The 55,740-nt window shown below is 65.8% G+C and carries 54 protein-coding genes and 1 tRNA gene (1 of these 55 cut by a window edge); 13 read left to right on the plus strand and 42 right to left on the minus strand.

The genetic code is table 11. The annotated features are described in order from the left end of the window. From rnc to AC1DEL_RS11880, 16 genes are all read right to left on the minus strand, one after another. Positions 1–106, minus strand: the 5' end (the start) of a protein-coding gene (rnc, locus tag AC1DEL_RS11805; RefSeq protein ID WP_092290014.1) for a ribonuclease III. 665 nt of this gene lie to the left of the window's left edge; 106 of the gene's 771 nt are visible here — the first part of the coding sequence; it begins with the start codon at positions 104–106; the stop codon falls past the left edge of the window. 4 nt (positions 107–110) lie between these two features. After that, positions 111–509: a DUF4845 domain-containing protein gene (locus AC1DEL_RS11810; RefSeq protein ID WP_092290015.1), complete on the minus strand. Its 399-nt coding sequence runs from the start codon at positions 507–509 to the stop codon at positions 111–113. Positions 510–563: 54 nt separating this feature from the next. Further along, a complete protein-coding gene (gene lepB, locus AC1DEL_RS11815; RefSeq protein WP_092290018.1) occupies positions 564–1,463 on the minus strand; it encodes a signal peptidase I in 900 nt (299 codons plus the stop codon). Positions 1,464–1,534: 71 nt separating this feature from the next. Next, positions 1,535–3,328, minus strand: coding sequence for a translation elongation factor 4 (gene lepA, locus AC1DEL_RS11820; RefSeq protein WP_441590530.1), 1,794 nt, complete (start codon positions 3,326–3,328; stop codon positions 1,535–1,537). 261 nt (positions 3,329–3,589) lie between these two features. Beyond that, positions 3,590–5,083, minus strand: coding sequence for a DegQ family serine endoprotease (locus AC1DEL_RS11825; protein WP_477159080.1), 1,494 nt, complete (start codon positions 5,081–5,083; stop codon positions 3,590–3,592). A gap of 148 nt (positions 5,084–5,231) precedes the next feature. Continuing rightward, positions 5,232–6,311 carry a MucB/RseB C-terminal domain-containing protein gene (locus AC1DEL_RS11830; RefSeq protein ID WP_092290849.1) on the minus strand — a complete coding sequence of 360 codons (1,080 nt, stop codon included), beginning with the start codon at positions 6,309–6,311 and terminating at the stop codon, positions 5,232–5,234. Positions 6,312–6,319: 8 nt separating this feature from the next. Then, positions 6,320–6,949, minus strand: a complete 630-nt coding sequence (locus AC1DEL_RS11835; protein WP_092290027.1) for a sigma-E factor negative regulatory protein — start codon at positions 6,947–6,949, stop codon at positions 6,320–6,322. Positions 6,950–7,065: 116 nt separating this feature from the next. Then, positions 7,066–7,665 (minus strand): RNA polymerase sigma factor RpoE, encoded by a 600-nt coding sequence (rpoE, locus tag AC1DEL_RS11840; protein WP_092290028.1) that lies wholly within the window; start codon positions 7,663–7,665, stop codon positions 7,066–7,068. Positions 7,666–7,848: 183 nt separating this feature from the next. Further along, complete coding sequence (fabF, locus tag AC1DEL_RS11845; protein ID WP_477159081.1) at positions 7,849–9,081, minus strand: beta-ketoacyl-ACP synthase II; 1,233 nt, start codon at positions 9,079–9,081, stop codon at positions 7,849–7,851. Positions 9,082–9,291: 210 nt separating this feature from the next. Continuing rightward, positions 9,292–9,531 (minus strand): acyl carrier protein, encoded by a 240-nt coding sequence (gene acpP, locus AC1DEL_RS11850; protein ID WP_008644813.1) that lies wholly within the window; start codon positions 9,529–9,531, stop codon positions 9,292–9,294. A gap of 169 nt (positions 9,532–9,700) precedes the next feature. After that, complete coding sequence (gene fabG / locus AC1DEL_RS11855; protein WP_441643995.1) at positions 9,701–10,450, minus strand: 3-oxoacyl-ACP reductase FabG; 750 nt, start codon at positions 10,448–10,450, stop codon at positions 9,701–9,703. An 18-nt stretch (positions 10,451–10,468) separates the two neighbouring features. Then, entirely contained in the window at positions 10,469–11,398 is a 930-nt protein-coding gene (gene fabD / locus AC1DEL_RS11860) for an ACP S-malonyltransferase (protein ID WP_477106505.1), read from the minus strand. Between the two features lie 79 nt (positions 11,399–11,477). After that, complete coding sequence (locus AC1DEL_RS11865) at positions 11,478–12,458, minus strand: beta-ketoacyl-ACP synthase III (protein ID WP_092290036.1); 981 nt, start codon at positions 12,456–12,458, stop codon at positions 11,478–11,480. Positions 12,459–12,536: 78 nt separating this feature from the next. Next, positions 12,537–13,616, minus strand: coding sequence for a phosphate acyltransferase PlsX (gene plsX / locus AC1DEL_RS11870; RefSeq protein ID WP_092290037.1), 1,080 nt, complete (start codon positions 13,614–13,616; stop codon positions 12,537–12,539). 192 nt (positions 13,617–13,808) lie between these two features. Further along, positions 13,809–13,988 (minus strand): 50S ribosomal protein L32, encoded by a 180-nt coding sequence (gene rpmF, locus AC1DEL_RS11875; RefSeq protein ID WP_008644820.1) that lies wholly within the window; start codon positions 13,986–13,988, stop codon positions 13,809–13,811. A 122-nt stretch (positions 13,989–14,110) separates the two neighbouring features. Continuing rightward, positions 14,111–14,728, minus strand: a complete 618-nt coding sequence (locus tag AC1DEL_RS11880) for a YceD family protein (protein ID WP_477106504.1) — start codon at positions 14,726–14,728, stop codon at positions 14,111–14,113. Positions 14,729–14,940: 212 nt separating this feature from the next. On the opposite strand from AC1DEL_RS11880, the gene AC1DEL_RS11885 reads away from it, so the two are divergent. Next, complete coding sequence (locus AC1DEL_RS11885) at positions 14,941–15,543, plus strand: Maf-like protein (RefSeq protein WP_092290040.1); 603 nt, start codon at positions 14,941–14,943, stop codon at positions 15,541–15,543. A 3-nt stretch (positions 15,544–15,546) separates the two neighbouring features. Beyond that, a complete protein-coding gene (locus AC1DEL_RS11890) occupies positions 15,547–16,278 on the plus strand; it encodes an SAM-dependent methyltransferase (RefSeq protein ID WP_477125777.1) in 732 nt (243 codons plus the stop codon). A gap of 6 nt (positions 16,279–16,284) precedes the next feature. Here AC1DEL_RS11890 and AC1DEL_RS11895 read toward each other — a convergent pair whose 3' ends face one another. Genes AC1DEL_RS11895 through AC1DEL_RS11910 form a run of 4 tightly spaced genes read right to left on the minus strand, consistent with a single transcriptional unit; the run spans position 16,285 to position 19,588 of the window. Then, complete coding sequence (locus AC1DEL_RS11895; RefSeq protein WP_092290046.1) at positions 16,285–17,448, minus strand: S49 family peptidase; 1,164 nt, start codon at positions 17,446–17,448, stop codon at positions 16,285–16,287. Positions 17,449–17,490: 42 nt separating this feature from the next. Continuing rightward, the gene (locus AC1DEL_RS11900) at positions 17,491–17,874 is read right to left on the minus strand and encodes a Rieske (2Fe-2S) protein (RefSeq protein ID WP_092290048.1); all 384 of its coding nucleotides are present in this window, start codon (positions 17,872–17,874) and stop codon (positions 17,491–17,493) included. Further along, the gene (locus AC1DEL_RS11905) at positions 17,867–18,526 is read right to left on the minus strand and encodes an HAD-IA family hydrolase (RefSeq protein ID WP_092290052.1); all 660 of its coding nucleotides are present in this window, start codon (positions 18,524–18,526) and stop codon (positions 17,867–17,869) included. The genes AC1DEL_RS11900 and AC1DEL_RS11905 overlap by 8 nt, the downstream gene beginning before the upstream one ends. Positions 18,527–18,586: 60 nt before the next feature. Beyond that, positions 18,587–19,588: an RluA family pseudouridine synthase gene (locus tag AC1DEL_RS11910; RefSeq protein WP_092290055.1), complete on the minus strand. Its 1,002-nt coding sequence runs from the start codon at positions 19,586–19,588 to the stop codon at positions 18,587–18,589. 894 nt (positions 19,589–20,482) lie between these two features. Here AC1DEL_RS11910 and AC1DEL_RS11915 point away from each other — a divergent pair. The 5 genes from AC1DEL_RS11915 to AC1DEL_RS11935 all read left to right on the plus strand — a co-directional run bounded on the left by AC1DEL_RS11915 (position 20,483) and on the right by AC1DEL_RS11935 (position 27,609). Beyond that, positions 20,483–23,713 carry an Rne/Rng family ribonuclease gene (locus AC1DEL_RS11915; RefSeq protein WP_477125778.1) on the plus strand — a complete coding sequence of 1,077 codons (3,231 nt, stop codon included), beginning with the start codon at positions 20,483–20,485 and terminating at the stop codon, positions 23,711–23,713. A 243-nt stretch (positions 23,714–23,956) separates the two neighbouring features. After that, the gene (gene moaA, locus AC1DEL_RS11920; RefSeq protein ID WP_092290059.1) at positions 23,957–25,081 is read left to right on the plus strand and encodes a GTP 3',8-cyclase MoaA; all 1,125 of its coding nucleotides are present in this window, start codon (positions 23,957–23,959) and stop codon (positions 25,079–25,081) included. Between the two features lie 48 nt (positions 25,082–25,129). Next, entirely contained in the window at positions 25,130–25,729 is a 600-nt protein-coding gene (mobA, locus tag AC1DEL_RS11925; RefSeq protein ID WP_441590532.1) for a molybdenum cofactor guanylyltransferase MobA, read from the plus strand. A 104-nt stretch (positions 25,730–25,833) separates the two neighbouring features. After that, the gene (gene moeA, locus AC1DEL_RS11930; RefSeq protein WP_441590533.1) at positions 25,834–27,117 is read left to right on the plus strand and encodes a molybdopterin molybdotransferase MoeA; all 1,284 of its coding nucleotides are present in this window, start codon (positions 25,834–25,836) and stop codon (positions 27,115–27,117) included. A gap of 210 nt (positions 27,118–27,327) precedes the next feature. Continuing rightward, entirely contained in the window at positions 27,328–27,609 is a 282-nt protein-coding gene (locus AC1DEL_RS11935) for a hypothetical protein (protein ID WP_092290069.1), read from the plus strand. Here AC1DEL_RS11935 and rmuC read toward each other — a convergent pair. The 6 genes from rmuC to AC1DEL_RS11965 form a co-directional block, all read right to left on the minus strand. Next, the gene (rmuC, locus tag AC1DEL_RS11940; RefSeq protein WP_477125779.1) at positions 27,587–28,936 is read right to left on the minus strand and encodes a DNA recombination protein RmuC; all 1,350 of its coding nucleotides are present in this window, start codon (positions 28,934–28,936) and stop codon (positions 27,587–27,589) included. The two genes, AC1DEL_RS11935 and rmuC, sit on opposite strands and share 23 nt — an antisense overlap. 19 nt (positions 28,937–28,955) lie before the next feature. Continuing rightward, positions 28,956–29,951 carry a 2-hydroxyacid dehydrogenase gene (locus AC1DEL_RS11945; RefSeq protein ID WP_092290073.1) on the minus strand — a complete coding sequence of 332 codons (996 nt, stop codon included), beginning with the start codon at positions 29,949–29,951 and terminating at the stop codon, positions 28,956–28,958. 5 nt (positions 29,952–29,956) lie between these two features. Beyond that, a complete protein-coding gene (locus tag AC1DEL_RS11950; RefSeq protein WP_092290851.1) occupies positions 29,957–31,396 on the minus strand; it encodes a sodium:proton antiporter in 1,440 nt (479 codons plus the stop codon). Between the two features lie 132 nt (positions 31,397–31,528). Next, entirely contained in the window at positions 31,529–32,215 is a 687-nt protein-coding gene (locus tag AC1DEL_RS11955; RefSeq protein WP_092290077.1) for a LutC/YkgG family protein, read from the minus strand. An 80-nt stretch (positions 32,216–32,295) separates the two neighbouring features. Beyond that, positions 32,296–33,474, minus strand: coding sequence for a nicotinate phosphoribosyltransferase (pncB, locus tag AC1DEL_RS11960; RefSeq protein ID WP_092290079.1), 1,179 nt, complete (start codon positions 33,472–33,474; stop codon positions 32,296–32,298). Between the two features lie 84 nt (positions 33,475–33,558). Continuing rightward, positions 33,559–34,080: a hypothetical protein gene (locus tag AC1DEL_RS11965; protein WP_441590536.1), complete on the minus strand. Its 522-nt coding sequence runs from the start codon at positions 34,078–34,080 to the stop codon at positions 33,559–33,561. Positions 34,081–34,458: 378 nt separating this feature from the next. On the opposite strand from AC1DEL_RS11965, the gene fdxA reads away from it, so the two are divergent. From fdxA to AC1DEL_RS11980, 3 genes are all read left to right on the plus strand, one after another. Further along, positions 34,459–34,782, plus strand: a complete 324-nt coding sequence (fdxA, locus tag AC1DEL_RS11970) for a ferredoxin FdxA (RefSeq protein WP_092290086.1) — start codon at positions 34,459–34,461, stop codon at positions 34,780–34,782. A gap of 86 nt (positions 34,783–34,868) precedes the next feature. Further along, positions 34,869–35,972, plus strand: coding sequence for an NAD(P)/FAD-dependent oxidoreductase (locus AC1DEL_RS11975; RefSeq protein ID WP_092290087.1), 1,104 nt, complete (start codon positions 34,869–34,871; stop codon positions 35,970–35,972). Between the two features lie 243 nt (positions 35,973–36,215). Beyond that, positions 36,216–36,291: transfer RNA gene (locus AC1DEL_RS11980), tRNA-Asn, on the plus strand. Positions 36,292–36,367: 76 nt separating this feature from the next. On the opposite strand, the gene AC1DEL_RS11985 is transcribed toward AC1DEL_RS11980, so the two are convergent. After that, the gene (locus AC1DEL_RS11985; RefSeq protein ID WP_441590537.1) at positions 36,368–37,366 is read right to left on the minus strand and encodes a lipase secretion chaperone; all 999 of its coding nucleotides are present in this window, start codon (positions 37,364–37,366) and stop codon (positions 36,368–36,370) included. A 5-nt stretch (positions 37,367–37,371) separates the two neighbouring features. Then, a complete protein-coding gene (locus AC1DEL_RS11990) occupies positions 37,372–38,295 on the minus strand; it encodes an esterase/lipase family protein (RefSeq protein ID WP_477125780.1) in 924 nt (307 codons plus the stop codon). A 486-nt stretch (positions 38,296–38,781) separates the two neighbouring features. Between AC1DEL_RS11990 and rpsU the strand changes: the two genes are divergently transcribed. Next, the gene (rpsU, locus tag AC1DEL_RS11995) at positions 38,782–38,994 is read left to right on the plus strand and encodes a 30S ribosomal protein S21 (RefSeq protein WP_029044331.1); all 213 of its coding nucleotides are present in this window, start codon (positions 38,782–38,784) and stop codon (positions 38,992–38,994) included. Positions 38,995–39,057: 63 nt separating this feature from the next. Here the strand turns inward: rpsU and AC1DEL_RS12000 are convergent, their stop codons facing one another. After that, positions 39,058–39,675, minus strand: a complete 618-nt coding sequence (locus AC1DEL_RS12000) for a LysE family translocator (RefSeq protein WP_477125781.1) — start codon at positions 39,673–39,675, stop codon at positions 39,058–39,060. Positions 39,676–39,716: 41 nt separating this feature from the next. Beyond that, the gene (locus AC1DEL_RS12005) at positions 39,717–40,247 is read right to left on the minus strand and encodes a PaaI family thioesterase (RefSeq protein ID WP_092290095.1); all 531 of its coding nucleotides are present in this window, start codon (positions 40,245–40,247) and stop codon (positions 39,717–39,719) included. Positions 40,248–40,344: 97 nt separating this feature from the next. Between AC1DEL_RS12005 and nodI the strand changes: the two genes are divergently transcribed. Together nodI and AC1DEL_RS12015 are read left to right on the plus strand one after the other, a co-directional pair. After that, on the plus strand, positions 40,345–41,268 hold the full coding sequence (nodI, locus tag AC1DEL_RS12010) for a nodulation factor ABC transporter ATP-binding protein NodI (RefSeq protein ID WP_092290097.1): 924 nt from the start codon (positions 40,345–40,347) through the stop codon (positions 41,266–41,268). 1 nt (position 41,269) lies between these two features. Further along, positions 41,270–42,124 carry an ABC transporter permease gene (locus AC1DEL_RS12015; RefSeq protein WP_477104891.1) on the plus strand — a complete coding sequence of 285 codons (855 nt, stop codon included), beginning with the start codon at positions 41,270–41,272 and terminating at the stop codon, positions 42,122–42,124. 48 nt (positions 42,125–42,172) lie between these two features. Here the strand turns inward: AC1DEL_RS12015 and AC1DEL_RS12020 are convergent, their stop codons facing one another. The 12 genes from AC1DEL_RS12020 to AC1DEL_RS12075 form a co-directional block, all read right to left on the minus strand. Beyond that, positions 42,173–43,381: an O-succinylhomoserine sulfhydrylase gene (locus tag AC1DEL_RS12020; protein ID WP_092290101.1), complete on the minus strand. Its 1,209-nt coding sequence runs from the start codon at positions 43,379–43,381 to the stop codon at positions 42,173–42,175. Between the two features lie 24 nt (positions 43,382–43,405). Beyond that, complete coding sequence (gene purF / locus AC1DEL_RS12025; protein ID WP_092290103.1) at positions 43,406–44,935, minus strand: amidophosphoribosyltransferase; 1,530 nt, start codon at positions 44,933–44,935, stop codon at positions 43,406–43,408. A gap of 85 nt (positions 44,936–45,020) precedes the next feature. Beyond that, positions 45,021–45,518, minus strand: coding sequence for a CvpA family protein (locus tag AC1DEL_RS12030; protein ID WP_092290105.1), 498 nt, complete (start codon positions 45,516–45,518; stop codon positions 45,021–45,023). A 47-nt stretch (positions 45,519–45,565) separates the two neighbouring features. Next, positions 45,566–46,288, minus strand: a complete 723-nt coding sequence (locus tag AC1DEL_RS12035; RefSeq protein WP_477125782.1) for an SPOR domain-containing protein — start codon at positions 46,286–46,288, stop codon at positions 45,566–45,568. A 50-nt stretch (positions 46,289–46,338) separates the two neighbouring features. Then, a complete protein-coding gene (gene folC, locus AC1DEL_RS12040) occupies positions 46,339–47,649 on the minus strand; it encodes a bifunctional tetrahydrofolate synthase/dihydrofolate synthase (RefSeq protein WP_092290109.1) in 1,311 nt (436 codons plus the stop codon). An 84-nt stretch (positions 47,650–47,733) separates the two neighbouring features. Beyond that, on the minus strand, positions 47,734–48,606 hold the full coding sequence (gene accD, locus AC1DEL_RS12045) for an acetyl-CoA carboxylase, carboxyltransferase subunit beta (protein WP_092290111.1): 873 nt from the start codon (positions 48,604–48,606) through the stop codon (positions 47,734–47,736). Between the two features lie 193 nt (positions 48,607–48,799). Then, positions 48,800–49,597, minus strand: a complete 798-nt coding sequence (gene trpA / locus AC1DEL_RS12050) for a tryptophan synthase subunit alpha (RefSeq protein ID WP_441644002.1) — start codon at positions 49,595–49,597, stop codon at positions 48,800–48,802. A gap of 8 nt (positions 49,598–49,605) precedes the next feature. Further along, the gene (locus tag AC1DEL_RS12055; RefSeq protein ID WP_092290121.1) at positions 49,606–50,490 is read right to left on the minus strand and encodes a DNA-methyltransferase; all 885 of its coding nucleotides are present in this window, start codon (positions 50,488–50,490) and stop codon (positions 49,606–49,608) included. Then, positions 50,490–51,683 carry a tryptophan synthase subunit beta gene (gene trpB, locus AC1DEL_RS12060; RefSeq protein ID WP_092290124.1) on the minus strand — a complete coding sequence of 398 codons (1,194 nt, stop codon included), beginning with the start codon at positions 51,681–51,683 and terminating at the stop codon, positions 50,490–50,492. The genes AC1DEL_RS12055 and trpB overlap by 1 nt, the downstream gene beginning before the upstream one ends. A gap of 102 nt (positions 51,684–51,785) precedes the next feature. After that, positions 51,786–52,532, minus strand: coding sequence for a phosphoribosylanthranilate isomerase (locus tag AC1DEL_RS12065; protein ID WP_092290126.1), 747 nt, complete (start codon positions 52,530–52,532; stop codon positions 51,786–51,788). After that, complete coding sequence (gene truA / locus AC1DEL_RS12070; RefSeq protein WP_477106492.1) at positions 52,519–53,340, minus strand: tRNA pseudouridine(38-40) synthase TruA; 822 nt, start codon at positions 53,338–53,340, stop codon at positions 52,519–52,521. The genes AC1DEL_RS12065 and truA overlap by 14 nt, the downstream gene beginning before the upstream one ends. 132 nt (positions 53,341–53,472) lie before the next feature. Then, positions 53,473–55,740 (minus strand): motility hub landmark protein FimV (locus AC1DEL_RS12075; protein WP_477125783.1); only part of this gene is annotated, 2,268 nt, incomplete at its 5' end.

Below are 55,740 nucleotides of genomic sequence, written 5' to 3' on the forward strand. Positions count from 1 at the left end.
GCTCGTTGTGATGGGCGCTATGACTGCGATGGGTGAGCGCCTGCTGCAGCAATTCGGGCTTGCTGAATCGGTAGCCGAGACGTTGCTGCAAGGCGTCGAGGATCATGTCGTTACTGCGTTCCCGAATAGGTAATCAATAGACTCATCGGACCATAGACGGGAATCTCGGTCCGGTACGAAAAACCAATGCTGCGTATCCTGCCGGCTTCGTCCTCGATCACGTCGAGATCGTCGCCCTTGAGCGCCTCGATGCGATCGATCTGGGCCTGCTTGTCGAAGTTGGCCGCCACATCCTTGCGGTTGACCGACCGATCCTTCGCGTAATTCACTGCCCGCTTGACCGAGAAGTATTCGAGCATGCTGGGAATCGCCTTTACCGCCGGCAGCACCACCGCAATCACGATAATGATGACGATCAGCAACGACCCCAACGAAAATCCACGTGATCTTTCAAGCACACCCACGCGGATATTTCCCCTCTTCCCCGAAAAACCCAACTTCTGACCCATTTTGCGCTTCCCTCGTTTTTTGAGTGTATTTGCGCTGCGCGAGGCGTCCGACCGTTACTTGAACGACCCCACGCGCCCAAAATTGCCGAGGTTCATCCAGATCACGAACGCCTTGCCTACGACGTTCTTGTCCGGGACGAAGCCCCAGTAACGTGAATCCAGGCTGTTGTCACGGTTGTCGCCCATGACGAAATAGTGCCCTTCCGGCACTTTACACGTCAGCCCCTGCTGATTGTAAGTGCAGTTCTCGCGGAACGGGAAATCGGGATCCGCGCCCGCCACGAACGCCGGACGGTCGGCATCGTTCAGGATGCCATGCGCCACGCCGCCCGGCAGCGTCTCGGTGAAATGCTTCGAATAGGACAGCCGCTCCTCGTCGAGGTAGTCGGGCAAGGCGCTGTACTCGGCCGGCTTGCCGTTCACGGTCAGCTTCTTGTTCTCATAGCGCACCATGTCGCCGGGCACCCCTACCACGCGCTTGATGTAGTCGAGCGACTCGTCCTTCGGGTAGCGGAACACCATTACGTCACCGCGCTGCGGCGTGCCAACGTCGAGGACCTTCTTGTTCACCACCGGCAGGCGGATGCCGTAGTCGTACTTGTTGACGAGGATGAAGTCGCCGATCAGCAGCGTCGGGATCATCGAGCCGGACGGGATCTTGAAGGGCTCCACCACGAAGGAGCGAAGCACGAACACCGCGAGGATGACCGGGAAGAAGCTCGCCGAGTACTCGAGCCACCACGGCTGGCGCAGCTTTTCCTCGGCCAGCCGGGCGCGCGAGGCGTCCAGCTCGGTGCTACCGTGCACCGCCTGCATGTCGCCGCGGCGCGCGTCGAACTCGGCCAGGGCCAGATGCGCCACGCTACGGCGCTGGCGCTCGAAGACCAGCTTGTCGGCAACCCAGGCAATGCCTGTAATGACCACCAGCACAAAAAGGATCAGTGCAAAATTCATGACGGCTTGGCGTTGATTTTTTAGAAGATCGTCTTGTCACCCAGCCAGCGGACTTGGCGCTGGCCTGCGGCTTACTTGTCGTCCACCTGCAGGATCGCCAGGAAAGCCTCCTGCGGGATCTCCACGGTGCCCACCTGCTTCATGCGCTTCTTGCCCGCCTTCTGCTTCTCCAGCAGCTTCTTCTTCCGCGAGATGTCGCCGCCGTAGCACTTGGCCAGCACGTTCTTGCGCAGCGCCTTCACGTTCTCGCGGGCGATGATGTTCGCCCCGATCGCCGCCTGGATGGCCACGTCGTACATCTGGCGCGGGATGATTTCGCGCATCTTGGCAGCCACCTCGCGCCCGCGATATTGCGAGTTCGAGCGGTGCACGATCACGGACAGCGCGTCGACCTTGTCGCTGTTGATCAGGATGTCCACCTTCACCACGTCCGATGGGCGATATTCCTTGAACTCGTAATCCATCGACGCATAGCCGCGCGACACCGACTTCAGCCGATCGAAGAAGTCCATCACGATCTCGGCCATCGGGATCTCGTAGGTCAGCTGCACCTGCTTGCCGTGGTAGCTCATGTTGATCTGCGAGCCGCGCTTCTGCGTGCAGAGCGTGATCACGGAGCCAACGTAGTCCTGCGGCATGTACAGGTTGACCGTGACGATCGGTTCCAGGATCGCCTCGATCCGACTCGGATCGGGCATCTTGGCCGGATTTTCCACGGTCAGCACCGTGCCGTCGCGCATCTGCACCTGGTAGACCACCGTCGGCGCGGTGGTGATCAGGTCCATGTCGAACTCGCGCTCGAGGCGTTCCTGCACGATTTCCATGTGCAGCAGGCCCAGGAAGCCGCAGCGGAAGCCGAAGCCCAGCGCCTGGGACACTTCCGGCTCGTATTGCAGCGAGGCGTCGTTCAGGCGCAGCTTCTCGAGCGATTCGCGCAACGCCTCGTACTGGTTCGATTCCACCGGATACAGGCCGGCGAACACCTGCGGCTTGACTTCCTTGAAGCCCGGCAGCGGCTCGGTCGCCTTGCGCGCCATGGTGGTAATGGTATCGCCCACCTTGGCCGCCTTCAGTTCCTTGATGCCCGCGATCACGAAGCCTACCTGCCCCGCAGAGAGCGACTCGCGCGGCATCGACTTCGGCGAGAACACGCCCACCTGCTCCACCAGATGCTGCGCGCCCGTGGCCATCAGCAGGACCTTGTCCTTCGGGCGCAGCGTCCCATTGACCACGCGCACCAGCATGACCACGCCGACGTAATTATCGAACCAGGAGTCGATGATCAGCGCCTGCAGCGGGGCCGCGGGGTCGCCCTTGGGCGGCGGCACCTTGGCAATCATCGCCTCGATCACGTCTTCCACGCCCTGGCCGGTCTTGGCCGAGCACGGCGTGGCGTCGTGGGCGTCAATGCCGATCACGTCCTCGATTTCCTGGATCGCATTGGCGGGGTCCGCCTGCGGCAGGTCGATCTTGTTGAGCACGGGCACCACTTCCACGCCCAGTTCGATGGCCGTGTAGCAGTTGGCCACGGTCTGGGCTTCCACGCCCTGCGAGGCATCCACCACCAGCAGCGCGCCTTCGCAGGCGGACAGCGAGCGGCTGACTTCGTAGCTGAAGTCCACGTGCCCCGGGGTGTCGATCAGGTTGAGGTTGTAGACCTGGCCATCGCGCGCCTTGTAGCTAAGCGCCGCGGTCTGGGCCTTGATGGTGATGCCGCGCTCCTTCTCGATGTCCATCGAGTCGAGCACCTGCGCTTCCATCTCGCGATCGGACAGCCCGCCACACCGTTGAATGATTCGGTCGGCCAGGGTCGATTTCCCATGGTCGATGTGGGCAATGATCGAGAAATTACGAATGTGGTCCATCTAGCGTTCTGGGGAGCGCCGGCGCGCCAGGTGGGACGGGGGCGCGGGAGCATAAATAAGGTGGGGCGCAATGCGTGCGCCAATCCGCGATTTTACCGGATTTTCAAGGACTTCCGGCGCGGTAAATGGTGTCGGAACCGTGATCGGAACTTTCCGTGCAGGCGCCCGAAAATGGCGTATCGCGCACCTGAAAACACATCGCGCCGGACATCGAGTCCGGCGCGATGGGTGGTTCTGGCCAGGGGACTCCCCCGGACCGTCTTACCGCGCCTGACTCGGGCGCAGCGTCAGCACCTGGGTAGCGTCGCCACGGCGCACGAACACGGCCGCCATCTTGTTCTTGTCCAGCGCCTTCACCATGTCGTTGAACTGGCGCGCGTTGGTCACGTCGGCGTCGCCCAGGCGCAGGATGATATCGCCCGGACGGATGCCGGCACGTGCCGCCGGGCCGTCTGCCGCCTCCACTTCCACGCCGGACTTGATCTTCAGCTCCTTGAGCTTGGTCTCGGCTATGTCGGTGACGATCATCCCCAGCGCGTTCGGCTTGGCGGCCGGCGCGGCTTCGTCCGCGCTACCGCCCCGCTTGTCGCCCCGGCGCGCCACGGCACGGGCATTGTCCGGCTCGAGTTCGGTCACCGTCACGGAAACGTCACGCGTCTGCCCCTTGCGCCACASCTGCAGCGGYACRCGSGTGCCCGGCTTGRTGTCGCCGACCATGCGCGGCAGGTCCGACGCCTTTTCGATGTCGCGGCCGTTGAACTTCAGGATGATGTCGCCCGCCTCAATGCCAGCCTTCTCGGCCGGTCCGCCCGGCTCCACGCTGCCGACCAGTGCGCCACGCGCACGGCCCAGGCCCAGCGAGTCCGCCACTTCCTTGGTCACATCGCCGATGGCCACGGCGATCCGGCCACGGGTCACCTTGCCGGACGACTTTAGCTGCTCCGACACGCGCATCGCTTCGTCGATCGGAATCGCGAACGAAATGCCCATGTAGCCGCCGCTACGGCTATAGATCTGCGAATTGATGCCGATCACTTCGCCGCGCAGATTGATCAGCGGCCCGCCCGAATTACCGGGGTTCACGGCCACGTCGGTCTGGATGAACGGCAGGTAGTCGCCCGTGTCGCGGCCCTTGGCCGAAACGATACCGGCGGTCACGCTGTTGTCGAGCCCGAACGGCGAGCCGATGGCGAGCACCCACTCACCCGGGCGGATCTTGTCCGAATCGCCAAGCGGCAGCCGCGGCAGGTTGTTCGCTTCCACCTTGATCAGGGCCACGTCGGTGCGGCGGTCGGAGCCGATCAGCTTGGCCTTGAATTCGCGCTTGTCGGGGAGCGTCACATAGATGGTCTCGGCGTCCGCCACCACGTGGGCGTTGGTCATCACGTAGCCATCCTGGCTGATGATGAAGCCGGACCCTACGCCACGGCTCTGTTCCTCGCCCTGCGGCGGCTGGCCACGGCGCGGCGGGGTCGGCCCACCCGGTGCGCCCGGCATCGGCACGCCGAAGAAGCGACGGAAGAACTCGGCCATCTCGTCGTCTTCGGGCGAATTGCCACCACGCGAGCGGATGCGCTCGGTGGTCCGGATGTTGACGACGGCCGGGCTGGCCTTCTCCACCAGGTCGGTGAAATCGGGCAGGTTGTAGTTCGAGGCAGCCGCCTGGGCATGCCCCACCTGGGCAACAGCCGGACCCAGCACGAGCATGGCAGCCATGACCATGGTTCGCACCAGGGCTGGGGATTTGGAAATCATCGACAACTCCCGGGAGATCAGCGAGAAACGGATGCCTTGCCGGACGTCGGAGCCGATCGACCCCGCAAGGCGGAACTTCAAGCGCTACTGGCCTGCACCAAGCGGCCGGCCCGGGGTTCGCTGCCCCGGCGCCAGCGCGCTCATGCGCTCAGTGTACCGTCTTGGGCGGGCGGTACTCCACGCCGGCGGCGAACTGCCTGACCGTGGCGGCCGGCACCTCGCCCACCACCGTGATCCAGTAGTCAGCCACGCGGCGCACCACGACCTGCGTGGCGCCGAGCGAAGCCACGCCTTCTCGGCGTGCGCGTTGTTCCGATACGGGTTCGATAAAGATCGACAACCCGGTCAGACCGTCGCTGTAGACGATCTGAAGCACCTCGAAGACCTGCCCCGGCTTGCTGCCCTGGGCGGGCGGGCGCAAATCGCCCAGCGGGCGGCGCACTTCGCGGATCTTCTGGAAACCCTTGAGCGGCGAACCGATGATCCACCCCTCGTCGGCCACATTGGCCGGCTGGTAGGTGACTTCGTAGCGGTTCCACGACTGCGAACTCTTGATGGCGGACAGGATGCGTTGCTTGTCCGACGGCACGCCGATATCGACCTGCGAGAACGCCACCTGCTCGAGCACCTTGCCGCCCTCGCCGATGGTCTGGGCGCGCATCAGCAGACCCGAGCCCTTGTCGGCCCACAGGCGCACCGCGTAGCGCGCGGCGTCGTGAGGTTCGAGCGAGAACACCTCGCACTCGACGCCCGCCACGCGCTCGCCGGGCAGCTTGCGCATGTCGTACAGCTCGAGCACATCGCTCTTGTTGGTGGCGAGCAGCGCCGGGAAGCGGTCCTTCGCCTCCTGTTTCTCCACGACCACGAGCTTGGCTTCCGGAATCAGGCTGTGCACGACGTCGTTCTGGCGCAGCACCTCGCGCGGTTTGCCGTCGAGCGTTTCCAGGCGTTCGTACTCGTTGTGGACGAGATCGCTGTAATGCTGGATTCGCGACGCATGCATGACGCTGCCCCGCTGATAGATCAGCGTGCCGACATAATTCTCGCGCTGGGCGGCACGGTGGATCTTGTTGAGCCACGCCGTGGCGTCGCGTCGGTTCAGCGTATTGTCAGACGGCTGCGCCGTTGCGGCGGCAGCGGTCAGACACAAGGCCAGAAAAAAGGACCTGCGCAGGCCCTTCCTTCTGTGTACGCCCGCTACGTCGGCGAGCGACATTCCTTTATGCATGTCCGGCATTATTCCTGCGAATTTTCCTGTGAGAAGTTTGCGCCATTCGCCACTGTGCGCATGGTCGGCACAAAGGCTTCGGTCGCGACCGACGTGCGATGGGCACGGAGGTATTCGTCAAGGCGCGGATCGCGAATCATCTGGGCGCTGTCAGCGGCCACGGTCACGATCGAACCGGCCTTGGCCGGCGTGGCGGATTGCTCGACGCGGGCCACGACGGCATCGGGCGTACCGATATCACCCGGACCACGCATCTGCGGCACCACAACCCAGCTCACGGCCGCCACAGCGGCGGCGATGGCCGTGCCCGGCATCACGCGGCGCACCCACGACGGGCGCACCAGCAGGCGTTGACGGCCAGCGGCAGCCACGGCGGGCACGAGCACATGGGGCTCGGCTTCCAGGCGTGCGGAGAATCGGGAAAGAAACGCATCGGTCGATCCAGCGTGCGTCAGCTCTTCCGAACGCAGCGTGTCACCGATCAGCTGGTAGACGGTCCAGTCCGTCATGCCGGTGTCGCTCTTCGCGAGACCCAGCACGGCGTCCACTTCGTTCGGCGCCAGCTCGCCATCCATCAAAACGGAGATTTGCTCCGATGCTTCCACTACATGAACCGACTGCTTATGAGCCTGACCCATTTCCCACCCCAAGAAATTCCATTGAACACCGATAAATCCCGTACTGCTGCTTGTCGTTTATCGATGCAGGAATTGGCTGCAACGCTGGCTGCACGACATTCTTCAACTTGCTACCTCTACCACCGCTTGCCCTCGGCTGTTCCCAGCAGGGGGCGCAACTTGTCGGCAATCGCCTCGCGGGCGCGGAAGATCCGTGACCGCACGGTGCCGATCGGGCAACCCATGGCTTCGGCGATTTCCTCATAGCTGAGGCCCTCGATTTCGCGCAGGGTGATGGCGGTACGCAATTCCTCCGGCAGCGCCTCCATCGCGCGGTTGACCGTCTCGGCCACCTGACGCGTGTGGAGCATGGACTCCGGCGTATTGATATCCCTTAGTTGCTCGCCGTCTGCAAAAGTTTCAGCCTCTTCGGCGTCAATATCGCTGGACGCCTCCGGGCGGCGGCCCTGCGTGGCCAGGTAGTTCTTGGCGGTGTTGACGGCGATGCGGTACAGCCACGTGTAGAAGGCGGATTCGCCCCGGAACTGGGGAAGCGCGCGGTATGCCTTGATAAAGGCATCCTGCGCCACATCCTCCACTTCAGCGGGATCGCGGACAAGGCGCGAAATGAGCCGGATGATCTTGCGGTGGTATTTGGCCACCAGCAACTCAAAGGCTCGTTTGTCGCCCTGCTGGACGCGTTCAACTAGAAGCTGATCGGCTTCGCGTTCGCTCACGAATGGTTCACCTGCAGTGTATCTCTTGGTTTTGTCGTCACGACAAACGTTGTATTTTACCTACGAATCGGGACCCACCGGGTGTCGCGAAGCGCATTCTGTGACCGCCCGTCCGCATGTTTGGTTCCGCATGCCGAAATGAAGCGGGGCTCGCCGTGGCGAGCCCCGTGATACCCGTCGCGGTCAGACGCGGCGGAAAACAAGCGTACCGTTGGTGCCGCCAAAACCGAAGTTGTTCTTCACGGCCACGTCGATCTTCATCTCACGTGCCGTATTCGCCACGTAGTCAAGATCGCATTCCGGATCCTGATTGAAGATGTTGATCGTCGGCGGCGAAAGCTGGTTGTGGATCGCCAGCACGGTGAAGACCGACTCGAGGCCACCGGCACCGCCCAAAAGGTGACCGGTCATCGACTTCGTCGAATTGACCACCATCTTGTAGGCGTGTTCGCCGAAGGCCAGCTTCACGGCGTCGGACTCGTTCTTGTCGCCCAGCGGCGTGGACGTGCCGTGCGCGTTCAGATACTGCACTTCGTCGGCATTGACGCCGGCGTTCTTCAGCGCGGCCACCATGCAACGGCGCGGGCCGTCGGTGTTCGGGGCGGTCATGTGGAACGCGTCGCCGCTCATGCCGAAGCCGATCAGCTCCGCATAGATTCTGGCGCCACGTGCCTTGGCCGACTCGTACTCCTCGAGCATCATCACGCCGGCACCCTCGCCCAGCACGAAACCGTCGCGGTCCTTGTCCCACGGACGCGAGGCCGTAGCCGGGTCGTCGTTGCGGGTGGACAGCGCGCGGGCCGCGGCAAAGCCGCCAATGCCCAGCGGCGAAACCGTCGACTCCGCACCGCCGGCCAGCATCGCGTCGGCGTCGCCAGCCTGGATCAGGCGGGCGGCCAGGCCGATGCTGTGCAGGCCGGTCGTGCAGGCCGTCACGGCCGCGAGGTTCGGGCCCTTCAGGCCGTGGTAGATCGACAAATGGCCCGAGATCATGTTGATGATCGAGCCCGGAACGAAGAACGGCGAAATCCGGCGCGGGCCGCGATTGGCCAGCTCCATCTGCGTATCTTCGATCATCGGCAGTCCGCCGATGCCGGAGCCAACCAGCACGCCGATGCGCTCGGCGTTTTCCTCGGTCACTTCCAGGCCGCTATCCTTCAGCGCCTGGGTACCCGCCGCGATACCGAAATGGATAAACGTATCCATACGGGGGGCTTCCTTCGCCGGAACATATTCCTCGACGTTGAAACCCTTCACTTCGCCAGCAAAATGCACGGCGAGCGCGGAGTGATCGAATTTGGTAATGGTGGCRATRCCGGACTTSCCGGCRACCAGGTTGGCCCAGCCTTCGGYAACCGTGTTTCCGACCGGAGACACAAGGCCAAGCCCAGTGACGACGACGCGACGACGGCTCACTATGATTTCCTACGAGTGCGTGAAGCGGAATTGGATTGATTCAGGATCTCGCCGATCGGGCCGTTAGTCATTGCATGCGGCGCGCAATACGGTTTGAGATCATTCCGATTCTGCTTCTTCGAACAGACGAAAGCCACAGAAAACAACCGGACAGGACCGTGACGGCCCCACCCTTGTGCCTTCTGTGGCTCGGAATACGAAGACGACGGCTTAGGCCTTGACGTGCGCGGTGGCGTAGTCGATGGCCTGTTGCACGGTCGTGATCTTTTCGGCTTCCTCATCAGGAATTTCCATGCCGAATTCATCTTCCAACGCCATCACGAGTTCAACCGTGTCCAGCGAGTCCGCGCCGAGATCGTTCACGAACGACGATTCGTTCTTGATGTCTGCCTCGGCCACGCCAAGCTGTTCAGCCACGATTTTCTTGACGCGTTGTTCGATATTGTCCATGTAACCCTCCAGGGAAGTTCGACAAAAAGTGGGCGCATTTTAGCAGGTTTGGACCACAAAAAATCCGCCTGCCATCTATTGCAAGAATCGCGCCCGTTCGGTTTGAAAAACAACTGCTTCGCCCGCCATCTTTCGGCTTCTTCGCCGAAATGTACGTCGGGTAATGCAATCAATTCATGTACATGCCGCCGTTCACGTGCAGCGTGGTGCCCGTGATGTAGGCGGCCTGCGGACCGGCCAGGAACGCCACCGCATGCGCGATGTCTTCCGGCTGGCCGAGTCGTCCCAGCGGGATCTGGGTCTTCAGCGCCGTATGCTGCTCGTCCGACAGGACCTTGGTCATGTCGGTGTCGATGAAGCCCGGCGCCACGCAGTTCACGGTGACGTTGCGGCTGCCGATCTCGCGCGCCAGCGCGCGGGCCATACCCTCCACGCCGGCCTTGGCCGCCGCGTAGTTCATCTGGCCCGGGTTGCCCGTGGAGCCCACCACCGAGGTGATGTTGATGATGCGGCCGGTACGGGCCTTCATCATCGGGCGCAGCACAGCGCGCGACAGGCGGAACACCGCCGTCAGATTCGTGTCGATGACGCTCGTCCAGTCATCGTCCTTCATGCGCATCGCCAGCTGGTCCTGGGTAATGCCGGCGTTGTTCACCAGCACGGCCAGGCCGCCGTGGGCCTTCACGATCTCTTCGATCACGGCTTCGCAGCGTACGGCGTCGTTCACATTCAACACCACGCCACGGCCCTGCAGGCCCTCGGCCGTCAGGTATTCGCCGATGGCGGCCGCGCCGGACTCGCTCGTGGCGGTGCCGATCACGGTGGCGCCCTGACGCGCCAGTTCCAGGGCGATGGCCCGGCCAATGCCGCGCGACGCACCCGTCACCAGGGCGACCTGATTTTCCAGAGTCTTGCTCATGTTGCGATGTTCCTTGGCTTACTTCAGCAGCGCCAGCGTRTCTTGCAGCGATGCGGGGTCGAAGATCGCGCCGCCGACGAGGTTGCCGTCGATGCGCTTGGTCATGCCGGCCAGCACCTTGCCGGGGCCGCATTCGATCACATGGGTCACGCCTTCGGCGGCCATCTTCTGCACGCACTCTACCCAGCGTACCGGGGCGGCGGCCTGGCGCACCAGGGCGTCCTTGATCTGGGCCGGGTCGTTGGCGATGGCCACGTCCACGTTATTGATGACCGGGATCGACGGCGCCGAGAACGCCAGCCCTGCCATGCGCTCCTTGAGGCGGTCCGAGGCGGGCTTCAGCAGCGACGAATGGAACGGCGCCGAGACTGGCAGCGGCAGCGCGCGCTTGGCGCCCTTGGCCTTGGCAATCTCGCAGGCCTTTTCCACGGCGGCCTTGTGGCCGGCGATCACCACCTGCGAAGGGGCGTTGAAGTTGACGGCCTCGACCACGCCGGCGACGGACGCCTCGGCACAAGCCGCACGCACGTCGTCATCGGACAGGCCGAGAATGGCGGCCATGCCGCCCTGGCCCACCGGCACGGCTTCCTGCATCGCCTGTGCGCGGAAGCGCACCAGCGGCACCGCATCGGCGAACGGGATCACGCCTGCAGCCACCAGCGCCGAGTACTCGCCCAGGCTGTGGCCAGCCACCAGGGCCGGGGCCGGGCCGCCGGCGTCCAGCCAGGCGCGGTACACGGCCACGGCGGCGGTCAGCATCACCGGCTGGGTGTTGGTCGTCAGGTTCAGCTCTTCCGCCGGACCTTCCGCGATCAGGCGGCCGATGTCCTGGCCCAGCGCCGTGGAGGCTTCCTCCAGCGTGGCGCGGACCACCGGGTTGTCGGCGAACGCGTTGAGCATGCCGACCGATTGCGAGCCCTGGCCAGGGAAAACGAATGCGAATTTCATCGGGAATCCAGTCTTAACGATTCAGACGAGCGTGTCGGGGCGCACGCGCCCTCTCAGGCACGCCGCGCCGGACCGCATCTTACATGCGCAGCAGCACCGCGCCCCAGGTGAAGCCGCCGCCAACGCCTTCCAGCATCACGGTCTGGCCCGGGCGGATGCGGCCGTCGCGTACGGCCACATCGAGTGCCAGCGGGATCGACGCCGCCGACGTATTGCCATGCTCGTGCACCGTGGCGATCATCCGCTCGGCCGGCAGGCCCAGCTTGCGCGCCGTGCCCTGCATGATGCGGATATTGGCCTGGTGCGGCACCAGCCAGTCGATTTCATCCGACTGGATCTCGGCCGCAGCCATGGCCTCGCGCGCCACTTTGTCCAGCACGTTCACGGCCAGCTTGAACACCGCCTGGCCGTCCATGTGCAGGAAGGCATTGCCGGTGATGGCGCCGCCCGAGACATTGCCCGGCACACAGAGGATGTCCACGTGGCTGCCATCGGCATGCATGGCCGACGACAGGATGCCCGGCTCGTCCGAGGCGGTCAGCACCACGGCGCCGGCGCCGTCGCCGAACAGCACGCAGGTCGTGCGGTCGTTGAAATCGAGGATGCGGGAGAACACTTCGGTGCCGATCACCAGCACGTTCTTGTGGGAGCCGCTGCGGATGAACTTGTCCGCCGTGGAGAGCGCGTAGACGAAGCCCGAGCACACGGCCTGCATGTCGAAGGCCGCACAATGGTTCGTAATGCCGAGCTTCTGCTGCACCAGGCAGGCGGTGCTCGGGAACACGAAGTCGGGCGTGGAGGTGGCCACGATGATCAGGTCGATGTCCTGGCGCTCGATGCCGGCCGCCTTGATCGCCTGCTCGGCCGCCTGCACGGCCAGGTCGCTGGCCGTGACGTCCGGCTCGGCCCAGTGCCGCGCCGAAATGCCGCTGCGCGAGACGATCCACTCGTCGCTGGTTTCGATGCCACGCTCGGCCAGCTGTGCTGCCAGCTCTTGATTGGTGACACGCCGCGGGGGCAGGTAGCTCCCGGTACCGATGATTTTTGCGAACTTGGTCATGTCTGTCGGATCGTGATGCTCACCCGGGCCGCCCTTGGACAGCCGCCACGGCCCCCGCCACTCAGGGGGCACGAAGCTTCAGGCGGCATGGGTATCGGGATGTGGGTCCGGTGCGTCGGTCTCCGGGCCGCCGGTCGCGGGCGCCGCGGCGCCGGACTTGTTGGCGAAGACCCTTGCTATACGTTCGATTACGCCGTTTCTGGCCGCATCATACCCGCGTTTGATCGCCCATTCAAAAGAGTGGGCGTCGGCGGAACCGTGACTCTTGATCACCAGCCCGCGCAGGCCCAGCAGCGAGGCGCCGTTGTAGCGCGCAGGGTCCAGCCGGCGCGCCAGGCGCGACAGCACGGGCATGGCCACGGCGGCCAGCAGCTTGGTGAACCAGGAGCGCGTGAACTCTTCCTTGATCATGCCGCCGATCATCTTGGCCAGGCCCTCGGTGCTCTTGAGCGCCACATTGCCGACGAAGCCGTCGCAGACCACGATGTCCGTCGTGCCCTTGAAGATGTCGTTGCCTTCCACGTTGCCGTAGAAATTCAGCTCGGAAGCGCGCAGCAACTCGCCGGCGGCCTTGACCACCTCGTTGCCCTTGATCACTTCCTCGCCGATATTGAGCAGGCCCACCGTGGGGTGATCCTTGTGATCCACCACGGACACCATGGCCTCCGCCATGCGGGCGAACTGGAGCAGGTGCCCCGGCTCGCAGTCGGCGTTGGCGCCCAGGTCGAGCACCGTGGTGCCCCAGCCCTGCTCATTGGGAATGGTCGTAGCGATGGCTGGCCGCTCGATGCCCTCGAGCGTCTTCAGCACATAGCGCGACACGGCCATCAGCGCGCCGGTGTTGCCGGCGGAGATGAGCGCGTCGGCGCGGCCTTCCTTGACCTGCGTGGCCGCCACGCGCATCGAAGAGTCCTTCTTCTTGCGCAGCGCCACTTCCACCGGGTCATCCATCGTGATGACCTCGGTTGCCGCCACCACGGTGACGCGCGGATGATCGGTGGCATGCAGCTTCTTGAGCTGCGCGCCGATGGCGTCGGGCAAGCCGACGAGGATCATCTCGGCGTCATCGTGACGGGAAAGAAAACTGATCGCCGCCGGCACGGTCACGGACACTCCGTGATCGCCGCCCATGCAGTCGATAGCGAGCTTGATCGTCATTGTTTCCAGATACGGAATGCGCACCGGCATCCGCCGCCTCGGTTTGCGGGGACGCAACCAGCCGGACGCGCGGATACGTTGCCGGGTGGGCGCCGAGCGCCCAACAAAAAAGCGGCAACGAGCTTGCCGCTTTCCTGTTTTACACCTGACAACGTGCGCGAGCGAGACACAGGGTCACGCCAGACGACCTGGTCAGTCGTTCTTGGTCTTGATGACCTTGCGGCCACGGTAGTAGCCGTTCGGGCTCACGTGGTGACGCAGGTGGGTCTCGCCCGTGGTCGGCTCAACGGCCAGGGGTGCGACCGACAGATGGTCGTGCGAACGATGCATGCCGCGCTTGGACGGCGACTTCTTGTTCTGTTGAACTGCCATGATGACTCCTTCGAGAATTTTCCGATATTAACACACGCATCCTGCGCGAGGCGTAGCCGGGGCCCGGCCGGATGCTTGACCTGCTACCCGAGGACGGGTGCGCCGGCCGCTCTGTTGCGGCGTCAGTGCTTCGTCTTCAGGCCGGCCAGCGCCGCAAAGGGCGATGGCCGCTTTTCCTCTTCGGGCGGAGCCTCAGGCTCCACCTCACCGTCCGCGCCGGTCACGAGCGACTCGTGCACGGCCGGACAGACCATATGCTTGGGTGCCGACGGCAACGCCAGCAGCACCTCGTCTTCCATCAGTTCCAGCGGCGAAAACTTCTTCGACCCGACGATCACGTCGACGTCGTCGTCATCCATGGGTGCCGAATCCGCCGCTTCTTCGCTGGCCATGACCTCGAAGCGCATCGACGTGTCGATCGGCTCCGGGTAGACCTGCAGGCAGCGCTGGCAATCGAGCCAGACCCGGCCTTGCATGGTCACGTCGACGAACAGCCGCTGCGACACCGCTGCGCCAACTTCCACAGCTTCCTCGCGCATGAAGCCGGTGAGCGTGTAGTGAAACGTCTCGTCCGGTGCCGATGCTGGCGCATCCGCGGCCGTCTCGGCTAAGATGCGCGGCAAATCGCGCGTCGCCACGTCGCCCGCCACGCTGCCACCCTTGCGGCAGAAGGCGAACAGATCGGTTTCGCGCAGATCGAATGCCGCGGCGGACGCCGCTGGCTGGGTCGGCTGACTCATGTACGCTGAATCGCTGGAAAAATGCCTTGTTTGCCACACCTGGGACGATCCACGCCATCGAGGGCGGATACGCCTGCCGCGATGGCTTCCGATCACGGCCGGGCACGAATGTGCCTGTGTGGCTAAACGCGCGATTATAAGCTGAAAAACGGGAGCCGGTCAAAGTATACAACCGACCATTCCCCTCTCCTTCCGACGCTACCTCTATATATATGTCGTCCTCCGCTATCCACCCGCCCCTGATCCTCGGGTCGAGTTCTCCATACCGGCGCGAACTGCTCGCGCGGCTGCGCATTCCGTTCGACGTGGCCGTGCCAGACATCGACGAAACCCCGCTGGCCGGCGAGGCACCTGAAGCCACGGCCCTGCGCCTCTCGCGCCGCAAGGCCGAGGCGATCGCCGCGCGCCACCCCGGCGCGCTGGTTATCGGCTCGGACCAGGTCTGCACACTCGACGGCGCCCAGATCGGCAAACCCGGCAGCCACGAGAAGGCGCTGGCCCAGTTGCAGCAGATGCGTGGACGAACCGTCACATTTCATTCGGCGCTATGCCTGCTCGACAGCCGCACCGGCGAAGCCCAACTGGCCGATGTGCAGACCCGGGCGACCTTCCGCGACCTGCCCGATGCCGAACTCGACGCCTACCTGCGCCTGGAGACCCCCTACGACTGCGCCGGCAGCGCCAAGGCCGAGGGGCTGGGCATCGCCTTGCTCGCCCGCGTGGAATCGGACGACCCCACCGCGCTGATCGGCCTGCCGCTGATCGCGCTGACCGGCATGCTGCGCGCCGCCGGCTACCCGTTCTTCGGAGCCTGAACGATGGCCGGTACCCTGTTCCTGATCCCCAACACGCTCGGCAAGCGCGACGAATTCGATCCGCTGCCCGATGTCATCCCCGCCGGCGTGCAGCAGATCGCCGCGCGGCTCGACTACCTGGTGGCCGAGAACGCCAAGACGGCGCGCGCCTTTCTGAAGAAGCTGGGCGAAACCAGCCCGCTGGCGCACCCGATCCAACAGATCGAGATCCGCGAACTGAACGTGAATACGCGCGCCGAGGCGCTGGCCGCGCTGCTGGACCCGATCGCCGGGGGCCGCGATGGCGGCCTGCTCTCCGAAGCCGGCGTGCCGGCCGTGGCCGACCCCGGCGCGGACCTCGTCCGGCTGGCCCACGCGCGCGGCGTGACGGTGCGGCCGCTGGTGGGGCCGAGTTCGATCCTGCTGGCGGTGATGGGCTCCGGGCTGAACGGCCAGAGCTTCGCGTTCAACGGCTACCTGCCCGTGGACGCCGACGAGCGCGCGCGCAAGCTGCGGGAACTGGAAGCGCATTCGCGCAAGGCACGCCAGACGCAGGTCTTTATCGAGACCCCGTACCGCAACGCCGCGCTGCTGGAAGCGCTGCGCCAGCATTGCGCCGGCACCACGATGGTATCGGTGGCCGTCGATCTGACGCTGCCCACCGAAACCATCGTCACGCTGCCGCTGTCGGCCTGGCGGCCGGAGCGGGTTGCCCTGCAAAAGCGGCCGGCGATCTTCTCGCTGCTGGCCGCCTAGTCGTGCTTACCGGAGCGACTGCGCGCCGGTCGACATCATCATGGTCTTCATCGCCGCGCTGCCCATGGCCGCGCCGAACCGCTTGGCCACGCGCTCGGCGATGTTTTCCTTGACCGTGTAGTCGACGATATCCTCGGCCTTGAACAGGTCACGCGCCACGTAGTCGGTGCTGCCCACGCCATCGGCCAGACCCAGCGCCACGGCGCGCTCGCCGGACCAGAACAGGCCCGAGAACAGGTCCGGATCGTCCTTCAGCCGGTCGCCGCGGCCTTCCTTCACCACGTCGATGAACTGCTGGTGGATCTCCTTGAGCATGGTCTCGGCATAGACCTTCTGGCGCGGCACCTGCGGCGAGAAGGGGTCGAGCATGCCCTTGTTGGCGCCCGCGGTGTACAGCCGGCGCTCCACGCCGAGCTTCTCCATCAGGCCGGTGAAGCCGAAGCCATCCATCAGCACGCCAATCGAGCCGACGATGCTGGCCTTGTCGACATAGATCTTGTCAGCCGCCGCCGCCACGTAGTAACCGCCCGAGGCGCAGATTTCCTCCACCACCACGTAGAACGGCTTGCCCGGATACACGGTGCGCAGGCGCTTGATCTCGTCGTTGATGATGCCCGCCTGCACCGGCGAGCCGCCCGGCGAGTTGATCTTGAGGATCACGCCGGCCGCATTCGTATCGGCGAAGGCGGCCTGCAGCGAGGCATTGATCGATTCCGCGCCGGCCGGCGTGCCCGCCGCGATCTCGCCTTCCAGCGACACCATCGCGGTATGGCGCCCCGTGGTGCTGGCGATACCATCGCCCTTGAAGTCGATCACCGCGTACAGGATCAGCGCCAGGATGCCCAGCCCGACCAGCCGGAAGAAGATCTTCCAGCGCCGCGCCGCGCGCTGCTCGCGCAGCGTGGCCATCAGCACCTTCTCCAGCACGTCGCGCTCCCAGCCGCCGGTGGCGCTGCCAGCGCCCACCGGGGCGGCAGTGCCCTGCCCGCTCAGCCGCGCGCGGCGCTCGTCGGCCTCGCGCCGCGCCGCGTCGTCCCCGGCGCGCAGCTCGTGCTCGAGTGGAAAATCGGCCTGCCGGGCCGTTTCCAGGCGCTGGCTATCGTCGGCCTGTTGTTCGTGTTCGTCTTGCGTTTGACCCGGTTCGACCGGCGGTTTTTGCTGTTCTGTCATGCGATGGACTCGATAAAGTCAGACGGCGGCCCGGCGGATCATTCAGGTGGCGTCGGGCGGGTAAAAAGGCGGTTCGGGGAGCCAGTAGACAGCACCCTCACGTTCCTCGGTCCGGAGCTTGGCCAGCGCGGCGCCCCGGCAAGGGCCGCCCACGCAAAGGCCGGTGTCTGGCGCATAAACCGCGCCATGTGTCGCGCACATCAAGTATAGGCCCGCGCTATCGAAAAACTGCCCCTCCTGCCAGTCCAGTTCCATCGGCACGTGCGCGCACTGGTTTAGGTAGGCATGCGCAACGCCGTCGAAACGGACCACGAACGCGCCGATCTCGCGCGCTTCCACGCGCACCGAGAACCGCACGCCGGCGCCGCCATCGACGAGTTCGTCGCTGGCGCACAGGCGGTGCGGCGGCAGGCTGGCCTCAGGCATGCGTGAGCAGCCATTCCTGGAGATCGGCGATCGACGTGGCGCAGTGCACCGGCGCCATCGCGCGCAGCGAATCGGCCGGATGCGCGCCGTAGCAGACGCCCAGCCCGTGCGCGCCGGCGTTGACCGCCATCTGCAGGTCATGGGTGGTATCGCCCACCATGACCGTGCGCGCCACGTCCTGGCCCAGCTCTCGCGTCAGTTCCTGCAGCATGGCCGGGTGCGGCTTGGAGAACGTCTCGTCGGCGCAACGCGTGCCATCGAACAGCTTGCCGAGGCCGGTGGCCGCCAGCGCCCGCTCCAGGCCCACGCGCGTCTTGCCCGTGGCCACGCCGAGGAAGTAGTGCTCGCCATGCAGGGCCTCGAGCATCTCGCGCACGCCATCGAACAGCACGAGGTCCGCATCGCGCGTGAGGAAGTGGTAGCGGTAGCGCTCGGCCAGCCGCGGATAGTCGGCCGGGTCGAGCGTGGGCACGGCATAGGACAGCGCGTCCTTCAGCCCAAGCCCGATCACGTGGCTCGCAGCGCTGTCGTCCGGCACGGGCAGGCCCAGGTCGCGGCTGGCCAGCTGGATGCATTTGGCGATGGTCGGGGTGGAATCCATGAGGGTTCCATCCCAGTCGAAGACGATCAGGTCGAAGCGCTGCCTGGCCATTGAGGTCCTTGGTCGATGCGGAAAGTGGTGTGGCGGCTGCAGAGGCGGCGATGCGACGCGTCAGTCCGCAGCGCGGTGTTGACGCAATTGTTGCAGAAAATCAACACACTCGGCGGGTAACGGCGCCGAAACGGTCAGCGGCTCGCCCGTGGACGGGTGCGCCAGCGTCATTCGGTGCGCGTGCAGGAACATCCGCTTGATGCCAGGCTTGGCATTGCTGCGCGAAAGTGCCTTATTAAGCGCAAAATCGCCGTACTTCTCATCGCCGACGATCGGGAAGCCGGACGCCTGCAAGTGCACGCGGATCTGGTGCGTGCGGCCGGTCTTCAGTTCGGCCTCGAGCAGGGTGTAGCCCGGGAAGGCCTCCACCTTGTTGAAGATGGTGTGCGCGGTCAGCCCATCGGCCTGCACGCGCACGCGCCGCTCGCCGTCGGGCGTGCTGTATTTATATAGCGAGAGCTTGACGTGCTGCCGCGTATTCTGGAATTCGCCGGCTACGCACGCGAAGTAGCGCTTGTCCATGCCCGTGCCGCGCATCTGCTCGTGCAGGTGCACCAGCGCCGAACGCTTCTTGGCCAGGATCAGGATGCCGGACGTCTCCCGATCCAGCCGGTGTACCAGTTCCAGGAACTTCGCCTCGGGCCGCGCGCGGCGCAACTGCTCGATCACCCCGAACGCCACGCCCGAGCCGCCATGGACGGCCACGCCGGCCGGCTTGTCGATAATCAGCAGCCAGGCGTCCTCGAACAGGATTGGGAATTCCGAGGACGGCACGAAAGCATCGGCATCCTGTGCCTTTTCCGCCACCCGCATGGGCGGGATCCGGATCACATCACCCAGCTTCAGCCGGTAAGTGGCGTCGATCCGGCCCTTGTTCACGCGTACCTCGCCCGAGCGCAATACCCGGTAGATATGGCTCTTGGGCACACCCTTGGAGACCTTCAGCAGGAAGTTGTCGATGCGCTGGCCCTCGGCACTTTCGTCCACCGTGACGTACACCACCTGGAGCGCGCCGGGCGCGACGCGCGGCTCCTTTTCAATTTGATGGCGTAACTCATTCATTTTCAATATAATTTCCCGGCTGTTCCGGCCAAAGACCGGCAGCGCACGACCTGTGTAAGCGATTCTGTGAGCAATATAGGCGCGGGCCCACGTTGGGCTGGCGGGTGGCGAGACCGATGGGGATTGCCACCAATATCCGCGCAGGATCACGCATTTTACACTTCGGGTTGCCATCAACCCGGCCCGTCTCCCGCATTTTGCGTACCCCGCAGGCGCCAGATGGGCAAATGGTGGAAATCAGCAGCACGCACGCGCCGCGCCGGCGCGCAGGAAGTTGCCCAGAGGCAGCTTCGGCGAGAAACGGCGGGCACGTGGAAACAGAGTGATCCAGGTAGAACAGAATTCAATGTGGATGCCCGACAGGCATCCACATCGGTGAGAGAAGACCGCCCGCACCGGGAACTCGGTGCCGGCCGGCAGGCGAGCCTGCCAACCGACCTGCAATATCGGCTAGTCGTATTACCGGCGCCCGGTCGCAGAACTCCAAGAAGCAGCGGCGCGCCCGCCAGGAGACAGGTCAGGTTGACATTCGGCCCCGCTTGCCGCGTCCGGAAAACTTGCTCTTTGACGCGTCTTGGCCATTCCCGGCCGGCCGCGATGCCGCGAAGCCAGTGCCGTTTGCATTGTGCGTTGCCGCATCGCCCCCGGCCATTCCGGGCATCCGCCGCAAGTCGCTGTATCAGGAGCAGTGCCATGGCGCTCTCCCCGACCCAGCGGACGCCTGCCTAGACGTCGACAGCCTCTCTCTTTCACCCGCGCCCCGCCCGGCCGCGTCGTATTGCGCGCCGGCGACTCCGGCAATTCTCCCGCCCCCGCTCTATTTCCTCGCGTGTTCCATGGATCGTCGCGGACACCTTTCGTGTGACTTCCGCGACACTGGAATGAGGTATTGCGATGAAACGCATGCTGTTCAACGCGACGCAACAGGAAGAATTGCGCGTCGCGATCGTCGATGGTCAGAAACTGATCGATATCGACATCGAAACCGCCGGGCGCGAGCAGCGCAAGGGCAACATCTACAAGGGCGTCATCACCCGCATCGAGCCCTCGCTGGAAGCCTGCTTCGTCAACTACGGCGAAGAGCGCCACGGCTTCCTGCCGTTCAAGGAAGTGGCCCGCGCGTTCTTCAAGGACGGCGTGGACGTGCGCAACGCGCGCATCCAGGACGCCCTGCACGAAGGCCAGGAACTGATCGTCCAGGTCGAGAAGGAAGAGCGCGGCAACAAGGGCGCCGCCCTGACCACCTTTATCTCGCTGGCCGGCCGCTACCTGGTGCTGATGCCGAACAACCCGCGTGGCGGTGGCGTATCGCGCCGCATCGAGGGCGAGGACCGCCAGGAACTGCGCGAGACGATGGGCCAGCTGACCGTACCGGACGGCATGAGCATCATCGCCCGCACCGCCGGCATCGGCCGCGCGGCCGAGGAACTGCAGTGGGACCTGAACTACCTGCTGCAGCTGTGGAAGGCCATCGACGGCGCCGCCGGCGACAACAAGGCCCCGCTGCTGATCTATCTGGAATCGAGCCTGGTCATCCGCGCCATTCGCGACTATTTCCAGCCCGATATCGGCGAGATCCTGATCGATACCGACGAGATCTATGAACAGGCACGCGCTTTCATGAGCGTGGTCATGCCTGACAACATGAACCGCGTGAAGAAGTACCGGGACGACGTGCCCCTGTTCTCGCGGTTCCAGATCGAACACCAGATCGAGTCTGCCTATTCCCGCATGGTGATGCTGCCGTCCGGCGGCGCCATCGTGATCGACCATACCGAAGCCCTGGTTTCCGTTGACGTGAACTCGGCCCGCGCCACCAAGGGCGCGGACATCGAGGAAACGGCGCTGCGCACGAACGTGGAAGCGGCCGACGAGATCGCCCGCCAGCTGCGCCTGCGCGACCTGGGCGGCCTGATCGTGATCGACTTCATCGACATGGAGTCCAGCAAGGCCCAGAAGGACGTGGAAACGCGCCTGAAGGACGCCCTGCGCCACGACCGCGCCCGCGTGCAGATGGGCAAGATCAGCCGCTTCGGCCTGATGGAACTGTCGCGCCAGCGCCTGCGTCCTTCGCTGTCGGAAGGCTCGCACATCACCTGCCCGCGTTGCAATGGAACAGGTCACATCCGCGATACCGAATCGTCCGCCCTGCAGGTGCTGCGCATCATCCAGGAAGAGGCGATGAAGGAAAACACGGCCGCCATCCACTGCCAGGTGCCGGTGGAAGTGGCCGCTTTCCTGTTGAACGAAAAGCGTCAGGAAATCAACCTGATCGAGCTGCGCTTCAAGGTGAACGTGCTGTTGATCCCGAACAAGCACCTGGAGACGCCGCACTACAAGCTGGAGCGCCTGCGCCACGACGATCCGCGCCTGGAGGAATCCACGGCCAGCTATCGCATGGCCGAGGCCGCCGCCAAGGAACTCGAGGCGGACACGAGCTACAGCAGCCGCAAGAAGGAAGATGCGCGTCCGCGCCAGGAAGCCGCAGTCAAGGGCATTACGCCCGACGCGCCGGCCCCGGTGTCGGTGCCCCGCCCCGAGCGCGCTCCGCGCCCGGAAGCCGCTGCGGCAAGGCCGGTACCGGCCACGCAGCCCGTGGCAGCCGGCGGTTTCATCGGCTGGCTGAAGGGTCTGTTCGGCGCACGTCCGGCCGCCGCCCCGGTGGCCGAGCCGGCCAAGCCGGCCGCTGACGCCCAGGCACGCGGCGACGGTCGTCGCGAACGCGGCCAGCGTGGCGAAGGTCGCGGCGAAGGCCGTGGCCAAGGTCGTGGCGAACGCGGTGAACGTGGCGAACGCGGTGATCGCGAACAACGTGGTGAACGCGGCGAGCGTGGTGAACGCCAGGGCCGTGGCCAACGCGGTGAACGTGGCGAGCGCAGTGAACAACGTGGCGCCGAGCGTGGTGAGCGCGCGGAACGCGGGGATCGTGCAGAACGTGGCGAGCGGACTGAGCGTGGTGAACGCACCGAGCGCACCGAGCGCACCGAACGTGGTGAGCGTCCGGCACGCGCCCCGCGCGACGGCCAGCAGGCCACGCCGGCCATCGCCCGTCAGCCCGAAGGTGGCGAAGCCCGCCAGGAAGGCAACCGCCGCGAGCGCAACCAGGAACGCCGCGAGCGTCAACGCGAACGTCAACGTGAGCGTGGCGATACCCGCGAGACCGAGGAAGCCCTGAACGCCGAAGGCGCGCCGCAGACCGCATTCGAAGCGGCGCAAGCCGCTCCGGCCGTGGCCGTGGTGGCAGCCGCCGCCGCGACGGAACTGCCGGAAGGCGTGGAAGCCGTGGCGACGGAAGGTGCTGAGGGCGAAGAACGCCGCCGCCGTAACCGTCGTGGCCGTAACCGCTATCGCCGCGAGCGCGAAGATGGTGTGCAAGGCGCCGATGGCGAAAACGGCGAGAATGGCGACGCCAACGACACGTCCAACCTGGCCGAAGTGGCCGCAGGCGTGACCGAGACGGAATTCGCCCCGGTGGCCGCCCAGGCTGCACCGCAAGTCGTGGCCCAGCCGGAACCGGTTGCCGTGGCCCAAGTGGCTGAAGTCCCCCGCGTGGCCCACGTGGCGGAAGTCGCCGAAGTCACCGAAGCCGTGGAAACGCGTGAGACGGTGGAAACCGTGGCCCGTGTGGAACCGGCCGCCTACGCCCAACCGAGCCAACCGGCCCAGCCCGTGAGCCCGGCCCCGGTGGCCGAACCGGTGTTCGCACCGGTCAGCGCCCCCGAAGCCGCGCCGGTCGTGACGCCCGCACCGGTCTACACCGCCCCGGCGGTGGAAGCCCCGGCACCGGCGCCGGTCGAAGCTGCGCCGGTCGTGGCAGCCCCGATCGTGGCCGCCCCGGTTGCCGAGCCGGTCATCGCGACGCCTGCCGTCGCGCCGACCCCGGTGGCAGCACCGGCCGCCGCCCCGCTGCGTGCCGATGCCCTCGAGCCGATGCTGGCTTCGGCCGGCCTCCAGTGGGTGCACACGGACACCGCCAAGCTGCAATCCGCCCAGGCCGCCGCCGCCAACGTAGCACCGGCCCCGCGTGTGCAACGCGAGCGCAAGCCGCTGCCCCCGCTGCCGGAAGGTCCGATGGTCATGGTCGAAACTGACGCTCAGCGCGACCAGCAGCAGCAACAGCAGTAAGGTCGGCCAGCGCAAGCTGGCAGCCCAAAAGGGAAAAGGGACGGCCGAAGCCGTCCCTTTTTTCATGGGGCGCCACATATGATGCGGGCATCACACCGCTGTACTGGCGCCGCCACCGCCCCACTGTGCCCCTGCGAAGTGCACGGTCGCCGCCGGCGCGTCAGCCACCTCGGCTAGAATGGCAGACAGAACCGCCCCGGATGCACACATCGCGCCGGAGAGCGGCGTCGCCACCCCCAGGCCATGACCGACACCGTCATTCCCATCCTCGACCTGCGCGACCATCGCTATCGCTCGATGGTGCCAAGCATTCCGTCCCGCCTCGACACACCCTCGGGCCTCGTGGCGGACACCCGCGGCCGGCCGCTGCACGATCTGCGTATCTCGGTGACGGACCGCTGCAACTTCCGCTGCGTGTATTGCATGCCCAAGGAGGTGTTCGACAAGGACTACACCTTCCTGCCGCATTCCGAGTTGCTGAGTTTCGAGGAGATCGAACGCACCGCGCGCCTGTTCGTGTCGCAGGGCGTGGAAAAGATCCGGCTGACCGGCGGCGAGCCGCTGCTGCGCAAGAACATCGAAAAACTCGTGGAAATGCTGGCGCGCATCGAGACCGTCTCGGGCAAGCCGCTGGACCTGACGCTGACCACCAATGCGTCGCTGCTGGGGCGCAAGGCGCAGTCGTTGCGCGATGCCGGCCTGTCGCGCGTGAGCGTGAGCCTGGACGCCATCGACGACGCCACGTTCCGCAAGATGAACGACGTTGACTTCGCGGTGCGCGACGTTCTGGACGGCATCGAGACCGCCCAAGCCGTCGGCCTGGCGCCGATAAAGGTCAACATGGTGGTCAAGCGCGGCACCAACGACGCCGAAATCGTGCCGATGGCCCGCCATTTCCGTGGCAGCGGCATCATCGTCCGCTACATCGAATTCATGGACGTTGGCGCCAGCAACCACTGGCAAATGGACGAAGTATTACCTTCCGCCGACGTGGTGCGGCGGATTGACGAAGTATTTCCGCTCGAGGTGATTCCCGCCAACTACTCGGGCGAGACGGCCGAGCGCTGGCGCTATCGCGATGGCGCGGGCGAAATCGGCGTGATTTCGAGCGTGACGCACGCGTTCTGTGGCGATTGCAGCCGCATCCGGCTGTCCACCGAGGGCCGCCTGTACCTGTGCCTGTTCGCCACCGAGGGCTACGACCTGCGCGCGCTGCTGCGCGGCGGCCATAGCGACCTGGAAATCGCTAATGCCATCGCCCAGGTCTGGCAAGGCCGCACCGACAACTATTCCGAGCAGCGAGGCGATCCGGCCGTGCGCCTGGCGCGCGCCGAACGCAAAATCGAGATGTCCTACATTGGCGGCTGACCCGGGCCATCCCGGCCCCCGGCGCCGCCTCACAACTTTCCGAAAGTCATGATCGCACGCGAAGACATCACGGGCCTGATCCTGGCCGGCGGCCGGGGTAGCCGCATGGGTGGCACCGACAAAGGCCTGCAACCGCTGCGCGGCGTGCCGATGGCGATGCACACGCTGATGCGCCTGACACCGCAGACCGGCGCGATGCTGATCAACGCCAATCGCAACCTCGCCGCCTACGAGTCGTTCGGGGTGCCCGTGGTCACCGACTCCGTGCCCGATTTCGCGGGCCCGCTGGCCGGCATGATGGCCGGGCTCGAGCAGTGCAGCACCGGCTGGCTCGTCACGGCGCCGTGCGATACGCCGTTCCTGCCCACCGACCTCGTCGAGCGGCTGGCGCAGGCGATCGAGGCCGAAGGTGCCGAGATGGCGATTCCGGTCACGGTGGATGCCGACGGGCACCGGCAAACCCAGCCGGTGTTCTGCCTGATGCCGGTCACTGCGCTCGATAGCCTGATCGCCTACATCAATGGCGGCGGGCGCAAGATCGAAACCTGGGCGGCCAGCCACCGGCTCGCGGAGGTGCCGTTCCCCGACGCCGACGCGTTCGCCAACATCAATACGCTGGACGAACTACGCACACACGAGGCCCGCTGAGCGCATCGCGCGGGTTAGACTCGGGCATCCGCCCTTACCCGCGTTTTCCCCCGCGTTCTCCGCCATTTTTCGCTGTTTTCGCTTCTTTTCGCCGCAGACTGCTCATGCCATCCCTGCAATCCGTCATCTCCTGCCTTTCTGACTACGACCCGACCGCCCTGCCCGTGGCCCAGGCCAACGCGATTATCGGCCAGGTGATCGAGCCGGTGCGCGGCACCGAGCAACTGGCGATTCGCACCGCGCTCGACCGCGTGCTGGCCGAGGACGTGATCTCCTCCATCGACGTGCCCGCTCACGACAACTCGGCGATGGACGGATACGCCTTCCAGAGCGCTGCGCTGGCATCCGGCGGCGACGTGGTCCTGGAAGTCATCGGCACGGCCTACGCCGGCAATGCGCTCGACGCGGCGCCCACGGCGGGCCAGGCGGTGCGCATCATGACCGGCGCGATCATGCCCGATGGTTGCGACACTGTGGTGCCGCAGGAATTCGTGGATGTGCAGGCGGGCGGCAACCAGATCCGTTTTGCGGCCGATGCCGTGCGCCCCGGTGACAACCGCCGGCTGCGCGGCGAAGACCTGGCCCGCGGTCAGGCGGCACTGGCCGCCGGCCGCATTCTCCAACCGGCGGACCTCGGCCTGCTGGCATCGCTCGGCGTGGCCGAAATCAAGGTCCGGCGCCGGCTGCGCGTGGCGTTTTTCTCCACCGGCGACGAACTGCGCTCGATTGGCGAGCCACTCGGCCCCGGCTGCGTCTACGACTCCAACCGCTACACGCTGCACGGCATGCTGCGGCGGCTCAATGTCGAGTTGATCGACATGGGCGTGGTCCGCGACGACCCCGCCGCGCTCGAAGCCGCATTCCGCAGTGCCTGCGAAAACGCCGATGCGGTGATCACGTCTGGCGGCGTGTCCGTGGGCGAAGCCGACTACACCAAGCAGATCATGGCGCGGCTGGGCGATGTCACTTTCTGGAAGATCGCCATGCGTCCGGGCCGCCCGATGGCATTCGGACGCATTGCATCGAACGGTCGGGAGGCCCTGCTCTTCGGCCTGCCCGGCAACCCCGTGGCCGTGATGGTCACCTTCTACCACTTCGTGCGCGGCGCGTTGCACCGACAGATGGGCGCCAACGTGCCGCCGCTGCCGCTGATGCGCGTGCGCAGCGCGGCAGCCATCCGCAAGAAGCCCGGCCGCACGGAATACCAGCGCGGCATCCTGGCGCCGGCGGCCGATGGCGGCTGGGAAGTCCGTATCACCGGCCAGCAAGGCTCGGGCGTGCTGCGGTCGATGAGCGAGGCCAACTGCTTCATCGTGCTGGGCCACGAGCAGGACGCCGTCGCGGCTGGCGATCTGGTCGAGGTGATGCTGTTCGACGGGCTGATGTAATTCGTTGCAATCCGCCATGCGGAACACCCAAGGCATAGGTGCGCCGCATTGATGAGCGGAATCAATGACCGAATCGGCGGTCGTCGTATGACAGCGCACGTTGCGGTGTCGTTTTTTGTGCGCCCCGCGAGTGACGGACTATGCGTCGCAAGCCCCAGTCGCTACACTTGCAGCACGAAAAATCAACTCCCCAATATCTTGTCTGTCGTCATGAATCAGGAGATCGCGTACCTCCACCCCGTCAAGACCGCGCGCGCACTGGTCCTGGTCTATTTGTGCTTCTCGGTGCCAATCGTGGCGATGGGCCTGTTCGTGGCCTTTATCCGCTATGGCGACCTGCCGGGGATTACGGTTTTCACCGCGCTGATCCTGAATGCACTGATTGGCTTCGGCCTGTTGTGGCTCGGCTGCAAGGCCTACAACTGGGTAGCCGCCCGCTTCGGCGGTATCGAAGTGCACGTGCGCGAACTCACGCCCGAAGATCACCAGTAACGTCGCCGTTGGCGGCTTGCGCCCCGCCGGCGTCCTCCTGGGACGGAGGTGCTTGCACTTCCTCCGGTGATCCCGCCGTTGCGGCGGTTCCCAAAAGCTGTTCGGCGAGTTCCCCGGGCAGCGCCTCCACCGTGCGCAGCTTGCGCTCCATCTGACGGGTCCGCACCTCGGCCTGTTCGATATTGCGCGCCGCGCGCACCAGCGTATCGCGCGTCTTGGCCAGCACCTCGCCAAACTTGCCGAATTCGGTCTTGACGGCACCCAGCACTTCCCACACCTCGCTGGAACGCTTTTCCAGCGCCAAGGTCCGGAAGCCCATCTGCAGGCTGTTGAGCAAGGCGGTCAGCGTGGTCGGCCCGGCCACGGTTACGCGGAAATCGCGTTGCAGCAGGTCCGTCAGGCCCGGGCGGCGCAGCACCTCGGCGTAAAGCCCCTCGGTCGGCAGGAACAGGATCGCGAAGTCAGTGGTGGCCGGCGGCGCCAGATATTTCTCGGCAATCGACTGTGCCTCCCGGCGCAGCGCCACCTCGAGTTCACGGCCGGCCACGGCCACGCCGTCAACGTCACCGTGCTCCTGGGCATCGACAAGGCGCTCGTACTGCTCCTTCGGAAATTTCGCATCGATCGGCAGCCAGACCGGTCCGCTGGACGGGTCACGGCCCGGCAACCGGATCGCGAACTCGACCCGCGCCCCCGAGTTGCGCACGGTCTCGACATTCTTGCCGTACTGGTCTGCCGTGAGGATCTGTTCCAGCAGCATCTCAAGCTGCACCTCACCCCACGTGCCGCGCGACTTCACGTTGGTCAGCACCCGCTTGAGATCGCCCACGCCCTGCGCCAGCACCTGCATCTCGCCCAGCCCACGATGCACCTGCTCCAGACGGTCCGACACCAGCTTGAACGACTCGCCGAGCCGCTGCTCGAGCGTCGCATGGAGCTTCTCGTCCACGGTGCGTCGCATTTCCTCCAGTTTCGCGGCGTTATTTGCCTCGATGTCGCGCAGCTTCTGCTCAAGCGTGGTCCGCACCTCGGCCAGCCTGCGATCGTTGGACTCGGACATCTGCGCGATTTGCTGGTTCTGCACCGTGGCAATACTGGTCAGGTGCGCCGACAAGGTCTGCTGGAAGCGCAGCATCTGCCGACCAGACTCGTCGCGGCCATCCCGGGCGGCCGCGCTCACTTCGCCACGCAACACGCGCTCGAGCCGGTCGAGGCCATCAAGCAGTTCCGCGGATGCCGCCCCGGCGCGCGCGCGCCACAGCAGCACCGCCAGCAGGATTACCGCCACGAGGGTGGCGGCAAGCGTCAGGACGGAAATCAACGTCATCAATTCAGGAATATCCGATTCAGCGGCGGCGCGCCATGACCTCTGGGTTGATCACCGAAGGCGGGTTGCCTGCCTTGGGGCCGGCATCGAGTGCCGCGATCAGGTTGTCGGCGGCCAGATTGGCCATCGCGCGACGCGTCTTTTCCGATGCGCTCGCGATATGCGGCGTCAACACCACGTTTGGCACGGTCAGCAGGTCTGGGTGGACGCTCGGCTCGCCCTCGAACACGTCCAGGCCGGCCGCGAAGATCTGGCCATCGCGCAATGCGGCGGCCAGCGCGGCGTCGTCGACGATGCCACCGCGCGCGAGGTTGATCAGGGTGGCGGTCGGCTTCATCGCCGCCAGCTCTGCCGCGCCAATCGCGTGATGGCTCTCCGGGCTGTACGGCAGCACCAGCACGAGGTGATCCGTCTGCGCAAGGAGCTCCGCCTTGCTGACGTAGCGCGCATTGAGCGCGCGCTCGGTCTCCGCCGGCAGCTGGCTGCGGTTGTGATACAGCACGTTCATGCCGAAGCCGGCCGCGCGGCGGGCCAGCGCCTGTCCGATACGACCCATGCCAAGGATGCCGAGCGTGCTGCCGTAGACGTCCATGCCCACGAGCATGTCGTAGCTCCAGCGCTTCCACTTGCCGGCCCGCAGGTAATGCTCGGACTCCGTCACGCGGCGGGCGGTGGCCATCAGCAATGCCCAGCCGAAGTCGGCCGTGGTTTCGGTCAGCACGTCGGGCGTGTTGGTCGCCACCACGCCGGCGGCGGTGAGGGCCGGAACGTCGAGATTGTTGTAGCCGACCGCCATGTTGCACACCGCGCGCAGCTGCGGCAGCGCGGCAACGACCGCGCCGTCGATCTTGTCCGCCGCATTGGCCAGCACGCCGGCCTTGCCCGCGAGGCGGGCCTTCAGTGCGGCGGCGTCCAGCACCAGGTCTTCCTGGTTGCTGTCGACATCGAAATATTGCGAAAGACGTTCGATGACGTCGGTGTAGATCGCGCGGGTAACGAGGACGGAGGGCTTCATGGCAGTCACACGTGGAAAAAGAGGAACGTCATCACCAGGAACAGCGGCAGCAGCACGGCGCCGGACCATGCCATGTAGCCGAAGAAACTCGGCATGCGCACGCCGCGGCTTTCGGCAATGGCCTTCACCATCAGGTTGGGGGCATTGCCGATATAGGTATTGGCGCCCATGAACACCGCGCCGGCCGAGATGGCGGCGAGCGTCGAGGCGTCGCGCGTCATCAGGGTGGCGGGGTCGCCGCCGGCGGTGTTGAAGAACACCAGGTAGGTCGGCGCGTTGTCCAGGAACGAGGACAGGATACCGGTCGCCCAGAAGTACATGCTGTCGATGGGCTGGCCGGAGGAATCGCTAACCGCGTGGATCACCGCCGCGAACGCGCCGTCGGTGCCGGCCTTGAGCATCGCGATGACCGGGATGATCGTCAGGAAGATGCCCGCGAACAGCTTGCCCACTTCGAGGATCGGCTCCCAGTTGAACTCGTTGCCGCTGCGCGCGCTATGCGGCGTGGCGACCAGCGACACGATGGTAATCCCCACCAACAGCACATCACGGATCAGCGCCGGCAGCGTGACCTCGGTGCCCATCACGTCGAATACGATGCCCGGCTTCCACAGCCCGCTCATCAGCACCAGTGCCAGCACGCCCACCAGCAGCAGGAAGTTGATCTTGCCGTCGATCTGAAGGCGCGTGGAATCCGGCGTGGGGTCCTGCGCCCGCGGCAGTTCCTCTTCCTTGTTCAGGAAGTAGTGGCGGTCGACCACATAGAACAGCGCCAGCAGCGCCACGCACAGGAACACCGTCTCGGGGAAGATGTTGCGCAGCGTCCATGTGAACTCGACGCCCTTCAGGAAGCCCAGGAACAGCGGCGGATCCCCGAGCGGCGTCAGCGAACCGCCCGCGTTGGCCACCAGGAAGATGAAGAACACCACGACGTGTGCCACATGGCGGCGGTTGTCGTTGGCGCGCAGCAGCGGCCGGATCAGCAGCATGGCCGCACCGGTGGTGCCCATCAGGCTGGCCAGCACGGTCCCGAGCGCGAGGATGCCGGTGTTCAGCCGGGGCGTGCCGTGCAGGTTGCCACGCACGCAGATGCCGCCGGCCACCACATACAGCGACCCCAGCAGCACGATGAACGGGATGTACTCGCCTAGCAGCGCGTGCACCGTGTTGGCCACGGCGGCATGGACGCCGAACTGCATGGCGAACGGCACCAGGAACAGCGCGCCCCAGGCCGCGGCCACCTTGCCGTAATGGTGGTGCCAGAAGTGCGGGGCCAGCAGCGGGAACAGCGCGATGGACAGCAGAACGCCGGCGAACGGCACGCCCCAGAGCGGCGACAGCGTGGCGCCATCGATCTCGGCGGCACCGGCCATGGACGGAAACAGGGCGATGACCGCAAGCATCGCGGTGGGCCACGGTGCCAGGGCACGTCGTGCGCGTCGCATCATCGGGCAGGTTCTCCTTGTCTCGAAAGCGGCCAGTGTAAAGCAAACCCCTTTGAGACTGGTCTGAAAATGCTGCTGGAATTACCCGGAATGTGACGCCCGGCGGCCCTCGGATTGGACCTGCGCTGTCCCTCAGTCCTGGTCGACGAGGATCACGTGCACGCGGTACGGGCCATGGGCGCCGAGGACGATGGTCTGCTCGATGTCGCCCGTGCGTGACGGGCCGCTGATGACATTGGTGGCGCGCGGCAGCTGGCCATGCTCGGCACGCATGCGCGCGAAGGCTTCCTCGAGGTTCGCCACGATGCGCGAAATCGGCACCACGGCGATATGGGTCTCGGGCAGCAGCGCGGCCGAGGCGAAGGTCTGCGGCCCCGACAGCAGCATCAGCGAGCCGGTCTCGGCAATCGCCACGAAGCAGCCGGTGATGCCGACGAGGTCGCCATGATCATGATCGACCTGCGGATCGCGCGCCGGCGGCCGGCATGCCACGTCCAGCCCCTGCGCCTGCCACGGCAGGTCGCCCAGGCTGTCCCACGCCACGGCGCGGCGCACGAGGCCCAGGCCATCCAGATAGCGCGAGACGGCGCCCGGCACGTCGGCCAGCGTGGCCACGCGCTCCACGGTGGACGCCATCTTCTGCGCCTGCAGGCTGAACGCCTCGATGCGATCGGCGGCGATGTCCGGCTGTGGGCCCTGCGGATGGCGTGCGAGATAGTCGTCCACGGCCTCGCGCTCGCCGGTGGTCACCTTCGCCCCCCTGCCCTGGGCGGCGCGGATGCGGGCGAAGATGCGGTCACGGGCGGCGTTGGTTTCCATGGCGTAAGGGGTTGGTTCCTGGGGCTGGCCGATTATAGAAGGCCGCGCCGGCACGCGGGCGCCGCCGGGCGTGAATGTTGTTAAGCCGGGGGCTGAATCGCGAACACCTGGCGCAGGTAGGCCAGGTAGCCGGGGTCGTCGCACATGGTCTTCTCGGGCGTGTCCGAGAGCTTCGCCACGGGCTGGCCGTTGCATCGCACCATCTTGATGACGATCTGGAGCGGCGTGTAGCCGAGGTCGTTGGTCAGGTTGGTGCCCACGCCGAACGCCAGCTTGCAGCGGCCGCGGAAGCGCTCGTACAGCTCGATGACCTTGGGGATGTTGAGCGCATCGCTGAAGATCAGCGTCTTGCTGCGCGGATCGACGCGGTGGTAGGCGTAATGCGCGAGCATGCGCTCGCCCCACTCGAGCGGATCGCCCGAATCGTGCCGCACGCCATCGAACAGTTTGCAGAAGAAGAGATCGAAATCGCGCAGGAAGGCATCGAATCCATAGGTATCGGACAAGGCGATGCCCAGGTCGCCGCGATACTCCTGCGCCCAGTGGTCGAGCGCGTAGACCTGCGAGTCGCGCAGGCGCGGGCCGAGCGCCTGGCAGGCCTGCAGGTACTCGTGGGCCATGGTGCCGAGCGGGGTCATATTGTGCAGCCGCGCGAAGTGGACGTTGCTGGTACCGGCGAGCTGCGCGCCAAGGACGCCGCGCGAGGTCAGCAGCACCTCTTCCTGCCAGCCGCCCGAGAAACGCCGGCGGGTGCCGTAGTCCGCAATCACGCAGTCGGCGTACGGTGCCGCCTTCAGCAGCGCGAGCTTGGTCTCCAGGCGCCGACGACCCTCGGCCAGATCCGGCTCCGGTTGGGTACGGCGGAAATAGACCTCGTTGACGATGGCCAGCAACGGCACCTCGAACAGGATCGTGTGCAGCCACGGGCCGCGGATCGTGATGTCGATTTCGCCGCCGCCCTTCTCGGACGCCGTGATCGCGACGTGCTTTTCGCTCAGGTGGAACAGGGCCAGGAAATCGACGAAATCGCTCTTGATGAAGCGCATGCTGCGCAGGTAGTCGAGCTCTTCCTCGGTGAAGCGGAGCTGGCAGAGGCTGGCCACTTCGGCGCGAATTTCGTCGATATACGGGGTCAGGTCGACGCCCGCGTTGCGGCATTTGAACCGGTACTCGACCTGGGCCTGCGGGAAGCGGTGCAGCACCACCTGCATCATCGTGAACTTGTACAGGTCGGTGTCTAGCAGGGAGCGGATGATCATAGCGTGGCGCAAACGGCATGCCGGGGACGAGGTCCACATGCTAACCGAAACTGGCCGAATGGCCAGGGAAGGCCCCGGGATGGACTAGCTGCCATCGAGCCAGCGCAGGCCCGGCTGCGTGCCCGTCGACACCCCCGGCTGCGCGCCCGACTGCAGGCACCAGAGCGGCGCGCCGCCGCCATCGGCGCAGGTGACCAGCGTGGCCCGCGCGCGGGTGACCGCGGAGGGCAGCGGATCGGCAAAATTGCCCAATGGCACCATGATCCGCTCCTGATAGACCTGCTGGCCGGCCCGGTCGAACCGCAGCACCTGCACCTGCGTGCCCGGCGGCGGATGCAATTCCGGCCCGCACGGCACCAGGCCCTCGCGGCTGCAGTTGGCCATGCTGTCGCCGGCCGGGGCCCGCACCACGCTGAAACTGTCCCAGTCGAAGGCGGTCAGCGCGGCCAGCGCCACGGGCTGGTCGGTGCGCGCCCGCCATGCCACGAGCCGCGAGACAACGCTGTCGGCCATATTCCCGCCGCCTCCGCCCATCGGCTGCGCGCCGGCGGCCGGCGCCAGCGAAATGGCGATCAGCAGGCAGGTCAGGCGGTACGAAATCGGCATGGCGCGTCCCGAAAATCGAGCTAGAAGGCGAAAAAATGACCCGAAAGCCCCCGGGCCACACAGGGGAATACTAGTCCGTTGCGGGCCTTTCGTGGCGCAACAGGCGGTTGCGAGGCCGATTCTGGGCCATTTTTGGCCGGTTCGCGCCCAAAAGCACATAAAGAAATAAGAAAACTATCTGACCCGGCTATATAGACTCGCTATCCTTGCGGGAAGGCTCGGATACAATATCGGTCTTTGAAAGGCCACGGCCCCCGTGCGCCCCGACTTCCACCGATTGACATGCGCGTGCGCGCGTGTCCGGCGGCCGGGCGCGGCGGCATCACAAGTGGCCTGAACTGTTTCCCATCGAAGACCGATCCGCTTTTTGGAACCGAAATGACTCACGTTGTCACCGAATCCTGCATCCGTTGCCGCTACACCGACTGCGTTGATGTGTGTCCGGTCGATTGTTTCCGCGAAGGCCCGAACTTCCTGGCCATCGACCCTGACGAATGCATCGACTGCGCCGTGTGTGTGGCCGAGTGCCCGGTCAACGCGATCTATGCCGAGGAAGACGTCCCCGGCGATCAGCAGAATTTCATCGATCTGAACGCCGAACTGGCCCGTTCGTGGCCGTCCATCACCAAGACCAAGGCCCCGCTGGCCGAGGCCGAGGAATGGAAGGACGCCACCGACAAGCTGCAATACCTGCAGCGCTGAGCCCGGCAACACCACAACAAGAAAGCCGCCCCACGCGCTTTCCGCAATACCGGGCACAGCGTGCCCACAAACGTATCAGGACGAATATGGACTTGAGCATTCCAAATCCCGTGGCCGACGCGACCCAGCAGGCCGGCGGCAATCCCGGCGGCCAGCCGCTGGAAATCGACGCGCTGATCGTTGGCGCCGGCCCCGTTGGCCTGTTCCAGGTCTTCGAACTGGGTCTGCTCGAAATCAAGGCGCACGTGATCGACTCGCTCAAGGTAGTGGGCGGCCAGTGCGTGGAGCTGTACCCGGACAAGCCCATCTATGACATCCCGGCCGTGCCCATCTGTACGGGCCAGGAGCTGACCGACAACCTGCTCAAGCAGATCGAGCCGTTCGAGCCCACGTTCCACCTGGGCCAGGAAGTCGCCGTCGTGGAGCGCCGCGAGGAYGGCCGTTTCTTCGTCGAGACCTCGACCGGCACGCGCTTCATCACCAAGACCATCTTCATCGCCGCCGGCGTGGGTTCGTTCCAGCCGCGTACCGTGAAGGTGGAAGGCATCGACAAGTTCGACGGCAAGCAGTTGTTCTACCGCGTGAAGGATCCGAGCCGCTTCCACGGCCGGAACCTGGTCATCGTGGGCGGCGGCGATTCCGCGCTGGACTGGACGCTGGACCTGGTTGGCAAGGCTGAATCGGTGGTGATGATCCACCGCCGCGACGGCTTCCGCGCCGCGCCGGCATCGGTCGCCAAGATGAAGGAACTGTGCGAACAGATGGAGATGCAATTCCTGGTGGGCCAGATCAGCGGCTACGAGGAACGCGACGGCCTGATGACCGAAATCAAGGTCACGGGTGCCGATGGCGTCACCCGCCGCCTGCCGCTGGACGACCTGCTGGTGTTCTTCGGCCTGTCGCCGAAGCTCGGCCCGATCGCCGAGTGGGGCCTCGAGCTCGAGCGCAAGCAGATCAAGGTGGATACCGAGAAGTTCCAGACGAACATCCCGGGCATCTTCGCCGTGGGCGACATCAACACTTACCCGGGCAAGAAGAAGCTGATTCTGTCGGGCTTCCACGAGTGCGCGCTGGCCGCGTTCGGCGCCGCCCCGTACATCTTCCCCGAGAAGAAGATCCACATGCAGTACACGACGACTTCGCCGAAGCTGCACAAGATCCTCGGCGTGGAATCGCCGGTGTTCGACTAAGCTTGTCGAGTGCCGATGCAGAAAGACCGCCCTCGGGCGGTTTTTTTGTTTGCACAAATCAAAAAGCTCGCTATAATGCGGCCTCGCTGTCGAACACGACACGCAGCAATCGGCGGAAACGCCCGCTGCAGGCCGGTTTCGAGGCGAACCAGAGTTTTTGCAGCAGCTTTCGATGGATAATAAAACGTTGAAAAGTTGTTGACGAAACGAAGAGAGGCTGGTTATAATTTCCTTCTCAGCTGTTCCCCGATAGCTCAGTTGGTAGAGCGCCGGACTGTTAATCCGTAGGTCCCTGGTTCGAGCCCAGGTCGGGGAGCCAAGAAATACAGAAGCCAGCAGGTTAGCGCCTGCTGGCTTTTTTGTTTTCTGCTTGCCCTTCGCAGCACCCTCCCCTCTCAGTAGTTTCCCAAACCCCGGACCCGCACGACCTCGGTGCCGCTGAAGCGCCTGGCGACGAGTTCATCGATCGCGCGCGCCTGGGCCTCCGGCGCGAGACTGCTGTCCGCGCGTATCGCATCCCGCTCTGCCTGATAGCTCACCAGACGTTGCTTCCAGTGGGCCTGCTGCTGGTCGAGCGCGCGGAATCGCTCGGCGGCCTCGGGGCCGAAGCGCTCGGTTCGCAGGCGGTCGATCGCCTCCTGGCTGGCACCGCTTGCGCGCAGTGACTCGGTGTCCTGCGCCAGCTGCGAAATCTTGCGCGTTTGTGCCAAAGGCCGGGACAGCGACTCGGGTAACTGCTGCGCCAGCGCATCGAGGCGCTGCTTGCGCTCATCCGGGCTCAGCGTGTCATCCGCCAGGACCCGGCGCTGCTCGACGGTATAGCGATCCAGCGATTCCTGCTCGGCGAAGAAGCCCTCGGCCATCACTTGACCCAGATGCTGACGGCGCAACAAGGCGAGGGTCTGATAGACGCGTTCAAGATCGCCGGGCGATTGCGACGGTAGTTGCACGTGGGACGCCGCCTCGAGATAGGTCATATAGCGATCGAACGCCGCCATGACTTCGTCTCGCGCGGTTGCTGGCGTGGCCTGCTCCAGCAGCCACGTCCGGAGGCTCTCCCGCACGCCAGACAGCCGCGCGGGATCCCCCTCGGCCATGCCGATCATGTGGTGAAACAGGTTCTTGAGCTTGCGATTGAAGATCAGACTGCCGTTGCGATCGAGGTCGACCCCACCGTCGACTGCCACGCCCCGCAGGTGGGACGGAATCGGCAAGGAAGCAGCCGTCGCGTCATCGTCCGATGCCACCTGCCCCATCGCTGGGGGCACGGCGGCATCCGTCGTCGCAACGGGTGTGGCGGGCGGCGATGCCGGGTCGCCTGGCAGCGACCGGATCGCCACCACGGCCACCACCGCAACGACGGCCCCAGTCATAGCGCGCGTACGGATGCCCATACCGATTACAGCCCTGCTTGCTGCAGCCGGTTGGCGTGCTGGCGATAGATGGTGATCGGATTGGTCTCGAACACRTTGCTCAGCCCTGACAACTGGTTGATCTCGTCGAGGTGGTTGAGGTGATAGGCCTTGATGAACTGGCCGAGGTGCATGCTGCAGGTCGGGATCGCGCCGTCACTCGTCTCGGTGTTCGCCGCGTTGAGGGCGATCAGTGCGGCGTCGCTGGCATCCGCGCCGTTGGTCACCACGCGGTCCCCACCCCACGAGTAGTAGCGCACCCCGTTGGCGACGGGCGCGCCGGTGCCGCAGTATGTGCTGGGAAGCCCACCCGGGAACTGGGCGTTGAGCGCGCTCATGCCGGGCGTCGACAGGGAGGCCAGCGCCGCTGCCGAACTCTGTGGCTGGCCGCCACCCGACAGCAGGTCGATCAAGGTGCCGACAGCCGTCGTGACGCTGTTCACCACGGACTGGCTGAAATTGCCGAGGCCATTGGCGGCGTCGGCGAACGGCACCCCCCAGTTCGGCGCGCCGACCGCCGTGACCGACGCCACCAGATCGGGGCGCACGCCGGCCACATAGCGGGAGGTCGGCCCGCCATGGCTGTGGCCGATCAGGTTGACCTTCTCGGCGCCCGTCGCGGCCAGGATCTGCTGGATCTGCTCGAGCGCCTGCTCGCCGCGCGTCTCGGTGCTGTTGACCGCCGACACCTGCAAGACATACACGTCGGCGCCATCGGCCTCCAGCGCCAGCGGAATGCCGTAGAAGTAGCTGTAGAAGCCGGCGAGGCTGTCCCAGCCGCCCCAGCCGTGGATCAGGACAATCGGATACTTGGTCGTGGTGTAGCCGGCATGTGCCGGGCTGGACACCGTGAACAGGCACCCGAGTATGCCCAGCGCGCATGCGCTCTGACGCAGCAACTTGCGAATCATGGCCCTTCTCCTCGTCTTGTTGTGGTTAGCGAGAATCCATGAAAGCACAGCGGCAGCCTTCGCCTGCCCCCTCGCGGCGGGTGGACTGGAGGTGGCCGGGGCCCCTCCATCGGCGCCATCCATCCCACCTTCGCACGTCCTATCGGGCACTTTTCCACGAATTTTTCGCGGATATGCGGCCCGTGCGCGCCTTGATCTTGACTCCGGGCTCGTATACCTGTAAAAGCTTACCGGCGTATCATTTGCGCAATATCCAAGGAAACAGGTATCTCGCCAAGTTTTTTACTACGTAGGAAAATTTGGCCCTTCACCCCTGACACTGGCAGTCCGGACCCCGGTCCAAGCTTGCAGGTTCGACGGGGGCGCACCTCGGCATTCGCCGCAGCGTGCAATACCACCGTCGCAGAAGGCTCCGGAGCCCCACAGCGACGACGTTTCCCCCTCGTATGAACCCGCCGCCCCGCGGCATTCCCTCAAAGGACTGAGTTGACTAAGATCGTTCTGAAGCCGGGTGAACCCGTTGAAGTTGCAATGCGTCGTTTCCGTCGCGCCATTCTGCAGACTGGCCTGATCGTGGAACTGAAGAGCCGTACCGCCTACGAAAAGCCGACGACCGAGCGCAAGCGCAAGAAGAAGGCTGCCGAGTCGCGTCTGCGTAAGCGTCTGCGCATGCAAATGCTGCCGAAGAAGCTCTACTGATTCGCGCATTGCATAAAAAACCGCCAGCATGCTGGCGGTTTTTTTTCGTCCCAATTCACCCCATCAAGTGCGCGTGGCGATCAGCGCGCCGGCCCCGATCAGGGTGATGCCGCCGGCACGTTGCACATTGGCCTGCGCACGGCGCGTGGTCAGTCGGGTGGCCAGCGAGCGTGCGAGCAGGGCGTAGATCATGGCGTTGGCGCTGGCCAGCACCACGAAGGTCGGGATCAGCACCCCAGCCTGCGGCCAGAACGCCTGATGCGCGTCCAGGAACTGCGGCACGAATGCCACGAAGAACACGATGCTCTTCGGGTTCAGCGCCGTCACCAGCCACGCCTTGGCGAAACGCTGCCCCGCGCTGCCTGCCTGCGCCGGCACGTCGAGCGCGCTGGCACGGCTGGCCGAGCGCAACGCCTGCACACCCAGATAGACCAGATAGGCCGCCCCGGCCCACTTCAGCGCCGTGAACAGCGTGGCCGAAGCCGCCAGCACCGCGCCCAGTCCGGCCATCGACAGCGTGAAAGCCGTCAGATCCCCCGCCGCTACCCCGGCCACCGTGGCAAACGCGCTGCGGCCTCGGTGGGCGAGTGCATCGCCAATCACAAGCAAGATCGTCGGCCCCGGAATAACCAGCAGCACCAGGCTCGTCAGCGCGAACGCCAGCCAGTGTTCAAACGTCATGATGTTCTCCTTGTTGTTGTTGGATCTGGGTCGCGCCCCGCTCAGACCGGCAGCGGAAATACCAGGCACGTGGTGGTGGCGTAGGCGTAGAGCTTGCCCTGCGCGTCCGTGAGCCGCCCTTCGGCAATGCCGATCTGGTTGGTCAGGCTCACGACGTTGCCCTCCGCGCGCACAGGGCCGGTGCTACTGGTCAGCGGGCGCACGTAGTTCACCTTGAGTTCCAGCGTCGTATAGCCCTTCCCGGCCGGCAACATGCTGTGTACGGCACATCCCACGCAGGAATCGAGCAGCGTGGCCGCGTAGCCGCCATGCACGGTGCCGAGCGGATTGTAGTGCTCCGGCCCCGGCGTGCCCTGGAACACCACGCGGCCCGCCTCGAACGCCACCGGCACAAAGCCGACCAGATTGCCGATGGGGATGCCCGGCAGCTTGCCAGACAGGATATCGTCGAAAAACTCCGCCCCGGAGCGCGCGCGCAGCTGGTCGCGCGTAATCAGCCCCACCGGTGCCAGTTGTGCCCGAACACGCTCCTCGTCGGCCTGCCACTGGGCCAGCACTTCTTCCACACTCATCTTGTCTCCCCTGTCATCGCGGAGGATTGGCCCCGCACTCCGGAACGATACCCGCAAACCGGCATAATGGCGGGATCGCATTCACCGGGCCTTCGCCTTGACTGCTGCTACCCCTCCCATCCTGCAGATGCGCAACGTGCGCAAGCTGTATGGCGACACGGTCGTCGTCGACAACCTCGACCTCGAAGTCCAGCGCGGCCAGTGTTTCGGCCTGCTCGGCCCCAATGGCGCCGGCAAGACCACCACGCTGCGCATGCTGCTGGGCCTCACCACGCCGGCCTCCGGCACGCTCATGCTGTGCGGGGAGCCGATTCCGCAGCGGGCGCCACAGGCGCGCATGCGCGTGGGCGTGGTGCCGCAGTTCGACAACCTCGACCCGGATTTTTCCGTGATCGAGAACCTGCGCATCTTCGGGCGCTATTTCGGCCTGTCATCCGCCGAGATTGCACGGCGCGTGCCGATGCTGCTGGAGTTCGCGCGGCTGGAGAACCGGGCCGACGCGCAGGTACGCGACCTCTCCGGCGGCATGCGCCGCCGCCTGACCGTGGCGCGGGCACTGATCAACGATCCGGACCTGCTGGTCATGGATGAGCCCACCACCGGCCTGGACCCGCAGGCGCGCCACCTGATCTGGGAGCGATTGAAGTCGCTGATCGCGGCGGGCAAGACCATCCTGCTGACCACGCACTTCATGGAAGAGGCCGAGCGCCTTTGCAATCACCTTTGCGTGATCGACGGTGGCCGCAAGATTGCCGAAGGCAAGCCCCACGAACTGATCGACCGGGAAATCGGCTGCGATGTGGTGGAGGTCTACGGCGACGAACTGGAGCCGCTGCGCCAACGCGTGACGCCGCTAGCCGAACGGACGGAGATGCGGGGCGAGACGCTGTTCTGCTACGTGCGCGAACCGGGCCCACTGCTGGCCGCGCTGCACGGGAATGGCAGCGTGCGCTACCTGCACCGGCCGGCCAACCTTGAGGACGTGTTCCTCAAGCTGACCGGCCGCGACATGAGAGACTGAAATGAGCGAACAGGACCCCCGCACGCCCGACGTGGCGGCCACCGTGCCACGCCCCGCGCCGCCACCCCGCCAGCACTATCCCCAACCGCTGCTGCCACGCAATGCGCGCAACTGGATGATGGTCTGGTATCGCAACTACATGGTGTGGAAGAAGCTCGCCATTCCGTCGATGATCGGCAACCTGGCCGACCCGATGATCTACCTGTTCGGCCTCGGCCTGGGGCTGGGCCTGCTGGTCGGGGAGGTGCACGGGGTGTCGTATATCGCCTTCCTGGCGGCGGGCACCACGGCGTCAAGCGTGATGATGTCGGCGAGCTTCGAGTCGATGTATTCCGCGTTCTCCCGCATGCACGTGCAGCGCACGTGGGAGGCCATCATGCATGCCCCGCTGACGTTGGGCGACGTGGTACTGGGCGAGATCCTCTGGGCGGCGAGCAAGGCCGTGCTGTCCGGCGTGGCGATCATGCTGGTGGCGGGCGCGCTCGGCTACGCGCAGTTCCCGGGCGCGCTGGCGGCGCTGCCGGTGATCGTGCTGGCGGGCATCGCCTTCGCGAGTCTGGCGATGATCGTCACGGCACTGGCGCCGAGCTACGACTTCTTCATGTTCTACCAGACGCTGGTGATGACGCCGATGCTGCTGCTCTCGGGCGTGTTCTTCCCGTTGGAGCAATTGCCGGCCGGCGCCCAGGCCGCGACGCAGGTCTTGCCACTGGCCCACGCGGTGGCGCTGATTCGCCCCCTGATGCTGGGTCGTGCGGTGGAACATGGGGGATTGCACCTGGCCGTGCTGGCGGTGTACGCCGTGGCCGCGCTGCTGGTGGCGCTGGTGCTGCTGCGGCGCAGGATGCTGCGCTGAGGGGTACGCCCTCTCCCGGCACCGGGAGAGGGGTTAAAACGATACGACTTACTGGCCGAGCCCGCGCAGCAGGTCGGCCTTCAGGTCGACCACCGATTCCAGTCCCACGGACAGGCGGATCAGCCCTTCGGTGATGCCCGCCGCCGCCTTCGCTTCCGGCGCCACGCGGCCGTGCGTGGTGGTGTACGGATGCGTGATGGTCGTGCGCGTGTCGCCGAGGTTGCCCGTGATCGAGCACACCTTCGTGCTGTCGATCACGCGCCAGGCATTGGCGCGCTGCTGCTCGGGCGTGGCGCCCTTCAGCTCGAACGAGACGATCGCCCCGCCGCCGCTCTGCTGGCGCATGGCGATGTCGTACTGCGGGTGGGACTTCAGCGCCGGGTGGTACACCTTGGCCACGGCCGGGTGCGACTCCAGGAACTCGGCCACCGCCAACGCGCTCTGCGAATGCCGCTCCATGCGGATGGCCAGCGTCTCCATGCCCTTGAGCATCACCCACGCATTGAACGCGGACAGCGTCGGGCCGGCCGTGCGCACGAACGGGAAGAGCTTGCCCATGATGTAGTCGTGCTTGCCGACCACCGCGCCGCCCAGCACCCGCCCCTGGCCGTCGATGTGCTTGGTGGCCGAGTGCACCACCACGTCCGCGCCGAACTTGATCGGCTGCTGCAGCGCCGGCGAGCAGAAGCAGTTGTCTACCACGAACAGCGCGCCCGCATTGTGGGCGATGTCGGCAATCGCCGCGATGTCCGAGACCTCGGTCAGCGGATTCGACGGCGTTTCCAGGAAGAACAGCTTCGTATTCGGGCGCACGGCGGCGCGCCACGCGGACAGGTCGCCCGTGTCCACGTAGGTCGTCTCCACGCCGAACTTGGCCAGGATCGTGTTGAACAGCGTCATGGTCGAGCCGAAGATCGACCGCGAGCTGACCAGATGGTCACCCGATTGCAGCGACGCCAGCGCCACGGAGAGGATCGCGCTCATGCCCGATGCCGTGGCCATGCACGCCTCGCCGCCCTCCAGCGCCGCCAGCCGCGACTGGAACATCGACACCGTGGGGTTGGTGAAGCGCGAGTACGTGTAGCCCTCTTCCGAGTTGGCAAACCGCTCGGCCGCCTCTGCGGCGCTGTGGAAGCAGAAGCTCGAGGTCAGGTACATCGCCTCGGAGTGCTCCATGAACTCGCTGCTGCGCAGCGTGCCGGCGCGCACGCCGAGGGTATCGATGCCGAGGGACTCTGGTTGGAACGGTTCGCTCATGCTGCTGGCTGTCTTCTGATCGGATTAATCGTGGTTGCCCGAGCGCTGCAGATGCAGTTGCGAGCGCTCCGTGTCGGCATTGGTGCCGTCGCGGTCAGCCTGGCTGCGCGCCGTCTCCAGGCGCACCAGGTATTCCTCGTCGATATCGCCGGTGATGTAGCGGCCATCGAAGCACGAGGCGTCGAAGTCGCGCAGCGCCGGATTGATGTCGCGCACGGCCTGCTTCATCGCTTCCACGTCCTGGTACACGAGCTTGTCGGCGCCGATCATCTGCGCCACTTCCTCGTCGGTGCGGCCGTGGGCCACCAGTTCGCTGCGCGTGGGCATGTCGATGCCGTACACGTTCGGGTACTTCACCGGCGGCGCGGCCGAGGCGAAGATCACCTTGTTGGCGCCGGCGTCGCGGGCCATCTGGACGATTTCGAGCGAGGTGGTGCCGCGCACGATGGAATCGTCGACGATCAGCACGTTCTTGCCCTTGAACTCCACGCCCATGGCGTTGAGCTTCTGGCGTACCGACTTCTTGCGCACGGCCTGGCCCGGCATGATGAAGGTGCGGCCCACGTAGCGGTTCTTGAAGAAGCCCTCGCGGTAATCCACGCCGAGCGAGTTGGCCACCTGCATGGCGGCCGGGCGGCTCGAGTCGGGAATCGGCATGACCACGTCGATGTCGCCGGAGGACACTTCGCGGCGGATCTTCTCGGCCAGGTAGTCACCCATGCGCAGGCGCGCGTCGTAGACGGGCACGCCATCGATGCACGAATCCGGGCGGGCCAGGTACACGTACTCGAAGATACAGGGCGTCAGCACCGGGTTCTCGGCGCACTGCTTGCTGTAGAACTTGCCGTCCATGTCGATGAAGATGGCCTCACCGGGCGCCACGTCGCGCTCCATGCGATAACCCATGCCTTCCAGCGCCACGGATTCCGACGCGATCAGGTATTCCTTGCCCGTCGGGGTGTCGACGCTGCCGATGCAGAGCGGGCGGATGCCGAACGGGTCGCGCACAGCCAGCAGGCCGTAGCCGGCGATCTGGGCGGTAATCGCATAGGCACCCTTCACGCGGCGATGCATGCCGGAGACGGCCTTGAAGATCGCCTCGGGGTCCAGGGACAGGCCGTCGCTGCCGCGCTGGAGTTCGTCGGCCAGCACGTTCAGCAGCACTTCGGTGTCCGAATGCGTGTTGATGTGGCGACGGTCGCGGCGGAACATCTCCTCGCGCAGCTGTTCCGAGTTGGTCAGGTTGCCGTTGTGGGCCAGGATGATGCCGTACGGCGCGCTCACGTAGAACGGCTGGGCTTCTTCCTCGCTCGAGGCGGAGCCGGCCGTCGGGTAGCGCACCTGGCCGATGCCGGACGTGCCCGGCAGGCCGCGCATGTTGCGGGTGCGGAACACATCGCGCACGAGGCCGTTGGCCTTGTGCATGTGGAAGGTGCTGCCGTTGGCCGTGGCGATGCCAGCTGCATCCTGTCCGCGGTGTTGCAACAGCAGCAGGCTGTCATAGATCAATTGGTTGACAGGGCTGGTGGAAACCACGCCGACGATACCGCACATGCCGCACTCCCAGGAAAGGCAACTTTGATTCAGGGGCGCGGTCCCGGCTGCAATCCGGTAGGAGGCGTCGGGACCCGCGTTGACTTCAGGTCTTTACATACTTGGCCAGGTCCGGCGGCAGCCATTGCCGCAACTCGTCCATGGCCTGCATCACATAGGGGCGCGACACCGCGTCGCGCCAGAATTGTTCTTCCGGCAGCTTGGTGAGCCCGGCCAGCACCACGACCAGCATCACGATCAGCACGCCGCGCGCGAGGCCGAATACCAGCCCCAGGCCGCGATCCGCGGGCTTCAGGCCCGTGGTTTCCAGCAACTGGCCGAGGATGGCGCCGGCCAGTGCCGACACGATCCAGGTACCCAGAAACACTGCGAGGAAGCCCAGTGCACTGCGCGTGAGCTGCCCGCCGGGCAGCGTTTCCGGCATCCACTGGGCTGCCATCGCGCCGAAGTGGTAGGCCAGCAGGAAGGCCACCACCCAGCCCACCAGGGCCAGCACCTCGCGGACCAGCCCGCGCAGGATGCCGATCAGGCCCGAGGCCACGAGGATGAAGGCAACGCCGTAATCGAAAAAAGTAAAAGCCATGCGTCTGGCGCTTGTTCCTGGCAGATGACCCGTCAGATGGGGGCGATTTACAGTTCCACCACCTTGGAGGTCAGGCCCACGGCCTTGACCTTCTTGTCGGCCGCATCGGCGGCGTCACGATCGGTGAACGGGCCGGCGCGCAGCAGGATCCGCTCGCCGTCGGCAAGCGTCTTTTTCTCCACATAGGCCGGCACCTTGCTCGCCTTGAGCTTGGCCAGCCAGTTCTTCGCACGCTCTTCGGACGAGAACGCGCCAATCAGGATCATGAACTTGCCGCTGCCGGTGGCCTTGTCAGCCGGCTTGTCGGCGGGCTTGGTCTCGGCGACCTTGGTATCGGGCCTGGCTTCTGGCTTGGCCGCGGCTGGCGCGCTGACGAGTTCCTCGCCGGCGTCCAGCGCGGCGTCATTGCGCGTGGCGGACGGCGTGGGTGGCAGCGGATCGGCCTTGCGCGCCTCCACCTTCGGTTTCTGCGTAGCGCCCTGCCCGTTGGCTACCTTGACCGCCACGTCCTCCGATACCGGACGGGGCTTGTGTTCGAAGACGATAGGCAGCACGATGACCGCCGCCACAAGCAGTACCACGGCGCCAATCAGGCGGCGCCGCGCGCGTTGCTTCTGCGGGAAGTCGGGGTCGAGGGTGTCGTCGGCGTATTCCTCGTTCAACCGGCGCGACGCGCCGACGCCAGCGCCCACATCCGCGCGCGTACGACGACCGCGCTCCGGTGCCGGATCAGAGCCCTTGCGGGACGAGAACAGCGAAAGCAGGCCCATGGATGCCGATGCCTAGAGAGTGATTCGGTGCGATGTCATTCCGGCGGCGATCAATTCGCCTGCGTGGCGCGATACGCGAGCACGCCGGCCACCGTATAGAACGACCCGAAGACCAGGATTCTATCATTCTCGGTCGCTCTCTCGATGGCATCGCGATACGCCAATTCCGGACTGGAGAAGCACGCGGCCGTATTGTCCGGGCCCTCGCGGAAGCCGCCTGCCTCAAGCTGCTCGCGCAGGTCCGCCGCGCTGGCGGCGCGGTCGGTAGGCAGGTCGCAGAAGCACCAGTGGTCCACCTTGTCCGCCACGTGGCTTAGTACGCCGGCAATGTCCTTGTCTGCCATCGCCCCGAACACCGCGTAGGTGTAGCGAAAGAAGCCCATGTTCTCGAGGTTCTGACCCAGCGTGGCGGCTGCATGTGGATTGTGCGCCACATCGAGAATCACCGCCGGACGGCCCGGCATCACCTGGAACCGGCCCGGCAATTCGACGAAGGCGAGCCCGTTACGCACCTCCTGCGCGCTCACCGGCAGGCGCGGACGCATGGCCTGCAGCGCCGCGAGCGCCGCCGAGGCGTTCAGCAGTTGGTTGGCGCCGCGCAGCGCCGGGTAGCCCAGGCCGTTCAGCTTGCGGTCCGGACCAATCCAGTCCCATTGCTGCCGTTCCTGCCCCTTGGCCGCCTGATGGTGGAAATCGCGGCCCACGAGCCACAATTCCGCGCCGATGGCTTCCGCATGGTCGATCAGCGATTTCGGCGGCATCGGGTCGCCGCAGATCGCCGGCACGTTCGGGCGGAAGATGCCCGCCTTCTCGAAGCCGATTTTCTCGCGCGTGTCGCCGAGGTACTGGGTATGGTCGATGTCCACGCTGGTGATGACCGCGCAGTCCGTATCGATCACATTCACCGCGTCCAGCCGTCCGCCGAGGCCCACTTCGAGGATGATGGCGTCGAGCCCGGCCGCCGCGAAGGCGTGGATGATGGCCAGCGTGGTGAATTCGAAATAGGTCAGGCTGACCGGATCGGCAAAGCTCGTGCGGGCGCGCTCGACGGCTTCGAAGTGCGGCAGCAGCTGCGCGTCCGTGGCCATCTCCCCGTTGATGCGCGCGCGCTCGTTGAACGTGATCAGGTGCGGCGAGGTATGCATGCCGACCTTGTAGCCGGCCTCGAGCAGGATGCACTCGAGCATCGCGCACGTCGAACCCTTGCCGTTGGTGCCGCCCACGGTGAAGACCACCGCGTCGATGCGCAGGCCCAGCGCTTCCTTGACGCGCGTGATGCGGGTCAGGCCCATGTCGATGCCCACGGGGTGGGCGCTTTCCAGATGGGTCAGCCAGTCGGGGAGATTGTGGAAGATGGGCATGGGAAAACCAGATTCAAAACTGGAAAAACAAAATGGCGCGGGTGGGGGCACYCGCGCCATTGTCCTGCATTCACACGAATCGCGTCAGGCTACCGCGTCCGCCGGTTGCTTCTGCAGCAGCGCCAGCAGTTGCGCCAGCTCGGCGCGCAGCTTGCGACGGTCGACGATCATGTCGATCGCGCCCTTCTGCAGCAGGAACTCGGCACGCTGGAAGCCTTCCGGCAGCTTCTCGCGCACGGTCTGCTCGATCACGCGCGGGCCGGCAAAGCCGATCAGCGCCTTGGGTTCGGCAATCACCACGTCGCCCAGGAAGGCGAAGCTGGCCGAGACGCCGCCCATGGTCGGGTCCGTCAGCACGCTGATGAACGGCAGCTTGGCGTTGGCCAGCTGGTTCAGCATGGCCGTGGTCTTGGCCATCTGCATCAGCGACAGCAGGCTTTCCTGCATGCGCGCGCCGCCCGTGGCGGTAATGCAGATAAACGGCACCTTCTGCTCGAGCGCCGCCTGCGCGCCGCGCGCGAAGCGCTCGCCCACCACGGAGCCCATCGAACCGCCCATGAACTCGAACTCGAAGCAGCTCACCACCACCGGAATGGTGTGGATGGCACCGCCGATGACGACCATCGCATCGGTCTCGCCAGTCTCTTCCATGGCGGCCTTGATGCGGTCCGGGTACTTCTTGGTGTCCTTGAACTTCAGCGCGTCCACCGGCACGATTTCCTGGCCGATTTCATAGCGGCCTTCGGCGTCCAGCAGCGCGTCCAGCCGCTCGCGCGAGCGGATGCGCATATGGTGGTCGCACTTCGGGCAGACGTGCAGATTGGCCTCGACGTCGGTCCGGTACAGCGTGGACTCGCACGCCGGGCACTTGACCCACAGCCCTTCCGGAATGCCCTTGCGGGTGGAGGGGTCGGTCTGTTGAATCTTGGGAGGCAGGAGTTTATCCAACCAGCTCATGAAAGCTCCTTACGGATAGCCGCCGCCCGCGCGCCAGCCTGCATGCGCAGGCGCTGACGGTGAGACGGCAGGGAATCAGGCCGCGAATTTACCATGCCGGGCCGGTCTGGCCGAAGCAAATCGCATCGATTGTGATACATCGATCACAATCAAGCCATGTCGATGTCGGCATGGCGTCACGTTTTGCCGTGGCTCAGGCGTCCAGGGCCCGGCGGATTTCGGCGATGAAGTCGCGCAGCGCGGTCACTGCCTGGTCGCGCGGGGCGTCTTCCAGCAGTTGCACCAGACGGCTGCCGATCACCACGGCGTCCGCCACGCTGCCGATGGCGCGCGCGGTCTGGGCATCGCGGATGCCGAAGCCCACGCCCACCGGCAGGTTGGCGTGGCGCTTGATCAGTGGCAGGCGGCTCGCCACGCTTTCCAGGTCGATCGTGGCCGAGCCGGTCACGCCCTTCAGCGACACGTAATAAAGATAGCCGCTGGCGACCTTCGCCACCGCCTCGATGCGCGCATCGGTGGAGGTCGGGGCGAGCAGGAAGATGGGATCCATCTCATTGGCGCGCATCAGGGCGGCAAACGCCTCGCACTCCTCGGGCGGATAGTCGACCACGAGCACGCCGTCCACGCCAGCCGCGCGGGCGGCCTTGGCGAAGGCCTCGTCGCCCATCCGCTCGATCGGGTTGGCGTAGCCCATCAGCACGACGGGCGTGCTGGCGTCGGTTTTTCGGAATTCTGCAACCCAGGCGAGCACCTGCGTCAGCGTCACGCCCTGCGCGAGCGCCCGCTCGGATGCGCGCTGGATCACCGGGCCGTCGGCCATCGGGTCCGAGAACGGCACGCCGAGTTCGATCACATCGGCGCCACCGGCCACCAACGCGTGCATCAGGTCCACGGTCAGGCCGGGCGCCGGATCGCCGGCGGTGATGAACGGAATCAGGCCCTTCTTCTGCTGCGCGGCCAAGGCCGCGAAAGTCTTCTGGATGCGGGACATGTCAGGAATTAGATAAGGCGTTGGACGGCGGCATCGGCTTCCGCGGCATCGTCATTGGCGGCGGGTACTGCGGGTTGAACCGGATCCGGCACGGCGGGCGTGACCAGCGGGATCGCCGCCTCCACCCGCTGGCGCACCAGTTGCGCGTACTCAGGATTCATCTCATAGCCGACGAAGCGCCGGCCATGGCGTACGCAGGCCACGGCGGTGGTGCCGCTGCCCGTGAACGGATCGAGCACGAGCCCGCCCGGCGGGCAGCTCGCCAGCACCATCCGCTCCACGATCTCGAGCGGCTTCTGGGTCGGATGGTCGGCGCGCTCGGGGTCCTGGCGATGGATGCGGGACACGCTCCACAGGTCCTTCGGGTTGTATCCCACCTCGAGCCACTTCTTGCCCTCGAAGCGCGGCCGGCTGCGCGCCTTCTTGGTCTCGGCGTCGTACGGAATCCGTACCGGGTCGAGGTCGAAGTAGTAGTCGCGCTGGCGGGCGAAGAAGCCGATGTTGTCATGCACCGACGAATACTTGCGCGTGGTGCCTCCCATGCTCGGCACGCGGCGGTCCCAGATGATCTCGTTGATCATGGTCAACCGTTGCTTGAGCATCACGAACAGCTCGGGCGAGTACTGCCACGTGCAGAACAGGTAGAGCGAGCCGCGCGGCGCGATTTTCGGCACGATGGCGTCCATCCACCGCTCGGACCATTCCAGGTAGGCCTGGCCCGAGAGGCGGTCGGAATCGTTGCCGTAGTCCTTGCCCAGCCCATAGGGCGGGTCAGCCACGACGAGATCGATGGAGCCGTCGGGGATCTTGGAGATCCCTTCCAGCACGTCTTCCTGATAGAGCCGCAACGCGGAGGAGTCCAGCAGGTCGGATTCGGGAGGCAGCACTTGCATCAGAGCTTCAGCCCCGCACGTTCGGCCACGGTGTGCATGTCCTTGTCGCCCCGTCCGGAGAGGTTCACCAGCAGTAGCTTGTCCTTCGGCAGCGTCGGCGCCAGCTTGCAGGCGTAGGCGATGGCATGGCTCGACTCCAGCGCCGGGATGATGCCCTCGATGCGGCAGCAGTCATGGAAGGCCTTGAGCGCCTCGTCGTCGGTAATCGGCACGTACTGCGCGCGGCCGATGTCCTTGAGCCACGCGTGCTCGGGACCCACGCCCGGGTAGTCCAGGCCGGCCGAGACCGAATGGGTCTCGATGATCTGGCCGTTGGCGTCCTGCAGCAGGTAGGTGCGGTTGCCGTGCAGCACGCCCGGCGAGCCGCCGGTCAGCGACGCCGCGTGGCGGCCCGTCTCCAGGCCGTCGCCGGCGGCTTCCACGCCGATCAGCTGCACATCGGGATAGTCGATATACGGATAGAAGATGCCCATCGCATTGGAGCCACCTCCCACGCACGCGATGACCGCGTCTGGCTGGCGGCCGGCCAGCTCGGGCATCTGCACCTTGGCTTCCTCGCCGATCACGCACTGGAAGTCACGCACCATCATCGGGTACGGGTGCGGGCCCGCCACGGTACCGATGATGTAGAACGTGGATTCCACGTTGGTCACCCAGTCGCGCATCGCTTCATTGAGCGCGTCCTTGAGCGTGCGCGAGCCGGACTCCACGGGCACGACGGTGGCACCGAGCAGCTTCATGCGGTAGACGTTGGCGGCCTGACGCTGCACGTCCTCGGCCCCCATGTAGACCACGCATTCCATGCCGAAGCGCGCGGCGATCGTCGCCGTGGCCACGCCGTGCATGCCGGCGCCGGTTTCGGCAATCACGCGCTTCTTGCCCATCTTGCGGGCCAGAATCGCCTGACCAATCACATTGTTGATCTTGTGCGCGCCGGTGTGGTTCAGGTCTTCGCGCTTGAGGAAGATCTGGGCCCCGCCGAGCGTCTCGCTCCAGCGCTGCGCATGGTAGATCGGCGACGGGCGGCCGACGAAGTGCTTCAGCTCGCGCCGGTATTCGGCGTCGAACGCGGGATCGTTCTGGGATTGCGCATAGGCTTCGCGCAGCTCGTCCAGCGCGTGAACCAGCGTTTCGGAAACGAAGGTGCCGCCATAGGGGCCGAAATGGCCACGGGAATCGGGCAAGTCGTACATGTCCAGGCTCTCAGGATGGCGCACCGGCCCGGTTCGGGCAGGGGCGCTGAAATTCGGGGATGCGGCCGGCAGGCGGCGGGAACGGGTCCGGGAGGCCCCGGGTCACCCTGCTTCCGCCATGCGCACGGCACGCACGAACGCGGCAATGCGGGCGTGGTCCTTCACGCCCTTCGACGCCTCCACGCCGCTGCTCACATCCACGGCGTAGGGGCGTACGCGCTCAATCGCGCCAGCGACGTTTTGCGCGTTCAACCCACCACTCAAAACGATGCGAGGAGCGCCGTTTGCGTTCGGGCTGCCCTTGGGGGGCACGGAGGGTGCCGGCTGCGAGGTGGAAACCAGCGCCGGATCGGTCGGAAGCCATTGGCCGGGAATCAGGGTCCAGTCGAAGACGTGGCCGCCACCGCCATAGCCTTCCACGAAGGCATCGAGCAACAGGCCGGCGGCGTCACGGTATTGATCGGCGAATTCTACCAAATCGAGCCCCGGACGAACACGGGCCGCACGCATGAAAGGCAGCCGGCAGCGCCGGGCGATCTCCGCGCACTGTTCGGGGGTCTCGTCACCGTGGAACTGAAGTAGCGTCAACGGCACTCGCTCCGCCACGTGGGCCACTTCCTCGGCATCGGCATTGACGAACAGGCCAACCACCGAGACGAACGGCGCGACTCGCTCGGCCAGTGCCGCCGCGCGCGCCACGTCCACATAGCGCGGGCTGCCGGCGTAGCAGACCAGGCCGATGGCGTCGGCGCCGGCATCCACGGCGGCGCGTACGTCGTCCTCGCGGGTCAGGCCGCAGATCTTGACGCGGGTGCGGCCGGGCATCTGGCTGAAATCAGGCGCCGTCATCGGTAAAGACTCCGTGGAAGAAGCTCGCGGACGGGTCCGCGGCGGGCAGCCGGTACGGCTCAGGATACTTCACGCCGGCCAGGTAGAGGCCATCGGGCATGAAGGTGGGCGCAGCCAGGCGGCGGTCGCGGCCGGCCAGCACTTCGGCCATCCAGCTCACCGGATAGCGGCCCCGCCCTACCGCTACGAGGGAACCCATCAGGTTGCGCACCATGTGGTGCAGGAAGGCGCTGGCGCGGAAGCGCAGGAAGACCCAGTTGCCGTCGGCCTTCAGGGTCACGTCGTACATCGTCTTGATGGGCGACTTGGCCTGGCATTCGGCGGCGCGGAAGGCCGAGAAATCGTGCTCGCCCAGCAGGCAGCTCGCGGCGGCGCGCATGGCATCCACGTCGAGCTGCTGGCCCGGCGGGAGCATCAGGTAGCCGGCGCGGCCATGCAGCATTGGCACGCGGTGCGGGCCGGTGTAGAGCGCGTAGTAATACTTGCGCTCGAACGCCAGGAAGCGCGCGTGGAAGCCCTCGTCCACCGGCTCGGCCCATTGCAGGGCGACCGACGGCGGCAGGAAGGCATTGATGCCGCGCACCCAGGAAAACTTGTCGCGCGAGAGTTCGGTATCGAGATGAATCACCTGCCCGAGCGCATGCACGCCGGCATCGGTACGCCCCGCCACCGTGGTCAGCAGGCGAGTCCCGGCAAAACGCTCGATGGCGTCTTCCAGATGGTCCTGCACGGTATTGCGGTGCGGTTGCGCCTGCCAGCCCGAGAAGGCCGACCCGTCGTACTGAAGCCCGATGGCGATGCGATTCATGGATCCCAAAAGAAAATGCGCCGGAAGGGACGCTTCCGGCGCATCGCTTCGGGCCGCAACGGCGTGGCGCCGTGCAAGCCCTCCATCATACCGGCCTTTGCAGGCCGTTTTCCGACGCGTGACCGCTACCGGTCAGGCCACCTCGCGCAGCAGCGTGCGCGCTTCGGCCTGGAGCGGGTCTTGCGACTGATCCACCACTTCCTGGAGTAGTTCGCGGGCCCCTTCCTTGTCGCCGATCTCGATGTAGGCACGCGCCAGGTCGAGCTTGATCTGCATGTCGCGGCCGCCGTCCATGCCGTTGGCGGACAGGGTGCTGGCGGACACGCCGTGGGTGGTGTCACCACCGCCCTCGGACGTCACGCGGCTCAGGTCGATCGGCTCGGCCAGACGGCCGTTCTGCAGCATCGTCGGCGCCGGGAGCGGCACCGAGTCGGCCAGCGGGTCGTTGCCCGCCGACTTGCCGGCGCTGCCGGGGTTCAGGTCGAGCGAGATGCCCGACATGTCGAACTCCAGCGGACGCGAACGCGTCGGGGTATCGAGCGCCGGCACCTCGGCCAGGTGGCGGCTTTCCAGGTCAGCCGGCATGTCGAGGCCGGTGTCGTGGCTTTCGTCGAGTACGTCATCCAGACGTGCCACCGGTTCCGCTTGGAATTCGTTACCGAATACCAGCGAGGCCGACTCCGGTGCCACGATGGGCTCCCCCGGCGCGGGCGCCGGGAAGGCGTCGAGCGGCAGCGCCAGATCCGCCATGGCGGGCTCGCGCGGCGGCTGCTCGAGGTTGTGCGCGGGGTCCTGCGTGCGCCATTGGTCCGCGACCGGCGTGGTGGTATCCACTTCGGCCGTGGCGTCCGGCGCTACCGACAAATACAAGGCATTGCTCGGGTCCAGCTTGCGACCCATTTCGGCGGCCTGCAGCCAGTCCGCGCCTTGCCCGCCCGTCTGGGCGAACATTTCTTCTGCAATCACTCGGAAACCTTCCACATCCTGGCGAGTGTTGTAAATCTCCAGCAGCTTCAGGCGAATGGCCTGACGCTCCGGGCTCTGTTGCAGCGCTTCGCGCAGGATTTCTTCGGCCTGCACGTCGCGCCCGTAGGCGATATACACCTCCGCCTCGGCGATCGGGTCCACCTCGGTAGCTTCCGGCGAGTTGTTGCCGATCCGGAAATCGGCGCCGAACACGCTGTGCTGCGAGGTATCCACGCTCTGGCCGCCGGCGGTGCCGAACAGCGAATGACCACCGGCCATCACCGTGCTTTCCTGCGACAGGATGCTGTCGCCGAAGCCGCCGTTGTCAGCGGTCTTCTGCTTCTGGCGGCGACGATAGACGGCATAGCCGCCCAGCAGCGCGACCAGCAGGCCGGCGCCCGGCAGCAGCATCGGGTTGCCCAGCAGTTCGTCCAGGAACGAGGGCTCCGGTACCGGTGCGGGCTGCACGCGCGGCGCGGGCTTCTTCACGGCCACAGGGGCGGAAGCGGCGGCGGCCGGGGCGGGTGCGGCGGCGTCTGCCTGCGGCGCCGAAGCGGCGGCCGTTGCAGCCACAGCGGCTGCGGCCGGCGCGGCGGCATCGGCTGCGGAGGCCGGTGCAGCTGCCGTGGCGGCCGGAGCCGGCGTCGGCGTGGCCGTGCTCGTCGCGGCAGTCGCCGTGTCAGCGGGCTTGGCCGGCTCGGCGGGCACCACGGTCGGCGCGGTGCTAGCCGCCGGCGTGGCCGGCGCAGCAGCCTGGGCCGGAGCCGCCTTGGCCTGGTTCAGCTTGGCGATCTCGGCATTCTTCAGCTCCATCAGGCGCTGCATGTCCGTGACGTTCTTCTCGAGCTGGGCCAGCTTCGACTCGGCGTCCTTCAGCTTGCGCTGCGAGGCCACTTCGGCTTCGGCCTGGGCTTGCGCCTTGGCCTGCGCGGCGCGGTCTGCCTTGCTCAGCTTCAGTTCGTCGCGCGGACCGGCGGCGGGCACCGTGGTGTCCTGCACGCGCGCCGTCACGTTGCCGGACTGCTCACGCCCCGAGCCCGCTTCCACGGACTTCGCGGCAGCGGCGGCGGCCAGACGGCTGCGGTAGCTGTCGAAGCCCTGCGTGCGCGCCACGACCTCGCGGCGAGCTTCGCGCGGGCTCACGGACTGCGCCTGCTGGGCGCTCGGCACCTTCAACACCGCGCCGGACTTGATCCGGTTGATGTTGCCGCCGATGAATGCATTCGGATTATTCCGATACAGCGCGAGCAGCATCTGCTCGAGCGACACGTCTTGGCCCTGCGCGGCATCGCCGGCAATGCTGGACAGCGTGTCGCCGCGCTGGATCGTGTATGGCTCGCCGGCGACAGCGCCGTCGGTCGATGCGGGGGCCGCCGGGGCGGCGGCGCGGCGCGGCTGGCGCGGGGCCGGAGCCGGGCGAGCGGCCTCCGACGA

This window comes from Cupriavidus sp. 10L43_2, assembly GCF_056395265.1.

What these genes read in the sequence shown, in the direction of transcription:
- AC1DEL_RS11810 (WP_092290015.1), bottom strand. Translation starts at nt 509, where the DNA reads ATGGGTCAGAAGTTGGGTTTTTCGGGGAAGAGGGGAAATATCCGCGTG.
- lepB (WP_092290018.1), bottom strand. Translation starts at nt 1,463, where the DNA reads ATGAATTTTGCACTGATCCTTTTTGTGCTGGTGGTCATTACAGGCATT.
- lepA (WP_441590530.1), bottom strand. Translation starts at nt 3,328, where the DNA reads ATGGACCACATTCGTAATTTCTCGATCATTGCCCACATCGACCATGGG.
- AC1DEL_RS11830 (WP_092290849.1), bottom strand. Translation starts at nt 6,311, where the DNA reads ATGCATAAAGGAATGTCGCTCGCCGACGTAGCGGGCGTACACAGAAGG.
- AC1DEL_RS11835 (WP_092290027.1), bottom strand. Translation starts at nt 6,949, where the DNA reads ATGGGTCAGGCTCATAAGCAGTCGGTTCATGTAGTGGAAGCATCGGAG.
- acpP (WP_008644813.1), bottom strand. Translation starts at nt 9,531, where the DNA reads ATGGACAATATCGAACAACGCGTCAAGAAAATCGTGGCTGAACAGCTT.
- fabG (WP_441643995.1), bottom strand. Translation starts at nt 10,450, where the DNA reads ATGAGCAAGACTCTGGAAAATCAGGTCGCCCTGGTGACGGGTGCGTCG.
- AC1DEL_RS11865 (WP_092290036.1), bottom strand. Translation starts at nt 12,458, where the DNA reads ATGACCAAGTTCGCAAAAATCATCGGTACCGGGAGCTACCTGCCCCCG.
- plsX (WP_092290037.1), bottom strand. Translation starts at nt 13,616, where the DNA reads ATGACGATCAAGCTCGCTATCGACTGCATGGGCGGCGATCACGGAGTG.
- rpmF (WP_008644820.1), bottom strand. Translation starts at nt 13,988, where the DNA reads ATGGCAGTTCAACAGAACAAGAAGTCGCCGTCCAAGCGCGGCATGCAT.
- AC1DEL_RS11880 (WP_477106504.1), bottom strand. Translation starts at nt 14,728, where the DNA reads ATGAGTCAGCCGACCCAGCCAGCGGCGTCCGCCGCGGCATTCGATCTG.
- AC1DEL_RS11885 (WP_092290040.1), top strand. Translation starts at nt 14,941, where the DNA reads ATGTCGTCCTCCGCTATCCACCCGCCCCTGATCCTCGGGTCGAGTTCT.
- AC1DEL_RS11890 (WP_477125777.1), top strand. Translation starts at nt 15,547, where the DNA reads ATGGCCGGTACCCTGTTCCTGATCCCCAACACGCTCGGCAAGCGCGAC.
- AC1DEL_RS11895 (WP_092290046.1), bottom strand. Translation starts at nt 17,448, where the DNA reads ATGACAGAACAGCAAAAACCGCCGGTCGAACCGGGTCAAACGCAAGAC.
- AC1DEL_RS11900 (WP_092290048.1), bottom strand. Translation starts at nt 17,874, where the DNA reads ATGCCTGAGGCCAGCCTGCCGCCGCACCGCCTGTGCGCCAGCGACGAA.
- AC1DEL_RS11905 (WP_092290052.1), bottom strand. Translation starts at nt 18,526, where the DNA reads ATGGCCAGGCAGCGCTTCGACCTGATCGTCTTCGACTGGGATGGAACC.
- AC1DEL_RS11910 (WP_092290055.1), bottom strand. Translation starts at nt 19,588, where the DNA reads ATGAATGAGTTACGCCATCAAATTGAAAAGGAGCCGCGCGTCGCGCCC.
- AC1DEL_RS11915 (WP_477125778.1), top strand. Translation starts at nt 20,483, where the DNA reads ATGAAACGCATGCTGTTCAACGCGACGCAACAGGAAGAATTGCGCGTC.
- moaA (WP_092290059.1), top strand. Translation starts at nt 23,957, where the DNA reads ATGACCGACACCGTCATTCCCATCCTCGACCTGCGCGACCATCGCTAT.
- mobA (WP_441590532.1), top strand. Translation starts at nt 25,130, where the DNA reads ATGATCGCACGCGAAGACATCACGGGCCTGATCCTGGCCGGCGGCCGG.
- moeA (WP_441590533.1), top strand. Translation starts at nt 25,834, where the DNA reads ATGCCATCCCTGCAATCCGTCATCTCCTGCCTTTCTGACTACGACCCG.
- AC1DEL_RS11935 (WP_092290069.1), top strand. Translation starts at nt 27,328, where the DNA reads ATGAATCAGGAGATCGCGTACCTCCACCCCGTCAAGACCGCGCGCGCA.
- rmuC (WP_477125779.1), bottom strand. Translation starts at nt 28,936, where the DNA reads ATGACGTTGATTTCCGTCCTGACGCTTGCCGCCACCCTCGTGGCGGTA.
- AC1DEL_RS11945 (WP_092290073.1), bottom strand. Translation starts at nt 29,951, where the DNA reads ATGAAGCCCTCCGTCCTCGTTACCCGCGCGATCTACACCGACGTCATC.
- AC1DEL_RS11950 (WP_092290851.1), bottom strand. Translation starts at nt 31,396, where the DNA reads ATGCGACGCGCACGACGTGCCCTGGCACCGTGGCCCACCGCGATGCTT.
- AC1DEL_RS11955 (WP_092290077.1), bottom strand. Translation starts at nt 32,215, where the DNA reads ATGGAAACCAACGCCGCCCGTGACCGCATCTTCGCCCGCATCCGCGCC.
- pncB (WP_092290079.1), bottom strand. Translation starts at nt 33,474, where the DNA reads ATGATCATCCGCTCCCTGCTAGACACCGACCTGTACAAGTTCACGATG.
- AC1DEL_RS11965 (WP_441590536.1), bottom strand. Translation starts at nt 34,080, where the DNA reads ATGCCGATTTCGTACCGCCTGACCTGCCTGCTGATCGCCATTTCGCTG.
- fdxA (WP_092290086.1), top strand. Translation starts at nt 34,459, where the DNA reads ATGACTCACGTTGTCACCGAATCCTGCATCCGTTGCCGCTACACCGAC.
- AC1DEL_RS11985 (WP_441590537.1), bottom strand. Translation starts at nt 37,366, where the DNA reads ATGGGCATCCGTACGCGCGCTATGACTGGGGCCGTCGTTGCGGTGGTG.
- AC1DEL_RS12000 (WP_477125781.1), bottom strand. Translation starts at nt 39,675, where the DNA reads ATGACGTTTGAACACTGGCTGGCGTTCGCGCTGACGAGCCTGGTGCTG.
- AC1DEL_RS12005 (WP_092290095.1), bottom strand. Translation starts at nt 40,247, where the DNA reads ATGAGTGTGGAAGAAGTGCTGGCCCAGTGGCAGGCCGACGAGGAGCGT.
- AC1DEL_RS12015 (WP_477104891.1), top strand. Translation starts at nt 41,270, where the DNA reads ATGAGCGAACAGGACCCCCGCACGCCCGACGTGGCGGCCACCGTGCCA.
- AC1DEL_RS12020 (WP_092290101.1), bottom strand. Translation starts at nt 43,381, where the DNA reads ATGAGCGAACCGTTCCAACCAGAGTCCCTCGGCATCGATACCCTCGGC.
- purF (WP_092290103.1), bottom strand. Translation starts at nt 44,935, where the DNA reads ATGTGCGGTATCGTCGGCGTGGTTTCCACCAGCCCTGTCAACCAATTG.
- AC1DEL_RS12030 (WP_092290105.1), bottom strand. Translation starts at nt 45,518, where the DNA reads ATGGCTTTTACTTTTTTCGATTACGGCGTTGCCTTCATCCTCGTGGCC.
- AC1DEL_RS12035 (WP_477125782.1), bottom strand. Translation starts at nt 46,288, where the DNA reads ATGGGCCTGCTTTCGCTGTTCTCGTCCCGCAAGGGCTCTGATCCGGCA.
- folC (WP_092290109.1), bottom strand. Translation starts at nt 47,649, where the DNA reads ATGCCCATCTTCCACAATCTCCCCGACTGGCTGACCCATCTGGAAAGC.
- accD (WP_092290111.1), bottom strand. Translation starts at nt 48,606, where the DNA reads ATGAGCTGGTTGGATAAACTCCTGCCTCCCAAGATTCAACAGACCGAC.
- trpA (WP_441644002.1), bottom strand. Translation starts at nt 49,597, where the DNA reads ATGTCCCGCATCCAGAAGACTTTCGCGGCCTTGGCCGCGCAGCAGAAG.
- AC1DEL_RS12055 (WP_092290121.1), bottom strand. Translation starts at nt 50,490, where the DNA reads ATGCAAGTGCTGCCTCCCGAATCCGACCTGCTGGACTCCTCCGCGTTG.
- trpB (WP_092290124.1), bottom strand. Translation starts at nt 51,683, where the DNA reads ATGTACGACTTGCCCGATTCCCGTGGCCATTTCGGCCCCTATGGCGGC.
- AC1DEL_RS12065 (WP_092290126.1), bottom strand. Translation starts at nt 52,532, where the DNA reads ATGACGGCGCCTGATTTCAGCCAGATGCCCGGCCGCACCCGCGTCAAG.
- truA (WP_477106492.1), bottom strand. Translation starts at nt 53,340, where the DNA reads ATGAATCGCATCGCCATCGGGCTTCAGTACGACGGGTCGGCCTTCTCG.